Annotated in this window: 34 protein-coding genes; 17 read left to right on the top strand and 17 right to left on the bottom strand. The window is 55.3% G+C overall.

What is annotated here, in order from left to right:
* Positions 1-246: hypothetical protein (locus HXY34_06620; protein NWF95799.1), on the top strand; the 246-nt coding region annotated here is incomplete at its 5' end.
* A gap of 440 nt (positions 247-686) precedes the next feature.
* On the top strand, positions 687-1,565 hold the full coding sequence (locus HXY34_06615) for an isoaspartyl peptidase/L-asparaginase (GenBank protein NWF95798.1): 879 nt from the start codon (positions 687-689) through the stop codon (positions 1,563-1,565).
* Between the two features lie 339 nt (positions 1,566-1,904).
* Here HXY34_06615 and HXY34_06610 read toward each other — a convergent pair whose 3' ends face one another.
* Both HXY34_06610 and HXY34_06605 read right to left on the bottom strand, forming a co-directional pair.
* On the bottom strand, positions 1,905-2,522 hold the full coding sequence (locus HXY34_06610) for a hypothetical protein (GenBank protein NWF95797.1): 618 nt from the start codon (positions 2,520-2,522) through the stop codon (positions 1,905-1,907).
* A gap of 219 nt (positions 2,523-2,741) precedes the next feature.
* A complete protein-coding gene (locus tag HXY34_06605) occupies positions 2,742-4,586 on the bottom strand; it encodes a S9 family peptidase (GenBank protein ID NWF95796.1) in 1,845 nt (614 codons plus the stop codon).
* A gap of 122 nt (positions 4,587-4,708) precedes the next feature.
* Between HXY34_06605 and HXY34_06600 the strand changes: the two genes are divergently transcribed.
* A complete protein-coding gene (locus HXY34_06600; protein NWF95795.1) occupies positions 4,709-6,580 on the top strand; it encodes an alkaline phosphatase in 1,872 nt (623 codons plus the stop codon).
* Here HXY34_06600 and HXY34_06595 read toward each other — a convergent pair.
* Positions 6,577-7,617: a zinc-binding dehydrogenase gene (locus tag HXY34_06595; GenBank protein ID NWF95794.1), complete on the bottom strand. Its 1,041-nt coding sequence runs from the start codon at positions 7,615-7,617 to the stop codon at positions 6,577-6,579. The genes HXY34_06600 and HXY34_06595 overlap by 4 nt on opposite strands.
* A gap of 133 nt (positions 7,618-7,750) precedes the next feature.
* Between HXY34_06595 and HXY34_06590 the strand changes: the two genes are divergently transcribed.
* The gene (locus HXY34_06590) at positions 7,751-8,683 is read left to right on the top strand and encodes an isoaspartyl peptidase/L-asparaginase (GenBank protein ID NWF95793.1); all 933 of its coding nucleotides are present in this window, start codon (positions 7,751-7,753) and stop codon (positions 8,681-8,683) included.
* On the opposite strand, the gene HXY34_06585 is transcribed toward HXY34_06590, so the two are convergent.
* Positions 8,657-9,133 (bottom strand): thioredoxin, encoded by a 477-nt coding sequence (locus HXY34_06585; GenBank protein NWF95792.1) that lies wholly within the window; start codon positions 9,131-9,133, stop codon positions 8,657-8,659. The two genes, HXY34_06590 and HXY34_06585, sit on opposite strands and share 27 nt — an antisense overlap.
* A 426-nt stretch (positions 9,134-9,559) precedes the next feature.
* On the opposite strand from HXY34_06585, the gene HXY34_06580 reads away from it, so the two are divergent.
* Complete coding sequence (locus HXY34_06580) at positions 9,560-10,558, top strand: DMT family transporter (GenBank protein NWF95791.1); 999 nt, start codon at positions 9,560-9,562, stop codon at positions 10,556-10,558.
* On the opposite strand, the gene HXY34_06575 is transcribed toward HXY34_06580, so the two are convergent.
* The gene (locus tag HXY34_06575; protein NWF95790.1) at positions 10,545-11,168 is read right to left on the bottom strand and encodes a GTP-binding protein; all 624 of its coding nucleotides are present in this window, start codon (positions 11,166-11,168) and stop codon (positions 10,545-10,547) included. The two genes, HXY34_06580 and HXY34_06575, sit on opposite strands and share 14 nt — an antisense overlap.
* 154 nt (positions 11,169-11,322) lie before the next feature.
* Complete coding sequence (locus HXY34_06570) at positions 11,323-13,584, bottom strand: hypothetical protein (protein ID NWF95789.1); 2,262 nt, start codon at positions 13,582-13,584, stop codon at positions 11,323-11,325.
* Positions 13,585-13,722: 138 nt separating this feature from the next.
* Here HXY34_06570 and HXY34_06565 point away from each other — a divergent pair, with 138 nt between their 5' ends.
* The 4 genes from HXY34_06565 (at position 13,723) to HXY34_06550 (ending at position 31,374) form a co-directional block, all read left to right on the top strand.
* Positions 13,723-14,703 (top strand): hypothetical protein, encoded by a 981-nt coding sequence (locus HXY34_06565; GenBank protein ID NWF95788.1) that lies wholly within the window; start codon positions 13,723-13,725, stop codon positions 14,701-14,703.
* Positions 14,704-15,507: 804 nt separating this feature from the next.
* A complete protein-coding gene (locus HXY34_06560) occupies positions 15,508-22,080 on the top strand; it encodes a hypothetical protein (GenBank protein NWF95787.1) in 6,573 nt (2,190 codons plus the stop codon).
* Between the two features lie 7 nt (positions 22,081-22,087).
* The gene (locus tag HXY34_06555) at positions 22,088-30,010 is read left to right on the top strand and encodes a VCBS repeat-containing protein (GenBank protein ID NWF95786.1); all 7,923 of its coding nucleotides are present in this window, start codon (positions 22,088-22,090) and stop codon (positions 30,008-30,010) included.
* Positions 30,011-30,522: 512 nt separating this feature from the next.
* A complete protein-coding gene (locus HXY34_06550) occupies positions 30,523-31,374 on the top strand; it encodes a carbohydrate kinase family protein (protein ID NWF95785.1) in 852 nt (283 codons plus the stop codon).
* 13 nt (positions 31,375-31,387) lie between these two features.
* Here HXY34_06550 and HXY34_06545 read toward each other — a convergent pair whose 3' ends face one another.
* The 9 genes from HXY34_06545 to HXY34_06505 form a co-directional block, all read right to left on the bottom strand.
* Positions 31,388-32,473: a hypothetical protein gene (locus HXY34_06545; GenBank protein NWF95784.1), complete on the bottom strand. Its 1,086-nt coding sequence runs from the start codon at positions 32,471-32,473 to the stop codon at positions 31,388-31,390.
* A gap of 80 nt (positions 32,474-32,553) precedes the next feature.
* Positions 32,554-33,387 carry a hypothetical protein gene (locus tag HXY34_06540; GenBank protein ID NWF95783.1) on the bottom strand — a complete coding sequence of 278 codons (834 nt, stop codon included), beginning with the start codon at positions 33,385-33,387 and terminating at the stop codon, positions 32,554-32,556.
* A 120-nt stretch (positions 33,388-33,507) separates the two neighbouring features.
* Positions 33,508-34,329 (bottom strand): amino acid ABC transporter permease, encoded by an 822-nt coding sequence (locus HXY34_06535; protein NWF95782.1) that lies wholly within the window; start codon positions 34,327-34,329, stop codon positions 33,508-33,510.
* Positions 34,330-34,353: 24 nt separating this feature from the next.
* Entirely contained in the window at positions 34,354-35,121 is a 768-nt protein-coding gene (locus HXY34_06530) for an amino acid ABC transporter ATP-binding protein (protein ID NWF95781.1), read from the bottom strand.
* 4 nt (positions 35,122-35,125) lie between these two features.
* Entirely contained in the window at positions 35,126-35,812 is a 687-nt protein-coding gene (locus HXY34_06525; GenBank protein ID NWF95780.1) for an amino acid ABC transporter permease, read from the bottom strand.
* Positions 35,813-35,819: 7 nt separating this feature from the next.
* Positions 35,820-36,632, bottom strand: a complete 813-nt coding sequence (locus HXY34_06520; protein ID NWF95779.1) for an amino acid ABC transporter substrate-binding protein — start codon at positions 36,630-36,632, stop codon at positions 35,820-35,822.
* Positions 36,633-36,754: 122 nt separating this feature from the next.
* Complete coding sequence (locus HXY34_06515) at positions 36,755-37,681, bottom strand: metal ABC transporter permease (protein ID NWF95778.1); 927 nt, start codon at positions 37,679-37,681, stop codon at positions 36,755-36,757.
* The gene (locus tag HXY34_06510) at positions 37,674-38,477 is read right to left on the bottom strand and encodes a metal ABC transporter ATP-binding protein (GenBank protein NWF95777.1); all 804 of its coding nucleotides are present in this window, start codon (positions 38,475-38,477) and stop codon (positions 37,674-37,676) included. Before HXY34_06510 ends, HXY34_06515 begins: the two co-directional genes overlap by 8 nt.
* Before the next feature lie 3 nt (positions 38,478-38,480).
* Complete coding sequence (locus tag HXY34_06505; protein NWF95776.1) at positions 38,481-38,876, bottom strand: CopG family ribbon-helix-helix protein; 396 nt, start codon at positions 38,874-38,876, stop codon at positions 38,481-38,483.
* Between the two features lie 421 nt (positions 38,877-39,297).
* Between HXY34_06505 and HXY34_06500 the strand changes: the two genes are divergently transcribed.
* On the top strand, positions 39,298-40,368 hold the full coding sequence (locus tag HXY34_06500) for a zinc ABC transporter substrate-binding protein (GenBank protein ID NWF95775.1): 1,071 nt from the start codon (positions 39,298-39,300) through the stop codon (positions 40,366-40,368).
* Between the two features lie 173 nt (positions 40,369-40,541).
* On the opposite strand, the gene HXY34_06495 is transcribed toward HXY34_06500, so the two are convergent.
* The gene (locus HXY34_06495; GenBank protein NWF95774.1) at positions 40,542-41,216 is read right to left on the bottom strand and encodes a hypothetical protein; all 675 of its coding nucleotides are present in this window, start codon (positions 41,214-41,216) and stop codon (positions 40,542-40,544) included.
* A gap of 244 nt (positions 41,217-41,460) precedes the next feature.
* Here HXY34_06495 and HXY34_06490 point away from each other — a divergent pair, with 244 nt between their 5' ends.
* The 3 genes from HXY34_06490 to HXY34_06480 all read left to right on the top strand — a co-directional run bounded on the left by HXY34_06490 (position 41,461) and on the right by HXY34_06480 (position 45,842).
* Positions 41,461-42,735 carry a hypothetical protein gene (locus HXY34_06490; protein NWF95773.1) on the top strand — a complete coding sequence of 425 codons (1,275 nt, stop codon included), beginning with the start codon at positions 41,461-41,463 and terminating at the stop codon, positions 42,733-42,735.
* A gap of 74 nt (positions 42,736-42,809) precedes the next feature.
* Entirely contained in the window at positions 42,810-44,564 is a 1,755-nt protein-coding gene (locus HXY34_06485; GenBank protein NWF95772.1) for a PAS domain S-box protein, read from the top strand.
* A 177-nt stretch (positions 44,565-44,741) separates the two neighbouring features.
* Positions 44,742-45,842 carry a hypothetical protein gene (locus tag HXY34_06480; protein ID NWF95771.1) on the top strand — a complete coding sequence of 367 codons (1,101 nt, stop codon included), beginning with the start codon at positions 44,742-44,744 and terminating at the stop codon, positions 45,840-45,842.
* 45 nt (positions 45,843-45,887) lie between these two features.
* Here the strand turns inward: HXY34_06480 and HXY34_06475 are convergent, their stop codons facing one another.
* Positions 45,888-46,727, bottom strand: coding sequence for a hypothetical protein (locus tag HXY34_06475; protein NWF95770.1), 840 nt, complete (start codon positions 46,725-46,727; stop codon positions 45,888-45,890).
* Positions 46,728-47,251: 524 nt separating this feature from the next.
* Between HXY34_06475 and HXY34_06470 the strand changes: the two genes are divergently transcribed.
* From HXY34_06470 to HXY34_06455, 4 genes are all read left to right on the top strand, one after another.
* Positions 47,252-48,295 (top strand): BMP family ABC transporter substrate-binding protein, encoded by a 1,044-nt coding sequence (locus HXY34_06470; GenBank protein NWF95769.1) that lies wholly within the window; start codon positions 47,252-47,254, stop codon positions 48,293-48,295.
* 711 nt (positions 48,296-49,006) lie between these two features.
* Complete coding sequence (locus HXY34_06465; protein NWF95768.1) at positions 49,007-50,599, top strand: ABC transporter ATP-binding protein; 1,593 nt, start codon at positions 49,007-49,009, stop codon at positions 50,597-50,599.
* Complete coding sequence (locus HXY34_06460; GenBank protein NWF95767.1) at positions 50,596-52,098, top strand: ABC transporter permease; 1,503 nt, start codon at positions 50,596-50,598, stop codon at positions 52,096-52,098. The genes HXY34_06465 and HXY34_06460 overlap by 4 nt, the downstream gene beginning before the upstream one ends.
* A partial coding sequence (locus HXY34_06455) for an ABC transporter permease (GenBank protein NWF95766.1) occupies positions 52,095-52,789 on the top strand: 695 nt, incomplete at its 3' end. The genes HXY34_06460 and HXY34_06455, both read left to right, overlap by 4 nt.

The raw sequence follows: 52,789 nt of genomic DNA, 5'->3' as shown, positions 1-52,789 counted from the left end.
GTGGACATGAGGGTGCAGGACATCAACGTGGTGGCCGACCTCAACAGACACGACCCGAGCAACCCTGGGGAGTCAGAGGGACAGGATGGTACTGGAGTCGGTACGACAGAGAATGAGTCGTTGAGTCCCGATGCGCAGGGCTGGTTCGGTAAGGCAGACCAGTTGATGCAACAGACCGTGAGCTGGTGGGAGGGTGACGAGGGCCGCATCTTTGCTTGTTCTCCGCACCAGTGCACAGTGCAGTGATACTCCGGTACTGGAAGTGGCCACACAACACAGACATCAGCAGGACACGGTTGTGGGCAGGGTGCCTTTTCAGCGGCCGCCATCTCCCGAAGGCACATCAAAGGCTTGACGCAATCTCGACAGTCAGGTTTTCGGTATTGCGGCCGCCCGTGAGTTGAAGTCCGAGGTGGGCGGCCGCTGCGGTCGGGCATCATGGAGAGAGGGGGCATTTATCTGATGATGCCCGTGGGAGGTCGCGCTCTTATCTACGTTTCAAGCACCAGTACTGCCTCACTCCCTGTTTAGACATCGCATCTGTGATGTTCAGAGACCTCCGCCTGTCAAGTTGTAATCATGCACACACAGTGACCACTTGGCGAAGACTCGTGGGAGTTCATATTGTTCCGTGAGTACCAGCTGTGTTTTTCTTGTGACTGCTCTCAGCGGCGCACGATGCACTTATGCTGCCTGCAGTTGTGATTCATGGTGGAGCAACGAAGTTTCCGGAAGACAGACATGGGGCCATCATGGAGGCCCTGAGGCTGGCCGCTCGCATGTCGTTCTGTGTGCTCGAACGGGGCGGCTCTGCTCTTGATGCTGCAGAGTCCGCAATCTGGACACTCGAGGATACGAGTCTCTTCACTGCCGGAAGGGGAGCAAACCCGAATTCGGATGGCGTTGTGGAGCTTGACGCGATGATCATGGACGGCAATCGCCTTCAAAGCGGGGCCGTGATGGCCGTGCGTAACGTCTGGCATCCAATCTCGCTGGCACGCTACGTGCTCGAGCGTACTTCCAACATGCAGTTCGTTGCAGATGGCGCAGAGAAGCTCTACAGGCGTATGGTGTCAGAGGGCTACAGGAAAGAAGACCGTCCCGGGAGTACATCAAACCTTTCGCTGTCTGTAGGGTGTGACACTGTTGGCTGCGTGATTGCTGACAAGAACGGTCGACTGGTGGGTGCCTCATCAACAAGTGGCTGGTCTGGGAAACTCCCGGGCCGGGTCGGCGACTCCCCAATAATCGGCTCAGGTGTCTACGCGAATGAGATTGCAGCGGCCTCGTGTACAGGCAGGGGTGAACAGATCCTACGAATCGTGATGGCGCGCATGGCGGTGTATCATGTGGAGAGCGGCATGTCCGTCACCGATTCAGCAGCGAGGATGATGAGAGAGTTGCGGGACAAGACAACTGGTGAAGCCGGTCTCATCATGGTGGACAGGTCGGGTCAGGTCGCGATGGGTCATGACACACCTCACATGCCCGTTGCGGTGATTCAGGGCAGACCAGACAGGCTCTACACATCGATGTCACCAAAGTGGCCGACTGGGCCGGCGTAGAGCAACACGGATTTCATTCATAGAGCACATCTGAAGTTCAACCGGTGAGACCTGACTGGAGGCCTGCGGTCCTCGGGCGCCTCAAGCGGTCGCAGCGCCGGGCGGGTACCACTCGTCCACCAGGTCTGCCAGACTTCTCATGGTGATGATCACATCCCTATCAGTCAAGTAGTGTATCGACTAGACAGACGCGCATCAGACTCTTCGTACAACGTGGACCCGACCACTACTCACTCTGCCCCTGTCACAGAGCATCCCAAGTACATGCTGGGGTCGTCGCTCGTGGTCCCCCTGACTGACCGTCTCTGCATGTCGTTGCAGAGCATTCATGTCCTGTGACTACTCGTCAAGCAGGGAGCGCCTCTGCCTCGTGCCTCTGCGCGACTTCCTGATGCCACATGCCCCGAGAACAATAGCCGCGATGAAAACGACGGTCATCGCAAGGCCAACTAACGACTGTGGCGATGTCAGCCCCTGATAGACTGAAAACGGACCGATGAGATTCTCGTTCGAGCTGCAGCTGAAGAGGGAGCTGTCAGTCCCGTTTCTATATGTGCCTGACACAGACACTGCAAAGTAGCACACCATGCCTGACAGAGTGGCAGTCATCCTGATCACACGGCTGATGTTCGCGTGGTCATGGTTGAACGTCTCAAGTGTCCTGTCCACGCCAATCCCGGCTAGTGTGAAGCCTCCACCTTTTTCTGCACGGTGAATGCTGATTGCCACCTCGGTTATGTTGATTTGAGTCACTCCGCTCGAGAGTGGAACCAGCCCTATGACAACGGTGACATTGATTGGAATTGAGGTTTCGACATGGTCTGGCGCAGACAGATGCACATCTACCACAATCCAGTCGTCAGTGTATGAAGCGACGGGGAACTCGATGGCTCGAACGGGGACGCATATGATGAGGCATGCGAGCACAATGACTGACACTACCGCGGTCTTGGACAAGTGGAACACTCATGTGGCAATTGGTGGCCCCCCTCATAATCGTAGCTGAGTGAGCATGGTGGCATTGGCTGTTGTCCGGTCGGCTCCCGTACTTGTGTCAGGACCGCAGTGCCGCCCTTCACCTCTCCTGTCCTGCGCAGCTGAGTGAGCAGGCCCGCGTCCAGTGAAGCAACCATGCTCTGCTGTCTTCTCACCCAGGTTGCCCGTACAATTAGGATATCACACTATCTCTCTGAGCCAGTCAATGACCTCTGTGTACGCCTTGATTCGGTTCTCAATCCTCGCCAGTCCGTGGCCCTCGTCCGGGAACCGCAGCAGCCTTGACGGTATTCCTCTCTCAATCAGCCTATTGTACATCTGAATCGACTCGGACAGCGGCACCCTCTCGTCATTGTCACCCTGGATGATGAACAGGGGAGCTGCTATCCTGTCAACCTTGTGAATTGGACTGATACGTTCGAGAGTGTCCCTGTCGTGTTCAAGGCTGCCGTACTCTGCCTCGCGAAGAGCACGACGCCATGGTGCAGTGTTCTCAAGGAACGTGACGAAGTTGGATATGCCCACGATGTCTATGCCTGCCTTCCAGAGGTCCGGATACTCGGTCATTGCGGACAGGACGGCGAACCCCCCGTAGCTGCCTCCGTAGACCACTGCCCTGGTAGTGTCCAGACTGGGGTCGTTGTTCCTGATGTGCATGACCATCTCGCGGATGTCAGCAATCGAGTCCATGCGTTTCTCGACATTGTCAAGGTCAAGGTACTTCTTTCCGTAACCTTCACTTCCCCTGATGTTGGGGGTCACAACTGCATAGCCGGCTGCAACGAAGAACTGGATCACAGGGTTGAAGTCAGGTCGGATCTGCGCCTCAGGTCCACCGTGTATCATCACTATGAACGGCCATCCTCTTTCCGGCTTTCTCCCCTTTGGTAAGTACCTGAAGTAGGGGACTGATAGCCCGTCAAAGCTGCTGAATCGGTGCAGGGTCGCATCTGAGAATGCTGACGACACGAGGCCTGCAAGACCCGACCTGGTCGCCTTCCAAGCGGTCTTGTCTTGTGTATCAAGGACCCATATGTTGGATGGTTCCACTGGTGAGGCCAATGTGATGGCGAGCATGGACCCGTCCGGTGACAGAGATGAGGCCCGTGAGAACGACCTTGCATCGCCGGACACCATCGTTCCGTTGATTGGCAATGGGATAGGTTCGTGGTCCGTCATACCATCCGCGTGAAACACGGCCCGGTACAGCCTGCTGTAACCCTCTTCGTTCACGAGATAGTAGGTCTCGGCGTGTCCCTCGGCGAATGCGGCTTCCTCTGTCTCGTACCTGAGGTTGTCCTCTATCTCCGGAATGGTCCTAAACTCGCCGCTCAGCGTGAGAAGGGCAAGGCGCCTGAAGTCTGACCGAAAGTCAGTTGTGACAAGTAGCGTATTGTTGTCTATGAAGCGTTCGGGTGTCCATCTGGCTTTTTGGTTGCGGACCAGCCCCTCCGTCAGACTCGTGATGCTCCCATCGTCGTAGAGCAGGACCTCATGCTCATTGTTGCCAATTGCTCTGTGGATGATGAGGACCCTGTCGTTATGTAGAGTCGCGCTCACCGAGACCAGTCCTGCTGTGGGCTTGTAGATGACCTCGGGATCATTGTTGATCAGTGGTATCCTCCACCTGTGAATGTCCAGCCTTGCTCGGTCCTCAACGTTGGCCTGATAGTAGACACTCGACGGAGATACATGAGACACCAGGTGCTTGCTTGCGGGCTCGTGTGTGAGGAATGACACTTTACCGCTCCGCTCTATCAGACCAATCTGGTAGTTCTCGTCGCCTCCGCTGTCGGTCATGAAGACTACTGTGCCGTCGCTGAGGAAGACCGGGGCAGTGCATCGGTTCTTCTCATGTGTCGCACGTTCAGGCCACAGTGCATGTCCCCTCAGCACGTCCACCGTGTGCACCTGAAACGTACCCGGGGCATTCAGGACAAAGGCAAGACGGTCCTCTCTGGGATGCCACGACGGCCCGCCTGCAGTCTCAACAGCAAGATACTTCTCAAGTTCGACCGGAGCCATGAGTTACGAGAGAACCCCTTCGCTATCAGTCTTGCCATACACACAGCAAGCCGGGAGGTGTCCGAGTGTCATCGATAGACTCATTGGTATTGCCGTCCACAACTTGAACAAGTGCAACGTACATGATGCGTCTGAATGCTCTTGCTTGTGCCGTCATCATCCTCTTCATGGCTAGCTGCTTGATGACCACTGATACAAGTCATCGTGTGTACCCCCAGACCACCGTCCTAGTATTCGCGAACGGGGCGCCCCACAGCATCATACTCATGATTGGCGATGGTATGGGTCATCAACACGTTGAGCTGGGTGCTCTGGTAGAGAGGGGTGTGCTGGGAGACCTCACCATGGAAACCATCGGTTTCGAGACCGCAGTCAACACCTCCAGTGCGAACTCTCTCATCACTGACTCAGCAGCAGCGGCTACTGCCATGGCGACCGGGAGAAAGACCAACAATGGCATTCTGTCCATGACTCCGCAGGGCACTCCCCTTGAGACCATAGTTGAGCTTGCGCAACAACTGAACAAGTCCACGGGCGTGGTGTCCACCTGCGAAGTCACCCACGCGACCCCTGCGGCCTTCCTGTCTCACGTCATGAGCAGGTCCAACACGTCAGAGATTGCGCGCCAGATAGTGGAGGTCTCCAATGTGGATACAATAATGGGCGGTGGACTCAGTCAGTTCACTGCCGCCCAGCTTGACATGATGACCTCGAAGGGATACACTGTCGTCTACAACAGGACACAACTACTCTCTGTGTCCAGTGGACGTGTGCTCGGTCTCTTTGCGTCCAGTCACATGGCATACGAGGCAGACCGTGACTATGATGTTGAGCCATCCCTTGCAGAGATGACTGACAAGGCCTTGACCCTGCTCTCCTCGGATCCCGACGGTTTCTTCCTGATGGTGGAGGGCGGCAAGATAGACTTGGCGGCACACAGCAACGACAGAGTGAATGTGGCGCTTGATGTCATTGCTTTCGACTACGCCGTCCTTGTCGCAAGCAGGTTTGTGCAGCAACACCCGGGCACCATGCTCATTGTCACTGCGGATCACGAGACCGGTGGGCTCTCCATAACTGGAGACACACTGAACGATGAACTCCCATCACAGGGACTCACCGAGGAACAGAATCGGACACTGCGTGTTGCAAGAGCCAACAATGTCAGCGTGACCTGGTCAAGCACCTACCATACCGCTGCACTCGTCCCGCTTTACTTGAACGGCGCGGTCCCATCGTCCTGGGCCAACTGCACATTCATTGACAACACTGACATTTACTATGTGTCGTCGGAACACCTCCTACTGGACGTGCCACAGGACAATGTCTCTCCCGAGGTCGTCCTTGTTTCACCTGTCAACTGCTCTGTCGTACGGCCAGTCACAGAGGTGTTCCTTGAGGTCACTGACTGGCGGCTGGATACCGTGGTCGCCCAGTGGGATGATGAATCTGAGTCTGTTCTCACCAACCCATATGTGGTCACAGTCCCCTCGAACGACGGATGGCATACTCTTCTTGTGCGTGCGAATGACACCTCTGGCAACACCGCCGAAGTTGCCTTCGTGTGGCTTGTTGACGGTACTCGTCCGACGATAGTGCCCGCTGGAAATGTCAGTCTTGTTCAAGGGAACGTCTCTCAGAAGCTGTCGTGGAGAGCTCAGGATGCTAACCCCAGCTCATATGCTGTTCTAGTCGATGGCATCGTCGTGCTTCAGGGTGTCTGGAACTCCTCGGCAGAAACCGTGACTGTCGGTCTGTCTGAGTTTGGTGTGGGCGTCTTCAATGTCACTATCGTCTTCATTGACAGTGCCGGAAACAGGGCGTGGGACGTCTCTATCGTCACGGTCTCCCCTGCATCCGCGGACCTCTCCACGGTCTCTCTCATTGGTCTGGCAGCGGGCGGTGTCGGTCTCTTCGCGTTATTGCTCTTCGTCGTACATGGGCGGTATCGCAAGGAGGCAGGTACACAGGACGTGCGAGGGCTAGTTGACTAGGGCGTCATGATGATCTTGCCGAACTGCTCTCCTCTCTCCAAGACCTCGTGTGCCTCTCGTGCCTTCGACAGGGGCATCACACGGTCCACCACCGGTCTCACTCTGCCACTCCATACCAGCCTTAGTGCGTCTCTCAGCTCGGACCGGCTGCCCATCGTGGTGCCCAGTATCTCGAGCTGCTTCCAGAACACGAGTGACACGTTTGTTGTGGCGTTCGGTCCTGAAGTGGCACCCGGAACGATAAGCCTCCCTCCCTTTCTCAGACTGCGAAGGCTTCTCTCCCATGTGGCTTGGCCGACCGAGTCAAGGACAACATCGACGCCTCGCCTGTTCGTCAGCCTCCATACCTCTTTGTGGTAATCGGGCTGTTCCCTGTGGTTGATGGTCTGTGCAGCCCCCAGCTCTACTGCCCTCTTCAACTTCTCATCAGATGAGGAAGTCACGATTGCTCTTGCTCCCAGCGCCCCAGCTATCTGAAGGGCCGCGACTGCGAGACCTCCACCAATCCCAACTATGAGAATGTCCTGTCCTGCACGCAGTCTCGCCTTTGTCACAAGCGCACGCCATGCAGTCATTGTGGTCAGAGGCATCGCCGCAAGCATAGTCAGGTCGAGCTTGAAGTCATTCGGGACTGGGATGACATTCTCAGCCTCCACAGCAATGTAGTCTGCATAGCCACCTCTGACGTGTTCGCCAATTATCCTGTACTCATCACACAGAGAGTGTTCCCCTCTGAGGCAGAACTCGCAGTGGCCGCAATAGACGCTCGGGTCGACTACTACTCTGTCGCCCGGTGTGAGTGTCGACTTGACTCCATCGCCGGTGTCCTTGACTACTCCTGCGACGTCACTGCCAAGGATATGCGGCATTGTGAGGTTCAGACCCGGCCAACCCTTTCTCACGAACAGGTCAAGATGGTTTAGGGCGACTCCCTTGACTTCGATCAAGACCTGCGTGCTGCTGAGAGTCGGGTCTTCAACAGTCTCATACGAGAGCACATCCGGACCGCCGTGGTTATGAAACACTGATGCTTTCATCAACTATAGCCCGTACGAGTGTTCTCTGCTGACCTAATCATTCTTTGCCTAAGGGAGCTGGCACACTGCTCATTTGTCCATATGGAGTCTGACGGAGTTCTACTCGACCAAAGCCTTTGAGAAAGGGTATTAAGTGGTTGTGGGCGTCGGGCTGACAACGGTGAACATGGTGCCATCCAGCGACTTGCCAATGATTGTGGTCCATGGTGGAGCAGGAGCATGGAAGGACGAGCGGATTCCGCAGGGTGTTGATGCGGTTCGTGAGGCAGCGACTGTTGGTTTCCGAGTGCTGAAGAACGGGGCTTCGGCGCTTGACGCAGCGGAGGTGTGTACTGTCTTCATGGAAGCATCAGGAAAGCTGAATGCTGGTGTTGGCGCAACCCGGAACATCGATGATGAGATCGAACTGGACGCCATGATCGTTGACGGCTGGACGCTCAAGTCAGGCTCCGTCATGGCGGTGAAGGGGATTCAGCATCCGGTGTCCCTTGCTCGATATGTCATGGAGCGAACGGAACACATGCAGTTTGCCGGAGATGGTGTGTACAAACTCTACCAACGCATGATAGACGAGGGGTACCGAAAGGAGCTCGGGGTTGGCGTGACCGCCCTGCCGCCCTTGACCAGCTCTGCAGCATCTGACACAGTTGGTTGCATCACGGTCGACACAAAGGGACGGATCGCTTGCACCTCGTCGACTGGGGGAATATCAAAGAAGATGGCCGGAAGGGTCGGTGACTCTCCGGTGTTCGGTGCTGGCGCATACGCAAACAAGACGGGCGGTGCGACTGCCACAGGTCAGGGAGAACACATCATCAGAGTCCTGCTCTCACGTATGGCAGTATTGTACATGGAACATGGGGACGACGCTATGACCTCCGCCGTCAAAGCAATGGACCTATTCGTTCGTGAGACTCACAGTGAGGCCGGCCTGATTGTGGCAGACCGGCACGGCAGCTTCGGTGCCTCCACAAACGCAAAGGCAATGCCTGTCACAGTGATTCAGGGCAGCCTTGACCGGATGAGGTCTGCTGCTCTGCTAGATGAGGTCCGATCTCTCGGATAGTCGCCCTGATCTCAGCTGCTCGACTATCGCATCGTATTCGCCAAATGACCTCAGACCCGGTAAGGAGCCCACCGGACGCCCTGCCTTGAAGGCCACCACCATTGGCACCGACTGAATGCCAAACTGCGCCGTAGTGACTGGATTCCGGTCTATGTCTATCTTGCCGAAGAAGACCTTGCCTGCCCACTCACGAGCCAACTCCACGAATGTCGGAGCCAGCGCTCGGCATGGTCCACACCACTCCCCAAAGAAGTCCACCATTGCTGTACTGGTCTTGGATATGACTTGCCAGAATGTCCCATCCGTGAGCAGGTTCACCTGACCGTTGGCCATGGGCTCTTCCACCTTCGGTGCGGCGGCCTGACGCATCATTGCCTGCATCTTCCGCCGCCTTATCTCTGCAAGCTCGTCATCGGACATGGTGTATCCCTTCGGTTGTGCAAACCTCATGCACACTCGCTAATAAACGTTGACTTTCCTGCGATATTGTTGAGAGAGCCACCTTCCAGCACACTCTAGGAAGTCTACGTGCTCAGTATTGTGAAAGACCGCTAGGACCAGCAGTTCCCTGTGTTGGGTCACGTCATGTCTGAGACTGAGACGGCCCCAGTGACGCTTCTTGAGCATGCTCATCACGGTGTTCACTCTCGTGGGCATTGTCTCTATCTACGCAGTGGTGGCAAGGTCAGACCGAGGTGCTGAACGAGTGGCCAGTGGGGTCTCGCGAAGTGCGCCGGGCTGGATGAGAGGCTTGTGCTCAAGAGCAGAGCCTGCCCGCGGGGGATGGATATGCTGCCAATCCGGTTTTGAGCTTGCCAACTGCATCCAGTTTAAACGTCGGTCTGCAGCACACCTGGCCCAGCAGAGGACTAGTGTATGCCACGCGAGACAAGACTCTATTTGCTGATGGTGCTGGCGATGTTCACATGGGGCGGTTCATGGGTGTCCGCGAAGGTCTTGGTGTCCGTGCTGGGAGCACCTCCGATGACCATCGGTTTCTTCCGTTTTCTTGTGGCGACAGTGCTCTTTGCGGGACTGCTCTTGTATCGACGTACAGACTTCCATGTCATGTTCAGCCGATCTAACCTGCTTCTGCTGCTGGGTGTGGGTCTGACAGGTGTGTTTGGTTACGGCGTCTTCTTCTTGACAGGCATGAGATACACCACTGCTGCACAGGGGTCCATAATAGCTGGCATCAATCCTGCGACTGTCAGTCTGTTTGCTCGTCTGGTTCACAAGGAGCGCCTGCCACGACGATGGCAGTACGGAGGCTTTGTGGTCAGCTTTGTGGGGGTCGCATTTGTGATAGGCATCACCGCGCTGGTTGAGTACAACCCGGAGTATCTATTGGGTAACATCATCATCGTGCTGGCAATGATCATATGGGGGGTGTACTCCTCGATTGGAAAGGCGGCGATGAAGCGACTGAGTCCTGCTGAGACAAACATGGGTGGCATTCTAATCGGCACACTACTGTTTGGAATTGCAGCCGTGCCGGAACAGCCATGGAGCCTGCCTGTGTTAGCTGATGTGGCTTTCTGGTTTCACATCATGTTTCTGGGTGTTGCAACCACATTCGTCGGCTTCCTGCTGTACTTCGAAGCAATCAAGGGGCTGGGGATCACGAGGTCCGGAGTATTCATCAATATGGTCCCGGTATTTGGCACCCTGCTCTCGGTGATATTCTTGGCCGAAGTCCTCTACTGGACCTTCGTAGTGGGCTTGCTCCTGATAATAGTCGGGATCCTCGCAATAAACTGGCGGCCTTCCACGCAGACTGGCACGTTGGGTCCCAGATTGCCGACGCAGGGACCTGCCCTCCCAGCCAGTCACAGACGAGCCAGTCCTCGCATCACGGAGGCTACCGCACTCTGAAGCTGTTATCTGTCCTTTCGACTGGGTCGGAGCGGCGTCCAAGTGAGTCGGATGGCCGGCACCTGCTTAACACCAGTCTGGTGACATCCGTGAATGCCTCCTCTATGCCCTCTCCAGTGACTGCGGTCGTCTCCCGGAACAACACCGTGGTACCCATTCTGTCGGCCACCTGAAGTGCAAACTCCTCTCCCTCCAGAGTAGAGACCAAACCCTTGTTTGAGGCAGTCTGACGGAGGTCCGTCTTGTTTCCGAGGATGAGCACAGATGGCAGCTTGCCCATGAACTCGTATGCCTCGACCAGCCATTTCAGCGCGTTATCAAATGACTCCCTGTTGTCAATGGCATAGACGAGGACGATTGCGCTGCAGCCTTCGTAGTATCGCTTCCTCAGTGTCTTGAACATCGGCTGTCCTGCAATGTCCCATATGATCAGAGTCACAGGTGTGTCGTCCACGAGGACTGACTTCTGGGCGAAGTCTACTCCGATGGTAGGAATGTAGGATGCCCGGAATATCTTCCCGAGGTATTGCCGTCGGATACTCGTCTTCCCCACTCCGCCGTCCCCTGCAAGAACCAGCTTGACCTGTCTGGGGGCTTTTCGCATCATCATTCCGTCATCTCGGATTCAGGGCGGGGTCCGTGTTTCAGAATGAAATGGTGTACTTATAGAGATATATTGGGCGGACCATGCAGGACTCGCCGACATGCGTGCAATGAATACCGTGTAGGCTTTCCGATACTCAAGTCCGTCATGCAAAAGGTAATCACATTGCTGAGCTTGGAGTCGCGGCCGGCAGTTCTATGTGAAACACCACACGAAGCGCCTCTGTTGAGGTCGATTCGATGCCCATTTGTGTCCGGCCTCCAATCATCTCTACAAGCTTTTGCGCCAGGCCCAGTTCTATCGCACCGGTGCTTCCAGGACTGGCGTATCTCTCCAACAGCGTCCTCTTGGACTCCGCGTCTGGTGAGTCCAGCCGGAGAGTTATGGTCGCTTTCCAGGTCGGCCTGCCATCCACGGACGAACTGACCATGTTGACCCCTATGCTCTTCGCCGGTCCTATCCTTGTGACCACCCCGCTGACGAAGAGCTGGACTGCCTCAGACAGAAACGAGTTGGCCATCACCACGCACTCCCCTGTCTTTCGGTCCACCTTGTACTCGACAGTCCCACCTCCTCTCTGCTTCGCAACCCCTTCTGTGATGCAACCAACGAAGTCGAGTGGCTCCAACACCTCCGGCGAGAACCGGTGTCCAGAGACTATTGCATCGATGACTCTGACAAGGTCATGAGCATGTGACACCTCGTTCATGCTCGCAGACAGTGAGGCCAGTGTCTCGTCAGTCGGGTTTCTGCATTGAATCAGGTCTTCCAGAGTGTCCAGTGTCGCGCGATGGTGTGCAAGGGCCATCTCTGCAACAAGAGCGATCTGAGCAGCCTGGCTGCGCTGCAGGGCCTCATCATTCCAGGAGTGACGTATCTGGGAACGAACCATCGTAAACGGAAGAATGGCTGACGACGATGCCAGCAGTACCTCTCCGGCCCACCACCCAATCGTGTAGGGTGAGAAGCTAGCCTTGGCTATCATCATCACTAGCCATATTGCGACTGCGCCCGTGGCCGCTGCATCGAAGGTCACTGTTCCTCCCCACTTTCCCGCAAGGAGAAGAATCAGACTGAGCAGAATGAATAGGCCCACATAGCTAAGTCCGAGGAGGACACTGGCGTCCAGTCTTCGAATCTGATCATCACCAAGAGATGAGCCGATGACCCGCTGAAACGCTTCAGCGACCACAACCAGTAGTGCGTAGCCCGCCATGACGGCCAGATAGAACAGGCCCGAATGGCGAGCTCTTGTCACTTGTGGTCTAAGTACAATCCGGACTGCCAGCGACAGGAACAGGACAAGGGTCAGCGCTCCCGTCACATATGGCATGAGGGATTCGGAAGGTCCACCGAGCATTGAGCCGGCATATATCAGGGCCATCGCCAGTTCTGACACTGACCATGTCAGCAGCATCATAATGACTATACTGAGGTTCTGCGAGCTGAGTGTCCTCGACCTGACGAACGTGGCATATGCAAGGCTGCCGGTGAGAACGACTCCTGCCAGATGAATGGCAGCGGCGGCGCCCACGTCGACATGTGAATAGACTGGGACTAATGCCTGCAGTAGTACTGAAGTTAGAAATGGGAGGACGACCAGTGCGCTGATTGACACCGAGATCAGGTATGCGCTATTCCTTTCCACTCCCACATCTACCAAGAAGGTGTATCCCTTTGCGACAATCGCGATTACAAACGAGATTGCCATCAATGTGACCATGGCAAGCCAGAGAAACGATGGCGAATGCATGATTGACATGTGTGATGCGGCGGCCCCGGCAAGTAGTACGAACGACACGCTCAGTCGTATCGACTCGCTCGAAGCAGTAGTCCGATATTGACGATACATGATGATTGCGGCCGCTAGGTATGCGAAGACTGCCACCCCACCAACCAAGTAGCCGACAGACAGAAACAGCCAGGGCGGGAAAGGCTGCCTGAAGAAGGCCATCGCGACAACGAACAGTGCGGTTGGGACAGCAATCAGCGTACCAAGGGCCCTCCGTGTCATCCATACGGACTCATTCCGCTGTGGACTGGACTGCAGTCTGGCATGAAGCATCATTATGAGCCCGGTGGTCGCAAGAGCGACAAGATTGAGGGCTATCCCCGGGGTGGTTGCATGGAGTGCAGGACCCTCGTGGTTGTACAGGTAGAAGATGCTTGCACCACCCAACACAATCGCTGCATGTGCTGTGCCTGCTGCGAACACGCCGTGGTGGGGTGACCTGTCAATCCTCATGCGGCTCGCGCTGCACACTGTCATCGTGATACAGAGGAATGCGAGCACCGAGTACACTGCCGTCGCCGCACTTGGAGTGTTCCATGGCACTTCTGCAGCGATGAATAGGACCCCCAGTGAACCCATCGCCAGCATACCGACTCCCATTCTGAGGGACTCGGAGTCCATTCGCTTCAAGCCATCCACTTCCTGTGGGCATCCGAATAACGTCAGGTCTGAAAAGTGTTCCCTATTTCCCGGACTCTTACACTCCTATGTGCTAATACCTTATAACGGAATCTGAGATGAAACGACTGCACGATTCTGGAGCGTCGGATGGATATGCAGCTCGACCTTGCATCTATCGTGATACGGGACGTCAATGTGGGATTCACATTCCTGACTGCGTCTGTACTAGTGGTGATATCCTATGGTTTCTACAAGAAGCGGCCCGGACGCGTGTCTGGGGCGGGCGGTCTCTCAGCATACTTCGCGACCTTTGCCGTGTACACATTCATGACCAACATGGACTACCTCTATGCGCCCTATGTACAAGCGAGCTACCTGTCTGCAGTCGGGACATTCGTATGGATTGGTGGAATCCTGTACCTCGTGTACTCTATGGAGTCGGACCTTGCCTTCGTTGGGATAGGCAAGTACTATGTGTTTCTCATTAGTGTGGCCTATACCATAGTGTCACTGGTGCCCATGTTCACTGGGGGTCCAACGTGGCTAGTGTTCGTGGGACTGTCCATCGCGATTGTCTATGTGACATACACGTACATCGAGCGTGTAATGGAACTGGAGACCGCGCGGAAGACGTTTCCGGAGCTCTACTTTGGCGTTGGATTTGCCATGAGCGGGTTTGCAAACTTCATGCTGGTCTTGTGGGGTGTCCCTGAGGTCTTCATGGCAAAGAACGCGTTGGTTCTGGCTGGGTCGTTGATGATAAGCTACTCATGGCGCGGAATACCTTCGGCAGAGGACTTGAGCTGGCTGCTCTCTCTGGACCGCCTGCTGGTGATGGGCTCTGAGGCATCCCTCCCCATCGTAGACTTCAGGTTTCGGCGTTTTGACGACAAGTCAGGCACGGAAGACACGGACTCGAAGGACGGTATGCTTGTTGCCGGGGCAATCAGCGGTATCAATACTCTCATCGGGGAGATCCTGGCCGACTCAGGAGGACTCGATGAGATAGAGTACGGTAAGAGAACCATCCTCTTTCACCGCAGAAAGCACTTCGTTTCCATGCTGGTGGCTCAGAGGTCAATCCCAGAGCTTCGCTACCGCCTCGAGGCATTCAGCCTGGCGTTTTAGAGCGAGTATCGCGATGCACTGGACCGGTTTGATGGCAATGTGGCGGCCTTTGGGAATGCTGAGGGGCTTGTTCGCCAGTACTTCTCCTAGTGTCAAGGTGGCCGTACCTATGCAGTCCTTCGCCGAACCTTTGCTGCCCGTACCATGACTCCTCGTCGGACCTTCCAGCTATCTATGAATGACGTGGCGGTTCATACGTATGCATGGGTACCGAGACATTGTAGCGCTTGACGTATGGTCCTTCTACACACGTCCAGCCCACTGGTAGCAACTGACACGGTCCCGATGGACACGGACATTGCATGGGCTAGCAGCAGCTGCCCAGAAGTTGGACGGTCTTAGACATCGCTGCGTGGTGCATGTACACTTCCGTGTGGGAACGGAGAGCTCGAGGTCGGCTCGACACCTCACGAGACCTCGAGGAGTGACCCCAGTGCCGTCTTCTGGGAGTGACAGGATGCCTGTGTCCAATTCTGTCTAACTGAGAATGAACGGTCAAATCGGTTGGGCGTGCTGCAGAGGACTCGGTACAGTCAGACCTGTGTCCATCCAGTTCCGCGTCATCGGTCACAGAATGTGCACTCTCCCAAGCTCACGCTGTCTGAAGGAGCCTGTCCAAAAGCGTTATATCCGTTCGAAATAACCGCTCATCTTGTTTGCGCTCAGTTGCCTGATAGTGAGAGTGTTCGGTCAAGTTGCCGCAGACCTTGTTTGAGCCACCACGAACATGAGTCTTGGTAGAGCAAGTGTCCAAGCTGCTTCAGAGCACTCCATATCGGGTATCAATTGCAGGTGAGTCTATCGATGAGAAGACAGCGGTCCAAGGTCCAGATCCTATCACTGAGTCTTGTTCTTGTGTTCATGTTTGGCATCATCCCTCAGGGAGTCATGGCAGGCCAGATGCTTCCTGAGGACGCCCCGGAGATCTTTCCGAGGCCGTTCCCGGGGTATGACCTCGCCCCCATATACATATTCTATGACCCCGGAGACGAGATACTCTCTGCAGTAGCAACCGCGGTGCACGAGATACTCTCCTACCGGGTGAATGGTGTGGTGCTCATCCCGGTCAGTTCACTCAGTGACATTCAGTACTGGTTGCAGGCGAAGCCTTGGATTGCTATCTATGCCCTGCGGACGGGAGTCAACGAGGTGGTCTTCTCGGAACGAAACGCGACATGGGCGGAGTTCCATCAGGTGCTCACCGAGTACAGGTCTTCTCAGCATGTTATTGGCACTGGAAACACACTATCGCTCAAGTACCGTCTGTCAGATCTGGACACGAATGTCCATCACAGTGACTCTGAACAGATCGATGGTATGCTACTCATTCTCTATGATGTCTGGACCGTGGCGGACATTGTAGAGCAGAGGGCTCACATTGACCCCAAGTACGACCGCGCCTCAAAGGACCTCAAGTCGATGGCCATAAAGCTATATGGCGACAACATGCAGGAGTTTGTGGGCCGGACACTGGAACCCGTCGACATTGTCGGCGAGGAGGACCCTGAAGCCTTGGCAAGACGAACTGAGGAGATGTGGGCACGTCACGCACCACGTCTGGAGAAGGCTGCGTATGAGATGCGTCTTGACGGTTCTCTTGAAGAGCTGCCACTTGCTGACCTCCCGAGCGACTTCTCACCTATGGTCAAGTTGAGCTCTCCTGCAGAGCTTGCGTCAACGGACTTCATACTGGGAGAGATTCCTCTCTTCTCAGCCCTCAATGGACCAATTGGTGAGATAATCGACGTCCTGCTTGACGTCCTCATGGACGAGGGTCAGACAGTCATATCCATACCTTCAGATGTCATGGACTCCCTCGCCGAAGCCTTCGAGGTGATAGAACCTCTCATCGGCATCGTGAGTGACTTTGATGCAGACTCACCTCTCAAGTCAGTAATAGACGCCTTGGCCTCGGAGTTTCCGTTCATCGAGGAGTACAAGGACTACCTCAACATATTGCTCAAGGCCCTGTTCAACCTGCGCGGCGACTGGGGCGACCTTGTCGAGATCCTTCTGGAACTCGTCGAGGCTCTGCTGCCCGAGGTCATTCCTTCAGAAGTGACGGACTTCCTATTTGACCTGCTCGGCGTTGGCAGCAGTCTTTCCACTCTGATCGACGAGGTCATCTCGGAAGGCAAAGGAGTCTTCGACACGCTGTTCGGCTTCTTCACAAAGAACGCACTTCAGGCCGTTCTCAACAAGACCCTGACGGCCACGCTCAGTCTCCTGCCCTCGCAGGTGTCCACACTGTTGCCGCGACTTGTGGCTTTCGTTTCCTCTGCAATTGACTTCCTGACAACAAAGGACTTTGGAAGATTCGTTGAGGCTGTCGGGGACGACCTGCTCAGCCTCATCCCGGACATCTCCGGATATGAGACCGTCGTCGAGCAGATAATGTCCGTCTTCAATATGGCCATGACAGCCGCGGGTCTGGTGGACAGCTTTGACGCGGACACGATAGTTGAGCTTGTGAAGCAAATGCTGAACGAGCTCGTTCCTTCCGGGATGGTCACTGATGTGGAAACTTTTGCCCGGAGTCTACTGAACATCACCAAGGTCTACAAGGAGAGTCCCGCGCCGGATCTGAACAGCTTCAAGACTCAGCTACTCAGCGTGGTTGAGGCTGCAACTTCGGGTGACGTCTCGACACAGATGCGTCAACTCATCAGGGATGTCATCACACTACTCGCAGGCTTCTACATTGACGGATTCGACAAGAACCAGTTGCCAGACCTATTCGAGATTGCTGAAGGCCTCATCAACGAGCTAGTGCCCGCCAGCCACGGTGCTTTCACACTCTCTGACGCTGCTGACCTAATCGAAGCGTTCAACGATGCAGTCCGCCCGATACTGGGCATAATCGCGATGGTGTCTGACTCGGACTCCCTCAAGCAGATGGTGAGCAAGACGGTGTCGGGTTTCGAGTCGGAACTCGGCAATCTGCCTCAGATGATAATGCATGCGATAGAGTACTTGGACATCGAGGACTATCTCGCAAGTCTTCCTGACGTTGAAGAAGTGCTCTCCACCGTTTCGGAGATAGCCGGCGGTGTCATCAACCTGATTCAGTTCGCCAAGGACCAGAGCTTCCAGGGAATCATGCAGTCGCTGTTGATGTCTGCCGGGTCTCTTCTCGGCACGTTCCCCTCCTTCGACCAAGTCCCGCTTGACCCCGTACTCACGCTGCTCAAGTCTTTCTTCCCCAAGGCCTTTGGAATCGACCCGCAGAGCGCACCGAGCGCTACTGAGGTCATAAACCAGATAATGGCGGCCGCGTCGCCCTATCTCTCCGGCATCATTGACCCATCCCTGCTGCAGACGATCTTGGAGTTCTTCATGGACATAAAGGGCATATTCACCGACGGTGTCAAGTGGATGGTCGGAAAGATCCTCGACTGGCTCACTGGGATGCTCGACCCGCTCTTCGACGAGCTGGAGAGCATGATAGAGGGTCTCTTTGCCGGAATGAACGACCTGTTGGGATACTCAACGACGCTGCCCATCGGGCTTGGCGAGTGGTCTCTGTTCGACCTGAGCATTGCTCTGGGAATCCGTGCGGAGTTTAACATCGACCTGACCCCACTCTCTGACTTGATTACAAGCATGATCTTCGATGCGAGGTCCACATTCTCGATAAGCAACATTGGCGACTTCTTCAAGGTCATATTCTCCTTCTTCGAGATAACGCCGCAGTTCTATGCCGAGCTTGGTGTCTGTGGTTTCGACTCCTCCAAGAATGCCATCCTCGGTCTACTCATGGAGATGTTCGGGCTTGAGTTCTCATTCGAGGGCTCGGCCAAGTTCGTACTGAATCTGTTCACCTTCCGCAATGGGATGTTCGAGTGGGAGGACTTCATGAGGGTGGTGGAGTGGGCCCTTCACATCAAGATAGCACTAGGCAAGACATTCACACTGGCTGACATATTCACCGCCGGTCTTGGTGGCGGGGCTCTCGCAGCCGTCATGGAGTTCCTTGGTCTCGACATGATTAGCATAACAATCTGGCTGGCCGTCGAGCTTGACATTGTGAAGAAGGCTGCGTCAGCAATAGCGCCCGAAGTGTCGACTCTGACTCTCGCGGTGACCTTCGGAATCTCGATTCACATTCCGTTGGACTTGCTTATAGTGGCGATAATCATTGATGGTTCTCTCGAGATCATACTCACGTTCTTCCAAGACCTGTCGTCGAACGACCCGATGAAGATAACATTGCGGCTCATGTTCACTGTGAAGGTCACATTCCGCTTCCTCTTCTTTGATGACGATGCGAGCTGGACTTGGGAACCGGGCGGGCCTTGGGACTTGAGTCCTAAGAAGACCGATGAGGAGTTCCAGAAGTCCGGCGTTGGCTTCGACACAGATGACGACGGTTTGTCTGACGAGTACGAGGAGAGCGTTCCCGGTCTTGACCCCAACAACCCTGACACAGACGGTGATGGTGCCAACGACAAGCTTGAGGTTCAGACCATGTACACCGATCCGGTCAACCCTGACACAGACGGTGATGGTCTTCTCGACGGAGAGGAGTGGGACTTGGGCACGAATCCAAGAAACCAGGACACAGACTGGGACGATCTGACCGATTATGAGGAGGTAAGGGTATACGGCACGTCGCCCTTTGCTCAGGACACCGACGGTGACCACTTGACTGACGCATATGAGGTCTATACAAGATGGGACCTCACCGAGTGCACTCCGACTGTGGAGTACGTGGTGATTGGTGGCGTGAAGTACGATGACCATACCGACCCGCTGAACCCTGACACTGACGGCGACACCCTGCTTGATGGACAGGAGGGCCCCGGAGGCGCATACTACGGTCTCGACTCACTTTACAATGAGACCGCAGGCTCAGGGTCTGACCCATCACCTCTCATCTTCAACTATGGCTATACTCATCCGCTTGATGCTGACACTGATGACGACTCCTACCTGCAGTTGTACAACGGAGACATCGACCATATGCTGAACACCCGACTGCACCCGGCAGGTACTGAGGGACAGGAGTGGCCGATGAACGACGGCGCTGAGGTGAGAGGCTTCGACATCATCCTCTATGACGACGAGGGCGAACCATACGACAAGCATGTGTACACAAACCCGTGCAATCCTGATACTGATGGCGACACTGGTGTGTCGGAAGCCGATCGCACCAACCCGCCACCCGGCGCATGGCTGAACAGTGATGGCTACGAGCTATGCCTCGATCCTCCAAGCGACCCAACCGACGGTGACAGCGACGACGATGGTCTGCTGGATGGTCTTGAAGGCGTCTTGCGTCAGGACAGCAACCACACTTTCTATCTGGACGCAGACACTGATGACGACGGCCTGCCGGACATGACCGACCTGCTGCTGGGCACTGACCCGCTCTCGCCGGACACGGACCTCGACATGGTCGCAGATGGTGACGAGTTCTTCCGGTACGGCACTTCACCCACTGTCTTTGACTCAGACTTTGACGGACTCAGCGACGGTGAGGAGCTGTTCTTCTGGCATTCAAACCCAATGGCCGATGACAGCGATGGTGATAGTCTCAGTGATGGTTTCGAGGTCCTCTATACGGGCAGTGACCCGATGGATGAAGACTCGGACAATGATGGTCTCACGGACTTTGAGGAGTTCTTTGTGTACTACACTGACTGCTTTGTCTATGACACTGATGGCGACGGTCTGTCGGATGGTGAGGAGATCAAGACCTACCTGTGTGACCCGCTCAACTGGGATACCGACATGGACAGCATAACTCAACCCAATGAGTATGGTGACATGACATGGCCGATGAGCGACTATGACGAAGTGATGCTGTATCACACAAACGTCACATCTCCTGACTCTGACCTGGATGGCTTGGATGATGCAATAGAGCTGTATCTCGCATCAGGCCTTATTCCATACATGGACCCAGTGCTTCTAGACCCGCTGGACAAGGACACAGATGATGACTGGCTAGCGGACGGCAGTGAGCTGTTCCTGGAGAATGTGACCGGCATAATCTATCCATACCAGATACCTGCGGTCCGTCTGCGTTACAACACTTCACCGGTCGTCTTCGACAGTGACAATGACACTCTGAGTGACTATCAGGAAGTGGTCGTATTCAATTCCAACCCGTCGAACAATGACACGGACAACGACACTATATCCGACTGGTATGAGATCTGGGTATACAACACCTCGGCTCTTCAGGCAGACACGGATGGGGATGGCCTGTACGACGACGAAGAGACCCTGACAGAGATCTGGCCCTACGGGTCTTGGCCTCCGGAGAACTGGTCCACTGGCATAGGCGAGGGCGACAATGGTACTATTGGCGGTTACGTCCCACCTTTCTATCTGGCAGGGTTCTCTGACATGCCGCCTCCCGTCGTACTTGCACAGGCTCTGTATGCCACCTCCGCGACCGACCCCGACTCCGACAATGATGGTCTACCTGATGGTGCTGAGGTGCTGTTCTACGAATCGGACCCGATGGACACGGACTCGGACAACGATGGGATACCTGACACACTCGAGTTCGACACGGACTTCGATGGGTTGCCCGACGGGATAGAGTTCGGTCTGGGGCTGCAGGGCACCATGGGTGGTGGTATCATGAACCCCGATTCAGACTTGGACGGTCTTCTTGATGGTGCCGAGTACTACGTCTATGGCACCAGTCCTCTGAAGATGGACACTGACAAGGACGGTTACTCCGACGGCCTTGAGGTCTCTCTCGGTCTGGACCCGTTGACCTTCACCTCAAAGCACGACTTTGAGCTTGCTCTGGCAGTGATGCGTGGTGTCAGCACGATAAGAGTGATGATCCCGCTGACTGGCGCAAGGACCTATCAGGACACACAGGTCAGCGTGGCCAACTTCACACCGTTCCAGGACGTCTGGTTCAGATACAACAATGGTACGGGATGGAGCAACAACATATCTCTGAGCTACAACCCCGCCGCAGGCATGTGGCAGAGTACAGGTCACAGGTGGAGCACTGGCAACATCTCCCTTGAAGTCTACGGCCGCAACTACACTGGGGTGATCCATGCAACCACCGCCCACTTTGTGGTGCTGCCCGGTGACACACCATTCCCGTGGCATCTTGTGGCTCTCGCGGGTGGAGTTGTAGGTCTCGTGGTCGTGCTTGGCGTCGTCGATCACAAGACCAAGAAGGTACGTGGGACCTTCCGCTGGCTTGGACGAAAGGTGCTTCGTCGAGGCGGTGCACCATCCAAAGGGAAGTCTGCTGACGGCGGAGGAGGCGGAGGCGGAGGCGGAGATGGCGGTGTGACCGAAGGTTCGACCGAAGAGGCTGAATCTGATTCCAAAGCAAAGTCCACGAAGAGCACAAAGAAAGGCGCCTCCAAAGCAGGCAAGAAGGGAGGAGTGTGAGTATAAGATGAGAACGAGAGTATTCAGTCTGGCTGCGCTTATCGCGCTGGTAATGTTGGTTGGTTCATTTGGCATCATCCCAACGCTTCCCGCTCCGACCCTCTCAGCAGGCGAGGCGGAGGCAGTTGTGGAGTCAATAGGCGACGAGGAGCTCTCTCCTGATGACTTTCCAAACCAGGTGTTGAAGGAACTCGCCGAAGACACCGAGCCTGGTATACCTAGTGAGGTGGACCTTGGTCTCGTTCTTCAGGACAAGACCAACGCGTACTCGACCATATTTGAGCCTTGGAAGACGAAGGCTGCAATTCATGCAATCGCCTACGACGAGGCGACCGGCTTCCTAGCGCTGGGTGGCGGATACCTCTATGACAATGAGATTCACATCTGGCGACTGAACTCCGAGACCGGTGACTTCGACAAGGTCTGGGACAGTGGTGACAGTATCATACGCTCCGACGTGATGGCTCTGGCCTGGGGTGACACAGACCTGAACGACTTCATTGAAGTTGCAGCCGCAAGTGCTGACGGCTTTGTCTACCTCTTCGAGCAGAGGCACATCTACGACCCTCAGGCAAACACTGAGAACATGTTTGATCACGTCTGGACATCTCCCCACACGTTCCGTGCATTCGATGTCAAGATATATGATGCTGACCGTGACTATCGTGCAGACATCATCATCGGTGGTTGGGACGGCAAGGTGAGATGCTTTGAGTACGACACTCACTCAAACTACCCGTTCAGTGATGAACATTGGATTGAGTTCCGCCAGGTCTGGGACTCCGGCGACGCCATCACCGGTAGGATTTACGCGCTGGCCTATGGTGACACCAACTTCAATGGTCTTCCGGAGATTGTTGCCGGGACTCGAGAGGGTCGCGTATATGTCTTCGAGAATGACGGTGTGCACCTGATGATAAACGGTCAGCCGTTCCCGCTCATCAACGACAACGACTACAAGCTAGTCTGGACTTCCAAGAACTATACATGGACACCAATCATCGACATGAAGATTGGAGAGCTCGACCAGACAGACGGCGAGGAGATTGCATTGGTCGCTCAGGGTCAGGGTGTGTTCGTTCTTGACTGGAGCGAGGCAACCAACACATACAGCTACCAGCGAGTGTACCGGCCATGGGACGAGTGGCAGATGCAGCCCGAGGCGCCGTGGCGATTGGACTTCTGGGCGGATGCAGTTGTCAAGGCAAACAACGTGACCTATCGCCTAGCCAACGGCACAGACATTCCTGAGCCGATAACTTACACCATGGTTGGAGGCTATGCCGAGCCCCCTGCCGAAGCCTACCCCTACAACACTGGAATGGCCAACGCCTCAGATGGGCACTATACCTACTTCAATGCCAACACGGCACCCAATGCGACGGCCATCATCGACTTTGGACGTGATGAGGAGGGTACGGGAAGTGCAAGTTCAGCGTGGGACCTGAGAATCAAGTTCTATGCCGCACCCAATCTCTTGAATGTCAACGTGTCAGTCGGCCAGAGCAGCACCGACTTTGAGCAGATTGAGAGGGAGCGGATGTTCGTCTCTGGCAATTACCTGTATGTCGATGTGGACGACGCCCTCGGTGCGCGGCAATGGGACTGGTTCCGTTATCTTAAGATATCAGTCTTCAATGGTGTGCAGTATCGGATAGATTCCATTGAGCTGATGCAAGTCTATACTCAGCTTACGACAGCACTCACGGTGGCAATCGGTCCGCTGCCCGAGGCATTCAACCTGTACGGCCCACCCAACGAACCCGACCGGCTTCTAGTCTCAACTGTCATAGGCAACTTCTACGGTTTCAAGTACAACGCAACCACGCTCAAGTACGACCTCATGTGGGACTCTTCACGTGACGACTTCTTCAGCCTGGGCACGAACGTGTGGGACATGGTGTACTTGGGTCACACTACGAACATACCCACATGGCTTGCTGGCGGTGTCGCCTATCAGATGCCCGTCGCAGGAACCTACCGTCACTGGACTGTAGGTGACCTGTACCAGTTGGACTGGGTGGGTGGAATGAACCCCCACGAGATGATAGTCGTCGACTCGGGCAACCAGATCTATGTGTACAAGACGGATCCCAACCCATGGAACACGGTGGGAGGCAGTCTTGAGGAAGACCTCACCGCAGAGGGCTACTTTACGGGAATCGAGAACGAGTACACCCCCACCGATATGATATCAGTTGAACTTGCACTGTTCAACGTGTTCCAGATGCCTGTGGCGGCGGTGGGTTCTTACAACCCGGAGATATCATTAGCGGACAAATACGGCAGTGGCTCAGGTCTGATGTGGGGCGAGATCATATTCTATACTAGAGAACTCTCCACCGACCCCTTCTCTACGCTTAACACCTACACTTCTGCTGAGGTCGATGACACGGGTGATATAGTAGTCGCTCTGTCGAACGCCAAGACGGTCCCAAGGATGAAGTTCGTGGACTGGGATGGGGATGGAGACCTGGACATGATACTGTCGACCGGTTATCTCTACTACTGTGAGAACATAGGCATCCCCGGAGGCGCTCTGGTGCCCAAGTTCCGGATGCACAAGGGCTACTTTGACATCATGAACAGTGGAGACTCCATGAACGACTACTGGGGTCAGCCAGAGGTCGCTGACATAGACAATGACGGAGACCTTGACCTGATTCTGAGTTATGACACTCGTGAGGGAGCTACATGCTGGCTCAACAAGGGCACGAGAGATGATCCTGTCTGGGTCCAGAACAAGAAGCTCTTCTCAAACAGCAGGCCTGAGACCAACCTGAAGTACAACCACTTCACGGGGATTCGCATTGTGCCCTACAACTGGAACCTGCCTCAGGACTTCTGGGCTGAGGTCAACCAGGCGATGGTGACGCTGGGTGGTGGGCAGTACACGATGATGGCCTACAAGCAGGACACAGAGCAGATGGCCATATTCTATCCAGTCTACGACCAGAGTGCCAGTTATGCTCTGGCCACATACCCCACCGTGTACAGATACGAGTTCTCTATCCAGAGCAAGAACGCCTTGAACTTCGGCTATCATGCGACCGAGTCATGGAGCACTTCGGCGGATATTGAGAACTGGACGCTCACAGTGCGCACAGGCGATGTAGACTCTGACGGCAAGGGCGAGGTGATTGTGGGTGACTATGACAACAACATATACATCTTCGAGCACATGGTCAACAACACTTACAAGCGTGCCTTCCGGTCTTTTGACATAAACCACACTGTGATAAGTGACACCAGCCCGTACATGTGGGAAGAACTGGAGGGTCTGTCAGGCACTTTCCATCGCGTGATATGGGACCATGTCAAGCACATTGTGGCAGGCTGTGACCTGGACCGCGACAACCTGCGTGAGCTAATAGCATCCACCGACCTGCAGGTCTACGTCTTTGAGGACACCGGCATCGATGACACGTATCGCCTCGTCTACACAATCGACCTACGTGACTCGGACTTCGCAGACACTGAGGGCTGGGACTATGTGAGCGAGATAACTGCACTTGCCGCTGGCGACGACCTTGACCTGAACGGTCAGAGGGAGCTTGTCATTGCGGCAGGCCCATTCCTCTTCGTCTACAACATCGCCTTCAACTCCTGGTACTCTTCAATCGAGTACTTCATGAGCAGTCCCTCTCTCGAAGGACGATACTACCTCATTGGTAATGGGGCAAACGAGGACTTCATGAAAGCGTCCATTGAGACCATCGTCACCGGTGACACTGACGAGGACGGCTTCCGCGAGCTCATCATCGGAGGAAGAGCCAATGTCACTCAGATTCGACAGGACGGGTTTGTCAAGGTGTACGAGTGGCGCGGGGCAACGTTCGCCGAGGCATGGGGCGCTCCGATGGAAGTGACCTACTGGAACCCAGTGACGAGCCTTGTGATCGATGACCAGGACTACGACTCTGCACAGGAGATCATCATAGGTCACAGTCAGGGGTTCGATATCTGGGAGTACTCTGCAGCTGAGGGCTACGTGAAGGTTGATGTCGTCACGTCTTCCCCGAACTATCCCTATCTGGACCTCAAGAGCATACTCAACACTGGAGAACAGCCATATCTGACCTCCCGCGGCGACAACGACATCGCCTACTACTTCACCAACAACAATGACTGGATAGTGTCCGTGTTCACAAGGGCTGGCAAGTTGTGGTACAAGTCCCATTACGTCCCACTTGGCATATGGTCAGATGCCCAGCAGGTGTACACTGGCACGTATCCTCCATACTCAGGCAGTGAAGTAGAGGAGTATCAGCCCTCCCTCTTCCTTAATCCAAATGGCACCTTGTATCTCACATGGAAGACCTATGTCTACTACGGCGGAATTGACAACTATGACATCTGGGTGTCAAAGTGGCTCGGTGGCGGATGGGACAGTCCAAGGTCGCAACTCCCCACCTCTTCCCAGCGGGACTACCCGTCTCTGTGCAGAATCGGAAGCCAGCTTGGGCTTGTATACACCTACCAGACAAACAATCTACTGTACTACAGGACGCTCTCATCCTGGGGCGGCTCCTGGTCCTTTTCCAGTACAGTAAGCTTCAGGAACTACTTGGACTACTATGTGCAGTCCGCTGACATCATGATGTTACCTGATGGAGGTTACGCTCTGGCCTTCTCGGGGCGCAACAACACGCTTGCCAAGACGGACCTTGACATCTTTGTGACGATAAGCAACAGCTCTTTCATCTGGACCGACAGCCCCGTGTATCAGGCCACCTCCTCCTACAACAATGAGGTCAATCCTGACATTGGGATGCTCGACGCTCCCGAACAAACGCTAATGGTGACGTACGAGTCAGTCGAGTCCCCTGTCGAGGACCGAATCCAGATGAGCTACTCGAACTCCTACACCATGTGGCGCCAACACGAGCCACTTGCCACCTTCCCGCAGTCGTGGATTCGAGTAGAACTGCCCGGAGGCGGAGTGCAGTACTACTTCAACGAAACGGTGAAGATGTACGCACCGAACGCACTCTCCCCGAGTGTGCTTGGGCTCAGGGGCGGCGGATTCATGCAGGTGCATGCGTTCGACTTCTGGTCACCCGGAACGACTGAACTCAGCCCTGCGTACATATCCGGGGCTGTGAGCCCCTACCACAGGGCCAAGTATCACGAGAGCGCCACACTACTCTGGGCAATCAATCCCTCCTCGAGGTTCTCGCACTTCAACATTGAGAGTGTCGTGGACATGGATGTCGGCGATACGGATGGCGATGGCAGACGTGAGGTCGCTGTGGGATTCGAGAACCGGGTGGGCATATATGAGCTGACCCATTCCAATACCGGAGGCGGGATCATGCAACACGAGGAGGCATGGCTTTCAAGCATATACGCACAGCCGGTGACCGGAGTGTCTGTCTATGACTCGAATGGCAACGGCTTCGAGGAGATAGCCGTGTCCTGTGAGAGAGGTGAGTCATACGCCCTCGAGTACGTTGACGTTGGCACAGGACGTGTCAACCTGCTCCATTCCGCGGAGTTGTGGAATAGCACCATTGGTGCACAGGTCTCCTACTTCGGACTCAGCCAACCACTGGCGGTTTTTGATGTGAATGGGGACGGGCGTGATGACATAGTAGTCGGTGAGGACAACGGAGCAGTGCGTTGCTATGACGGCAATGGTACACAGCTCTGGGTAAACAGTCTGTACACAGGAGACCCATTCTGGATTGAGGTCGGGAATCTCACTTCGAGTGGACAACCATACATTGGTGTCAGTCGATGGGATGGGAACTTCACGATACTGAGAGCTGAGTCCGGAATAGCTGTGAGTCATACTCTCGTGGGACCTATCTTCCCTGACGGGGTTGCTATGGGTGATATTCATGGCGACCCGACGACCGAGTTTGTGACTGGATGCGTGTATGGATGGGTTGTTGCCCTTCAGCCAAACGGGACAGTTCTCTGGAACACAACATTACCGGTTGGTATGGGTGGCCACTCGATTGTGGTGGGCAACTTCACCGGAAGTGCTCACCTGGATGTTGCTGTGAAGGCCATAAACGGTTCATTCTACTTCCTCAACGGGACTGATGGCTCAATCATGTTCGGAGTACATGCATCCACTGGCGGCGATCTCATTCGGATGGCGCTGGCGGACTTGAACTCGGACGGGGTAGATGACATCGTGACCGGGCTTGCACACCTCTGGGCGATAGACCCCGTGAACCGCTCTGTGATCTACAACTCGACAGTCATCCCACCCGACAACATCCGTTGGCTATGGGTCGAAGACTTCGACCTTGATAGTGTGTTCGAGGCAGTCTACGTCACTCAGCACGGAGTGTACTTGGAGGAGTTCACCTCAGGGCGTGTCATATGGAGTTACATGTGGGACGCTCCTGACCATGGAACAATCAATGATGCGATGCTGGGCACGTTTGCGGGCGGCAGACTGGGTGTGGGCATCTGTACCTCTGACGGTTTCCTCATCGCATTGGACGCACTGACCGGTGTCGTGGTGTACTTTGACTCCGTAGCCGGGGCCAGCTACAATCAAGTGGCAGTCGGCGACTTCGATGAGGACGGCATGTGTGAAGTTGCCGGGTTCAGGTCTACCAGCGGCGACGTGCGTGCAATTGACGAGGTCTTTCCATGGACACCAGATCCTCCGGAGGCATTCGACCAGTGGTCTGTCTACTGGAAGGAAACCCTTGTTGGGCGCGAATCAAACCGTGGGGTCTGGACATACGACGTCAACAGGGACGGCGCCCCAGAGTGCATCGTGGCTGGCAACGACGACCACATATACGTCTATGACACAGTTCATCCAGATCTTCTCTGGAGCTTCGACTCTAACGGGCATGTGCTCGACATTCAGTTCGGCGACTTCGGTGGAAACGGTACGCACGACCTGCTCGTCCTGCTCAACAAGACGGGTGTGTATTGCGTGATTGGGCTTGACGGTGTCAACGGTCACCCACTGAGTGCAATAGAGAAGGTCGCACCCACGGGTACACGCATCAACGTGTTCTCCGTGGCTGACTTCGACACCACTCTTACCGGGCTCGAGTACGCCATACTGTACACGACGGCAGCGAACCTCACCTACCTCCGAATCTACGACAATACGGGGATTGAGAAGTATAAGGGGTCGCTCAACGCCACCTCATTCTACCCGACCATGGTGCGCACAGGCCAGTTCTGGAACACTCCACGGACTGATATCGCAGTGTTCGGCATCTCCTCATCACATGACGGAGACTTGTTCATGTGGGAGGGCGACGGCGCCTTTGCGGGGTCTTGGCCTAGTGGCTACCCGCTCGTCGTGGATGTCGCGGTGGGCAATCTCAACGGGGACAGCTACACGGACTTTGCCGTAGCGATGGACGGGGGCTGGGCCTGGACTTGGAGTGCTGCCAGCGGCACGTTCTGGCAGGTGAACATGAATGCGACAGTGGCGAGCATAGACGTGTACAACATAGACGGCACGCCAACAGCCGAGGTGATTGTGAACACCAATGAACTTGGAATCATTGCGTCCAATGGGCCTTCATACTCGGTAATATGGAACTACAAGGCGCCGACCACCACAGCCAAGAAGATGGTGCTCTCCGACATGGATGAGAACGGAGTGATGGACATTGTGCTCATGCTTGAGGAGCACTTTGCCATCATCGAGTCGACGACCGGAGATGTGCTGGGTGCGTACGCGATGACACACTCGCCCACCTACCTTCGGGTTGGCCAATACGATGGTCTCGATGGCAAGGACGTGATCTACTACTACGGCGGCACGACCTACTGCATCACCAACCGCACAAAGCCTCCACCCGTGCCTCTCGTCGCGAGCTGGCAAGGCCTTGAGGATGTGTCTGCTGTGGCATTGACCATCTCGATATTGGTGGCAATACCTGTAGTCGTGGTGGTCGGGGTGGTGGTTCGAGTCCGGAGCAGGCGTGAGCACCAGTGATCAAGCAGTGCCCCGGGGACTGACAGAGCCTCGGGGCACCAGCCATTTTCGCCTCGTCAACCGTCAGCTGGAGCGCTCCGACATGAGAACTCCGTGCTGCCGAGACAAGATGCCTCACTGTCTAGGCTGAATTGGCGAGAGCGTTCTCAGGCAGGGTGTGCATACGCCAAGAATGGTGTTCCCTCCAGCGTCGGCGAGACCTGCCCATGCAACCTGTCTGATAGCCACAACCGCAACGCAGTGACACTGGAGCCGGTCGACTCAGATTGTGGGCGCAAGCATCTTGTCGTATACTGTCACAGTCTGGAAGACTTGCGACTTGGTTCTCGTCAATCGCTGATTTCAGCAACACACATAGGTATCTGACCGGGATGCGATTCTCCCCCATCACTTCGCAGGGGTGATACAGAGGGGACATCCAACACACATTGAAATCCTCTGCGTGTTACTCTTGCCCGAGGTGATGCGCCTTAGAGCTTCTGGTTGTAGGGCACATCTACCGCGAGCTGCGGGTGACGCCCAAAGGAAGAGAAGAGGAGAGACTCGGAGGAGCCCCAGTATATGCAGCGAGCGCACAGACCCTGGGTGCAGTGGGCACAGGGATAGTGTCGTGTGTGGGCACTGACTTCGATGACATTCATGTTGCTCACCTCGCGTCCTGTGGGATTGTCACCACCGGACTCTACCGTCGTGGCCCGCACTCCACACAGATTATCACCACAGAGTCAGAAGACGGGTCCAGGAGCCAGGACGCAGTGTCCGTTGCTTCGAAGATAGAAGGGAAGGACCTGCACCGCGAGCACCTGTCTGCGAGCACAATCTACTTTTCACCCACGATAAGTGAAGTGAGCTGCTCCTGTCTGAAGGCTGCGGCAGGAAGCGAAGCAATAGTAGCACTTGAGGTCGCAGGGTGCCTCAGGACGGTTGGCAGTTACGGCGCACTGAGATACTCCGTGCCGGATGACATCGATGACTTTCTGGCATACACCACTGTTCTCCTCGTCGATCCTCTCTCACTCTCCCTTCTGACGGAATCAGCATCTGAGAAGGACTCAGTCGAGTCGCTGCTGGGCCGGGGACCCTTCATAGTGATAGTCAACCGAGATGTGCATGGCTCTACTGTCTACTGCCATCACGGTGCCATTGACATACCGTACGTTGTCCCCAGCAGAGTGGTGGACATGAGTGGCTACAGTCACATGTACATGATAGGGTTTCTCATAGAGTTTCTGAGGAGTGGCGGCGAGCTGTCAAGGTCAGGCCACTTCGGCGCCGCGTGTGCCTCAGTCTCGTCCGCAGGCCGAGGGCCATTTGCGGTCATCTCACGGTACGAGGTTGAGCGACTTCTAAGGTCTCTCTACTGACGCAGGTGTACGGCTAGAGGCTGAGAGGAAGTAAGACTCGAAAGGTAGCGCCCCCCATCTCGGACTCTGCCAACTCGATTGTCCCATTCAATGACTTGACCACTTCTCTTGAGAGGTACAGGCCGAGACCTGACCCGGAGCTTGAGGCCCCCCTTTGAAAGAGACGCGGCAGTACATCTTGTGGGATTCCTGGTCCATTGTCAGACACAGTGATCTCGACACGGTTGTCCAGTCGGCGTATACGTACGTTCACATGAGCCTCCTGTCCAGCGTACTTCGACGCATTCCTCAGCAGGTTCTCGAAGACACTTGGCAGAAGTCTGCTTGCAGGGACAACTAGTGGTCCAGTGACCGCAGACTTGTCCAGTGTGATCTTCAGTTTCGGGTGCGCTTGTGCCTCTGCACGCGTTGCTTGTTCGACTAGTGCCACGATGTCTCTGACGACCTCTTGCTCTTGTGGAGCGAAGACATTCAGAAGGCTGGTCATCCTCTGGCATACAGCCTGTGCTGTCGAAAGCAGGTCATCAAGCTGTGGCGACTCCTCTCCGTGCATCATGCGGGCAAGGTCGATACTGCTCACCACTAGACCGAGGTCATTCCTGAGATCGTGTTTCAGAATCGATGAGTAGAGCTCTATCTCCCGCTGGAGCTGTTGCCGTACTCGCTCGTTTTCCTTTCTTTCGAGGTACAGGCTCACTTCGACTCCGATGGCACTGACAAGGCTGCGCTCCTCTGGAAGAAAGACCTCGTCAGATGACACCTGCGGCGGTAGCTCGGTGTAGTTGACCTCGAGCTCTCCAACGACACCTTCAGGGGTAGTGAGAGGGGTTGTTGTGCTCCACTGTGTCTGCTGGAAGTTGGCACTGGCGTACTCATCTCTGGCGAGCTTCACCCGTGCGGACGCGAGAGTGGGGAACCGCATGGCTTCCGGGATCATGTGGACAAGGGTGTAGAGTGTGCTCTCGATAGGTCTCTCCATTTCGGCGAAGAGGCGCGATATGTTTCGCAGCAGGACTATCTCGTGATTGAATCTCTGAAGACGCGAGATGATAGCTTCGAGGTCTTGTTCACGTGTCCCACCGACAGCATCTCTATTCAATGCACACTCACACACCGTTCAGCCATTTCTTCATCCGTTTCTGCCTGCGCGACATTTCGCAGCCTTGGCCCTGCCGTGCATCATGCGTACTTCTTGCCAACATAGCCTCCGATTACCAGACCAGCGATGGCGCCCAACCCCAAGTAGGTGGCAGCGCTGGCTAACGAAGCATCGGTCACAGGACCGGCTCCGACCCCTGAGGTCCTCACGACACTGCCAGCCAACTTGGTGTACGCGGTGTGATTCTCACTAGTGAGCCTGACTGTGTATGAGTATGACCACGAGAGCAGGATCCCGTCGTCGTCATATGCGGCTGAGAACGAATGGGTTCCAGTGCCATTCGCCGGCTCGACATGACTCCCGACGGGTACTGTGCCTTCGATGTTGACTTCAATGGTCAGCGAGAAGTCCCCGTCACCCGCTGCCTGTGTCAACGACTTGACAGCCGGGTTGTCTTGTGCTTGGTTCACCGCGGTGTTCCAGTCCGTTGTATGTGTGGTCCACACTGGGTTCACAAACAGGTTCCTGCCCGGATGAGCACTGCTCGTGGCAGGGTATATCACAAGAGATGAGGACTCTGATTTGTTGTCGTGGTCTTGGTCGGCCGTGTTCAAGCTGAAGAAGACCTTGTTGTCCTGAAACTGGACTGTGTCATTCGCATTCATTGCCACTGCTCCTGTCACGTAGTGGAATCCATTGTAGTTGTACTGGTAGACATCGTGGCCGCTGACCTTGGTGGCATTGAAAACGTGCACCTTGAACTCACCAGTGGTGGTGGACTTGAAGGTGTCTCCCGAGTCTAACCTGAACTCGCTGTCGTACCAAGTCGCCCGGAAGTAATAGGTGCTTCCCACAACCGCACCTCTTACGGGGCTGACTACAAGGCCGAGCACAAGGCATGTCACCAGAACCATGATTGTCGCTCTTTGCTTCAAGCCTATGTGACGCTCCACGCAGTACTGAATGACCACTTGCTGCAAATGGATAAAGAGGTATCTCTCACGAGTCTGAATGACGGCGCATTACACGGACAACTAGAGTCCGGGCACTCTCGTCGCTCCGTGTACCTGCTCAAGCAAGGCAGTGATTAGCATGATGACGGCGATGAAGAACAGAGCGACTGTGACATACACCTGCAGTGGAAGAAACACTCTGGATGTGACGAACTTGGCCCATGCAAATACCTCCTCCACACTGACAATATACGCTGCCGTCGTGACCTTCGGCAGATAGGTTGCCTCGTTCATCCATGCTGGAATGACTCGCCTCAGGCTCTGTGGCAGTATGATGTATTGTATGCTGGCGGCCCGCGACATGCCCAGTGACCGGGCTGCTAGCATCTGTCCCGAGCCTGTGGCAGTGATTGCCGAGCGCAGATACTCCGCCTGATACGCAGCACTGTTCAAGCCCAGACACAGCGCCGCCAAGAACACTCTCACATCCCAGACGCCATAACCCATTGCAAGCATGAGGTCTCTAAGCGCATGAGGCGCCAGTGCAATGAGAAGCATCTGAGTGACAACTGGTGTCCCTCTGATGATCTCGATATATGCTGTTGAGATGCGTGAGGCGATGGGGTTTCCATACACGCGCACGATTGCCAGCACGAGACCTAGCACGAATCCGAAGGCCAAAGCGAAGACATAGAGGCCCATTGTCATCGCCACACCTGAAACGAACTGACCGTAGTAGTCGGGATACAGAATCTGCACTAAGATGAATACCGACACCAACATGATTCCGAATACAATATACTGATGCGTCCTTTTCAGAGCAGAGTATGCCTGAGTCAGTCTTAATCGTCCTTGTGTGTGTCCAGTCTGAGGAACCAGCTCATCGGAAGCGATAATCTCCATGGTTCTCAAGCTCCACTATGGCATTCAGATGTCCTCAGCTGACTGGCCGTACAGAAGCTCGAGCTGGTGAAGGAACTTCCTTGCTCTCTCTGTCTTTGCTCCTGAGAAGAACTCCTCCGGGGTTCCACTCTCCAGAATGATGCCTTGGTCCATGAACAGCATCTCGTCGGCCACGGCTTTGGCAAAGCCCATCTCGTGTGTGACGACTACCATTGTCGTGCCTGCCTTGGCGATATCCAGCATGACCTGTAGCACCTCACCTATCAGCTCGGGGTCGAGTGCAGATGTCGGTTCGTCAAACAGAATCAGATCCGGCTGCATGGCAAGAGCTCGTGCAATACCCACTCTCTGTTGCTGTCCTCCTGACAGTTCTGCCGGAAAGTGGCGTGCCCTGTCCTGCATCTTGACCTGTTCCAAGGCCTTCTCTGCACGTCTGTAGGCCTCCTCCTTGCTGAGACCAAGCACCCGCCTCGGTCCGATGGCAACATTGTCGATGGCACGAAGATGAGCGAAGAGGTTGAACTGCTGAAACACAAAACCGATGCGGGATCGCAGTCTGTTGAGGTCTGCACGCGGCTCCGTAAGGCATATGTCATTGAGCATGATGAGGCCCTTGTCGGGTGGGTCGAGCATGTTTATGCATCGGAGGAGTGTACTCTTCCCGCTACCGCTTGGTCCAAAGACGACTTTCACTTCTCCTTCCCTCACCTGAAAAGAAACCCCCTTTAGCACCTCGAGGTTTCCATATCGCTTGTGTATGTCCTCCACATGAAGAACGACTGTCTGTGACATTGTATCAACCTCCTCCGAGACCTAGTTTCTTGAGTTTCTTGGTCATGTGCTCCCCTGCGAGCTTGGTCACCGGATATGTGAAGCAGAAGTAGATGAGAGTAAGAATCAGAACGACTGAGAAGAATGCCTGAGGAGCGGTGGCGTATATGTTCAGAGCAAGTTTGTCCATGACACTCACTCCTATGACCAGTGCATAGGACGTGTCCTTGATGACCACTGCGTACTCGTTTGACCATGCAGGTATTGCCAGTCTGAAAGCCTGTGGAAGTACAATGTAGAGATTCGCCTCCAATGCCGACATGCCAAGAGCCTTTGCAGCCTGCATCTGGCCCAGTGGTACCGCCATTATGGCTGACCTGAATATCCCTGACTGATATGCGGAGCTCCGTAATGCCAGTGAGAAGCCAGCGGCCATGATGAGCGAGTTGGTCCCTGGTCCCGCAAAGGCGAAGAGCCCGGGCAACCCCACTCCGAATATCATGATCAGTACAAGAACCGGGATACTCCTCATTATCCTCTCATAGGCAGCGCCCAGCATCTGAATGACTGGTGGGCCATACACCCTCCATATGGCAATGAGAATCCCATATGCGAATCCAAAGGCCAAGCCAATGAACGCAAGAAGCAGGGTTGCAGGAATGCCTGTAAGGATATACACCAACCACTGAACAAGCTCCTGCAACTCCTGCACTTGCAGCTCACCCGAACCACTTTGCAATCATTGCGTCTAATGCGCCCGTTTCAAATGCCTTCACAATCGCATTGTTCACGGCCTTCTGGAACTTGAGGTTTCCATAGCGCATGTACAGTGCTGTCGGGGGCGCAGTCACTGTGAAGATCACTTTCACACTGTATGTGCTGGCGTAGACGTCGAAGACTGGTTCGTCCACGTAGACGGCATCAAGTGTCCCTGCGTCGAGGTCTGCAAACATTGTGTCGGGACGCGGATAGCGGTGGATTATGATTCCCACACCGTCGTCAATGAGTTGGGTTATCTCATCATCCTCTACGGTGCCAGTCTGGACACCCACATCAAGCCCAGTCAGGTTTTCGAGGTGAGTGATTGTGAGCGGGGAGCTGGCCTTGACCACCACCACCTCGTTGGTTCTGATGTACCAGACCGATGGTGCAAGGACCGCGTTTCGTTCTGCAGTGATGAACGTCGCTGCTGCGATGAGGTCAATGGTGCCTGCGGAGCAAGCGCCTACTAGGGCATCAAAGTCCAAGTCGCTCCACTGTATGGTCACGTTGAGCTCATTGGCGATGTAGTTGCAGAGGTCAATATCGAAGCCATAGAGTTCGTTTGTTGTTGTGTTCACCATCTCGAATGGCGGCCAGCCAGAGCTGGTTCCTATCACCATGTAGCCTCTCTGCGTGATTGTGTCTAGAAGGTCGACTACAGGTGGTGTTGTCTGTGGAAGGAGCAGCGTCGGGATTGCATACCCGATTCCTGCTCCAATGACTAGGCCTATCACCAAGTACACGACTAGTGACGATGACACTTTTGACAATTGCTGAGAGCCTCCTTAGTATCAGGAAAGGTGAACCGACAAATGCGCTCAAGGCCTACAAATACGTTTGCCTTGCATGCCACCACTTCCTCACCTTCTCGCGGGCTCATTCCATCGCGTGACTATTGGCTCTCATGGGTCAAGGACACCTTCTGCGCTTCCTGTGACTCATCGAGCTCCGGCTCCAATTCCAAAGAGGCCCTCTTTCTTTCACGTGCCTTCTTGATCTGCACAGCGACCACGTAGGAGATAGCAGCCAGAATCCCGGCGATGGCACTTGGTGAGGCTCGGAACGAGAGGGACAGCGAGATGCCGACGACCTGCGAGACAAGCGCTATGACGAAGACAGAAATCACCACGCTTCTTACGGACCTGAGGACTTCATTGGAGGCTGCCGCAGGAGCGACGAGTATCGCGTAAACGAGAATCGCGCCGACTGCCTTTGTGGCCAGAGCAATCGCCAGTGCTGAGGTGACGAGCATGAGGTAGTGATATGCTCGGGCGTTCAGCCCCTGAGCCACTGCACCCTCCATATCCACACTCACATAGACAAACTCCTTGTTGAAGAGCAGACTGACTATGAAAAGTGGAATCGCAGTCCCGGCCAGCATTACGACATCCAAGCTGTCAAGCAGAAGCAGGTCACCAATGAGATATCCCCAGATGCTTGGCACTTGAACCGGCGGTATGTAGTACATGAGGAAGACCGCCAGGCTCATTGAGAGAGCAAACGACACCCCCACTGCCACCTCCATCTTCTCTCCTATGCCGCTCTCTCCAGCGTATCCTGTGACCAGTGCGACGAAAACCGCGAATACCAGGGCTCCCAGGATGGGGTGAAACCATGGAGCGATGCCGGTCGACTGCAGGAACAGTCCCAGAGCGGCACCGCCCAGCGCGGCATGAGAGACGCCCGAGGTCATGAATGAGAGGCCTCTGAACACCAAGAACGTCCCGCTGGTGGAGGCAACAAGCGCTATCATGAGTGCACCGAACAGAGCCCTCTGCAAGAAGGGTGACTGGAGGATTAGCAACAGGTCCTCAATCATGACGATCCGCTCCTGTGTCCTTGGTGATGCAGTACCTGTGTCCAGCGTACTCGACTACTCTCGCAGTGGGGCCGTACATCTTTGCCATGAGGGTGGGGTCCATGACGTCACACGGTGTTCCCACACCTATCACCGTCTTCTTCAGAAGCAGGACCGAACGCACATATGTGTGAATGGGGTTGAGGTCGTGAGTGACCATGATGATGCTGACATTGCCCTCGCTATAGTATCGTCCAAGAGCCTCCACTATCAAGTCCTGACTCGCATGGTCAGTACCTGCGAGAGGCTCGTCTAACATGAGCACACTGCCCTCACCAGCAAGAGCCCTTGCGACAAGCACCCTCTGCCGCTGTCCGCCTGAGAGCTCCGGAAACGGATGAGACCAGAACGACTCCATGTCAACCTGTCTGAGTGCTGTTCGTGCTCGTTCTATGTCCTTGGCGGAGGCCACTCGCGGAGGCGGCTTCTTTACCAGCCGTGACATGAGCACGATGTCCTTCACCTTCATGGGGACATTCAGGTCTATCCTGTCCCTCTGCGGCACATACCTGACCAGCCTCCTGATCTTCGACCTGTCCCTCGTGCAGTCCATTCCGTATAGCCTCATGCTTCCCCTCGTCGGCTTCAACAGTCCGAGCATCGCCTTGAGGAGAGTGCTCTTGCCGGACCCGTTGGGTCCGATTATGGCCATGAACGAGGGGGCATCCACTGAGAAGGTCACGTCTCTCAGCGCGACCTCTCCGTTCGGGTATCTGACCGCTAGACCCTCTGCTTCGACCAGAGTGTTGTCTCTCATCCTTCAACCTCCGACAAAGTTGACGTGGATGTTCACCACTTCCTTGCTGCCACGAAGTCTCTTGACCATCATTCTCACATCCTCTGCATCTCCCGTGACAATCATTATCTCGTAGCATCCCCCCATTGTTGAGTGAGAGTGCAAGGACGAAGTGATGAGGTGTGCAAACTCATGTTGAACCTCACTACACTGTGCCTTCTCGCTCCTTCCTCTCTGTAGCTCGACAGCCACCAATGCTGTGACGACTCCCCTCATCTGTTCGAGGGTTCGGTTCTGCGAGAGCAGCGACTGGAGAGCATGTCGCATGACTTCTGAACGGTTCGAGAACCCACCCTCTTTCCACAGAGCGTCGAGCTCTGCCTTTTCCTCTTTGCTCATGGATATCGCGACGACTGGCAATGGTAATGCACCGGTCAAGGACCAACCACTGTCTCTCGTGCAGGTCTTATTAACAAATCCCTATGGTCTCATAATCATGGGGACGCCAGTGATTGAGTCGAAGCGGTCAATGTGGACAGAGCGATTGAGTGACGCCGTCCCGGTCACTCATGCAGAGAGGAATGATTGGTGCTTCTCAGCGAGTCTGGGGCGAAGACAGCCGTGGTCTTCTCTCCCCTGTCACGTCTCATCGTGCTATTCTGATACGGGACCTTGGCCTCTGATAGTTGTGACCCACATCGAGGAACCACTAAATGGATGAGCATCAGGTGATCCTCGAAGTGATAAGCATGCTCCGCAAGGGTGTTATTAACAATACCAATAGAGTTAATAATAACACAGGACTAATCTATGATAGGAGAACATGCCAAGGAGCAATTGTATGAACCCAAAAGGAACTGCTTTACTGCTGATAGTCCTGCTAGTCTACGTTGGCGCCGCATTATCAATATGCCCTGTCCGTGGCCAGATACAGCAGGTCAAAGTCGCTGTGGCAATTGCGCCTCTTGAGGGGCTGGTCAGGTCCGTTGGAGGAGTGCTAGTCAACACGACGATACTACTGCCTGAAGGTGTAGAACCACACGCAGCCACACTCCCCCCCGAGGCCGTGATGGCTGCAGATAGCGCCGACCTCCTTGTGCTAACAGGTCACTTCCCGTGGGAAGAGAACCTAGTTTCTGTAGTTGACACTCCGTTCATCACCCTCGATGATGCGGATGCGCTGTTCACCTATGAGGACCACGGCGCGCGTCTCTCACCGATGCCCGGCCACCAAGAGAACGCCACAACGACCGCGGACGAACACCACCATGATGAGGGAAACCCCCACGGCTACTGGCTTCTGCCTTCGAATGCACTGGCGATTGCCAACACCACACTCTCCGCGCTAGAGGTGATTAGTCCCGCTCACAACAGCACTTGGGAGGTGGGCTTCAGCTACTTCCAGAATGAAGTCGAGGCGTACCTGTCACTTGTGGCGGAGGCAGACACGCAGTATGATCTGTCCGGGCGAAAGGCGGTCGCGGTGTTTCCTGCTGAGGCATATGTGGCTGAGACATTCGGGATTGTGACGGTAGCCGTTCTGCAGGTGGAGAACGTCCTCATATCGGGGGTCGAGCTGCTTGAAGTGCAGGAGTCCATGCGCAATGGTTCTGTGTCACTAATCATTGGGTCCGATGTGGCCTCTCTGCAGACCGGCGGGGAGTACGCAGTCCAGCTGGCTGAGGACTATGGTGCCACGTTGGTCTGGGTCCGCGCAGTGTTTTTCGAGGGCCTGTCCGACTACATCTCCGTGATGACCTACAACCTCGGTGCAATCGTTTCGGGAATAGCACAAGCCCGTGGGAATCTGTCCTCAACAGTCAATGTGGCCCTTGTGGCACTTGCTGGAGTGCTCGGCCTTGTGGCCGTACTGGAGGCTGTGGTCATGGTTCGGAGAGCAAAGTCCGAGTGAGTTGACCTGTGTCTGCTGCTGTATGGTTCGCATTGATTGTGGGGCCGGCTGCGCGACCCAGTGCCGTATCGCGTGTCACATCGTCATTGGTAATCAACTGGATACTTCACGACTGCATACCATTGATGTCAAGGCAGCACCCGCAATGTGGAGGACACTCCGCACTGGTAGGTCTACCATGTGTCTATCTCTCTCCAGTCACCGATGACCATGGTGGCGCCCTTCTCCAAGAACTGTTCTCTGCTGAACATTCTTAGGCGGTTCAGTCCAATCCTCTGTGGAATACCTGCTTCTCTGTACAACGGAAAGTAGTTGGGGTAGTCGTCAATGACCCGTGTCACCTCGTATACCGACACAAGCCGCCGGATGTGTCCTCGTCTGACCTCAGGTAGTGTTGGGCCTTCAGATGCGCCTCTTGTCCGCTCATAGTCGTCTATACGATACATGACCAGTTCGATGTCATCCACAGGAAACCCAAAGCTCCTGAGCTGGCGAACTGTCAGTTCTCTTGTGTTCTCGGGGCGACCTGTGAGATACAGCACCTTCTGACATGAACACCATCGGCTTAACACCTCTGCTGCGCCAGCCACGGGTCTATCGACTTCTGCCAGTTGATAGCCCTCCTCGTCGATACACAGAAGCAGATTCCAGAACCGCAGTCGGAGTTCGCTCGTATGGCGTCTGTGCCAATCAGTAGCATACTTCTCAAAGAGCTGGGCCGAGTCAAGTGTCTCGACATCGTCGATCTGCACGTCTGCTTCTAGCACCCTAGACCAGATGGCCTGCAACCTGGAGGTCGCATCAATACAGGTGTCATCAATGTCAACTATGGCTGCTGGCCGCATCATGGATTGCCTTCTGCGAAGAAGGTGTGGGGCTTCGTAGAGATTAACTCTCCGCACCAGTGCACGCCCAGAGTGACGGCGACATGACGGTTGAGGAAGCTCGAAACACACGAACAGACACGTTCATGGCACGCATCCGGAACGGCCGCGTTGGGTATCAGGAAGGGCGAACAGCGACCCACAGTCACCCGGTGAATCTGGCAAGAAGAGCCTTAGCCCGGCGTGCTAGAAGTGCGGACAGAGTGCTATGAGGTACGAGTGCATACAGGCGAAGTCACTTCTCTCCAAACACATAACGGCCGACTGCTGGTTCCACACGAATCGCTCATTGAACGCATATCGCGGGTGTGAACACGGGTGCGTCTACTGCGACGGCATGGCTGAGCACTATCATGTAGAGGACTTCACAACGCACATACGAGTGAAGGAGAACGCTGCTGAGATACTGCGGAAAGAACTGACAAGAGAGGGATTCGTCTCCAGATCACACCTAGAGACCGAGACCCTCTATCGCTTTCTTGATGAGGATGATGCGTCGAGAATCGAGAGAGACGTCCCACGGCCCATTGTGGTTGGAGTCTGTGGAGGTGTGTCCGACGGGTTCCAGCCTGCTGAGAGAGAACACCATGTGACCGAGCGCGTCTTGGGAACTCTTCTGGACTTCCGGCTGCCAGTCATGGTGTTGACCAAGTCGGACTATGTGCTTCAGTACTTGGACCTGCTGAAGGAGATACATGAGGCCGCGTTCGCAAACGTGATGTTCACCGTGACACTTGCAGACGAGGAGAAGCGCAGGGTCATCGAGCCCAAGGCGTCCCCGACCCCGGACCGATTCGCTGCACTGAAAGAGGTGCGTCGTGCAGGCATATTCGGTGGCGTCATGTCTGTGCCGCTGATTCCGTGGATAGGTGATACCGACGAGAAAATGACTGCACTTGCTGAGGAGACCCGGCGTGCTGGTGGGGAGTTCATACAGTTCGGTGGTCTCACGCTCAAGCCCGGACGACAGAAGGAATACTTCTTGCGTGTCATTGCACGGCGGTTTCCAGAGTACGTCCATCTCCTCCAACGCGCGTACTCGAACAACGATAGATACGGGCGACCCGACTGGAAGCAGCTGCCGTGCAACAAGATGCTCAAGGGCCATCGTATTGCGGCGAAAGTGGGGATCAGAGACCGCTCCGTACGTCATGCCACTCGCGACGAACCACAGGCGAATGTCACCACTCTGGGAGTCCTGTTGGACATCGAGTTCTATCAGAACTACCTGCTGGGCCTGCCTTGGTCCAAGAGCAGACCTTTTCACGAGTTGGCAGCGACCATTGAGAGAGGAGTACCGGACCTCGAGATGCTCATCAGGGAAGGCCGTCTGGACAGCACTCTGCATCTGAGCTCGCACATGAGCTCGATAGTGACAGAGATTGTGAAGGCAGGTAGCTGCGACTATCTGGACTCACTGCTTGAGCGGCTCTCCGAAGAAGTATCCGGTCCAGAGGAGTTTGTTGCCTTCTCCGATGAGTGAGGAGCCTGCCGATACTACTAATAACGCGGACTGTACATAGAAGGTCGAAGCGATATTTGACGGAAGGTGACAGAGTGCCCAAGACCCCAGACAGTCCGGACCTGTTTCAGAGGCTGCTCGACGTCTTGCATGACGGCATTGTCGTCCTAGACGGTGAGGACATCATCGAACTGAACTCCGCCTTCGCTGAGATAGTGGGCTACACGAAGGAGGCACTCCTAGACTCCCGGTTCGAGGATCTGATCGACCCGTTGTCACGCCGAACGGACAGAAAGACACTGGACTCTCTCTATGCGGGAAAGAGTCTCGCACGATTCACGACGCGTCTGCGCTCGAAGGACGGCGACGTAGTCCATGCCGACATGAGACCGGTGGCCGTGCAGTATCAGGGTTCGGATGCCGTTCTTCTCACGGTGCGTGACATCACAAGGGAGGTGTCACTGGAAACGGCCGTCACTCAGCTTGAGAATCGCTTCGCGTCACTCTACGACATGTCACCCGTGGCCTACTTCACCCTCAACCGGAACGGCACAGTCGAGCAGGTGAACCAGGAAGCCGAGTCACTGTTGGGCTATGACGCTTCCGAAGTGATAGGAAAGACACTTTCTGACTTCCTCGCTCAGCGGCCGCAGACATATGACCCGGCCGACCAGGTGCTCAAAGAGGTCTTGCGTGGGAAGGAGGTCTCAGGCATTGAAGTGCAGCTCAAGCGCAAGGACGGGCGACTGATATGGGTCTCGCTCTCGTCGCGTGCTCTCACATACAGTGGCGAGAAGCCAAGCGAGATTGGCCTCACCGCCTTTGATGTCACGCGCAGGAGAGCTGCGGAAGCGAGAGTCCGGGAAGAGAAGGACCGGGCCGACCTCTACTTGGGCATAATGACCAGCGACCTCAACAGAGTGAACCAGAGTTCGCTCTACTCACTGGAGCTACTGTCTGGCACTGCTGACCTCAGCGAAGAACACCGCAGGATACTGCAGGAGACCTCATGGAACATCAGGCGAGCTGCACGAATGATTGCCAACATGAGGACTCTGATTTACCTCAGAGACTCTCCGCCTCCTCAGAAGCAGACGAATCTATACCCGCACTTTGAACGAGGAAGACGAGAGGCCAGTCGGGACTTCGCACAGAAGACGCTGACAATCAAGACCAACATCCGAGATGGGGCGTTCATGGTTAGAGGCCATGCCTTTCTCTGGAGCGTATTCTTCAACATACTTCACAACGCTCTGATGTATGACACTGATGAAGAGGTCGCAGTCGAGGTCAAGGCCTCCTTCGCAGACAAGAGGAAGAAGGTACGAATCGAGTTCATCGACCATGGTCCCGGGATTCCTGACGCGATGAAGGAGCGGGTGTTTCGTCGATCAGGAAGCGGTGACAAGACGATTGAGAGCGGGCTCGGGCTCACCGTGGTCAGCACCATTGTCAGCGCTCTTGGTGGAAGGGTCTGGGTTGAGGACAGGGTGGCAGGTCGCTCGTCAGAGGGATGCAAGTTTGTCGTCGAGCTTCTTGCATGGATGGACGAGATGGAGGCAGTGACCGAAGAGGCAGTGATAGACTTCTACAAGTCCGAGGACTGCGTGTTCTGCGGCCCCACCCTTGAGGCACTCTACCTCCTGCTGGACGAGATGAGTCTCAGCCATACCATCGTCCGAATCATCGATGTTGATGACCCAGCCTCGGGAGTGCCTGTCGATGAGCTGCCTGCGCTGCCAACAATCCGGATCCGCAACACGGAACTGGCCGGTTATGTCAGCGAGGACGACCTGAGGACTGTTGTGATGGGAGCTCTGCTTGGGCTTGTGGGAACACAAGACACATGACGGGCTGCCCATGTTGCGGTGCAGGAAGCATCCAGTCGCGAGCTGCATACCAGCCCGAAGGGCGGGCTGCTGCAGGTCCGGAGCCCTTGCCGACCGTAGAGACCCGGACTGGCTCCATCACTATGTCAGGCGTCTCTTCATTAGGCGGTGTTACTCCGAGTCCAGCGGTGTTATGGGATGGATTTGGGTCTGTTCATAGTCGGCCTTGGGCTCATCACAGGCTTCCTTCTGATCACAATGGTCTTTGGGATAAGGGAACGCAAGACAAGAAGAAAGGTCTACTTCATCAAGGAGGCCACTGCCCTCGGCTCATTGACAGGTATCACAAACGTTGCCCTGTCAGGACCCGAGTTCAATCCTCTCGGGCTCGCCTCTGACCTCATACTGAGGATCACACTCAGTTTCTGGGTCCTCACGTTCGCATTGATGGGTCTCTTCTTCATGGCTCTGCGGCAGGAGTTTCCCGACTGGAGAGTCGCATCTCTGGTTACCTTTCTGGGCACAACAACGATCATCTGCGGCTTTGCCAGTCTCTCTCAACCTGCGCTTGAGGGCAACATCCTTGCCCTTGTCTGGAAGGCGGGTTTTGCACTGTACTCTATCGTCGTCTTCCTGCATGGAGCAAGGGTCTTCCATGAGGCCAACCAGCGACAGGCCGACAGGAGGAGCGCAGTCATTGCTCTGTCCCTTGTGACAATCTCCATTTCGTACGTGATTAACGTCGTCCTCTACGACGTACCAAACTTCCAAGGGACACCGCTGCTGACGGGTCTCAGTGTCGAGATGGTCCTTGACTTGCTCCGGATTTCAATGATGCTAATGATAGTGATTGCCCTTATCACCGACATAGAGTACATGTACCGTCTGCCGGTCGACGTCTACTCAATCTCTGTGATACGAGACTCAGGAGTATACCTGTACTCCTATGGCCATGACCCGGATGTATCAGACCCGGGTCTGTTGTCTTCAGCCATCTGTGCCATGTCTCTGTTCATGAAGGAGACCTCGAAGTCCGCATCCTCACTCAGGAGAGTGTCTACATCCAACCGCGCGATACTGATTGAGCCGCGTGAAGACGAGGGAGTGATATTCGTCGCTGTGGTGGAGCGCGCAACCCTCGTCCTGCTTCGTTCGCTCCAGCTGTTTGCTGACCAGTTCGTCCAGCGGTATCCACGCGAGACCTATTCGGACATTGTCAACCCGGAGGACTACGCGGACGCAAGCCAGCTTGTCTACACAGCGTTTCCGTTCCTGAAACGGTGTGATGTCGCCGAGTAAGGGAGACACGAGCGACTGCCTCCCTTCTCCAGCTGGCCGAGGGAATCAGTCGAAGCTGAGGTCTCGGATGTTGAACTCTCTGCTGCGGCCCACGAGAGCAGCTATCACGCCAGTTATCACGAGACTGATCAAGGTGACTGCGGTGTTTTGATACAAGTTCAGGGGCTCTGCAAAGAACCAGAACCACACACACAGTAGCGCAAGCCATGCCAGGAAGAGAGCTATGACCCACAGTCCATTGATCTCACCGTGTCTCCTACCATATGGAAGCCAAATGGCTGCCAGGACCAACACTCCAGCTATCATGGACATTATGCCTACAGCAACGTCCCGTTCCCAAATGAGGTCGACCGGCTCGAACCAGAGCCAGTATGCGATGAAGAGACACCAGCCTATGAATACGACCGCCGTGGCTCCCACCTGCCTGACTCCGCCCTGCATATCACGCGAAGCGGTCGAACCCCACGCGAGCATGTTGGCCAAAAGAGCTGTGACCGTTGCGACAATCAGCAGCGCAACATTCTGGTAGAGCGTATAGCTCCCCGCGTAGAATGCAGGCCACAGTACTATGAATGCCAGCCATCCGGTCCCAAATAGGATAGACACGCTGATTCTCCATGCATGGCGCTCGGCACTCGAATCGGTAGACGCCCACATCATTCCTACCAGTCCACACATCATGATGAAGCTGGACACAACCACTGCAATGTTCTGTATGAGATCATGGTCCTGAGCAAGCATCAGCAGCCAGACACTCACGAAGCCAATCCACGCCATGAATAAGAACACGGTGACATACTGTTTCAGTTTCTGACGAACGCGTCGCGTCAGAATACTCCTCGGCCTCTTGCCTTGTGGCCCTTCTGCGAATTCATGTTCCGACATGTGCTCTAATCTCACCTTCATACAGGCTGTCAGTCGTCGACTTATATTACCTTCCAACTTGGGAATCCCAGCGTCCGGCACCCGACTGCCTCTGGGTGAGGCGTTAGCCCAGCAGGGATGAGCAGAAGCTGCCCAGATGTCAAACGACCTTGGACATCGCTGCGTGGTGCATATGTACCTCCATGTGGGAACGGAGAGCTCGAGGTCGGTTCGACACCTCACGAGACCTCGGGGAGTCACCCCAGTGCCGTCTCCTGGGTGTGAAAGGACTCTTGTGTCCAGAAGATATGAGTGCGCGTGAGCACATCTGTTCTTTGTCCAACTGAAAATGAACGGTCCGGATGAGTCAGTGGCTATCCAGCCACTCGATTCGATTACTGTCCAGTCACGTCACGGTCTTTTCTGAGGTGACCATCTGGGTCCTCATCGCTCGGCGGCTTTTTTAGGAGGTTATAGCACAGTACTACTACAAGCACTCGCTCTGGCGTGTGCAATCCACATGAGAGAAACTGGAGCAAAACAGAATGGACACTAAGATGCTTGGTGCCATCGTAATCATCATCGTTGTGGCTGCCGGTGTCGGCGCAGTCGTATTGCTGGGACCCACTCTGTTCGGCGGGACGCCGAGGGTTGCCATAGTCTTTGCGACTGGCGGACTGGGCGACAAGAGCTTCAACGATGGCTGCTACGAAGGCGCCGTTCGAGCCAGAAACGAGTTCGGTGTGGCCTTCACGTATGTGGAGCCGACCCAGATCTCGGAATACGAGGGGTATCTCCGTACATACGCACAACATGCTGGCCGTGCGCCGTATGATGTCATCATCTCGATAGGCTTTGACCAAGCAGATGCCCTCACAAAGGTCGCTAACGAGACGCCAAACCAGCGGTTCGCGATAGTCGACATGGTGGTGCCCCTTCCCAATGTCTCAAGCCTGGTATTTGCTGAGAACGAGGGCTCAGCGCTTGTGGGCGCGATAGCTGGCCTGATGACAAAGACCGACAAGGTCGGTTTCATCGGCGGTATGGACATCGACCTGATCAACAAGTTCGCGGGAGGATTCGTGTTCGGTGCCAACTGGACAAAGCCTGGCGTGAACTACACAATCGGCTACACCGGGAACTGGGTTGACACTGCGACAGGCAAGGCTCTTGCAGATGTCATGTACAACGCTGGCACAGACATAATCTTCGCCGCAGCCGGCCGTTCTGGACTGGGCGTCTTCGAGAGTGCAAAGGAGAAGACCGACAAGTATGTGATTGGAGTTGACAGTCCGCAGATGTATCTTGGATGTGCTGACCCCTCCAATCCAGCACCACCCACCGTCTGCCTGACTTCGATGCTGAAGCGCGTCGACGTGGCGGTGTATGAAACCATCAAGGATGCAATACAGGGCAATTTCCACGGAGGCATCCGCGTCTTCGATCTAGAAAACGGTGGTCTTGGGTATGAGGTCAACGCAGCCCTCCGACCACTGCCCTCCAACGTCACGGCGATTGTGGAGGATCTCAAGGCAGCCATAATCAACGGTTCGATAACTGTTCCCAGTACCAAGTACTGGTTGCCATAGACTCGTCACCCACAGAGGAGAGGCACTGCCTCTCCATTCTCTTTTCTCAACTGTCGTTCACTCTCGGCCGCACAGGCTGGATGCAGAAGTATCCTCGCTCCCATGAGACGCCGCTAGGTCGACTCACCACGCGAGGCATCATGAGGTGTCAGGCTGACCTCGCGTTCTCGGCTTCCGCATCGGAGTTGTACAAGCTTCACTCAGTGATGCCCAGGACTGTTCAGCTCCGGGGCTCTGTTGCAGACCGTTCATTTTCAGCTGGACAGAGTTTGACACAGCAGTCCTGTCACTCCCAGAAACGGCACTGGGGTCTCTCCTCAAGAGGAGGTCTCATGAGATGTCGAGCCGACCTCGAGCTCTCCGTTCCCGCACGGAGGTATGTACGCACCACGCAGCGATGTCCAACCAAGACCGTCCAACTTCCAAGCAGCTGCTGCCTACCCAGCCATGCCCAAGCAGGTCTGAGTCCCGGGCAGCTGCATATCCCTGCTCTTGTTCAGTTGGAGATTGTCACTGTGGTCTTGTCACACTCAGACAACAAATGGCTGTGTTGGTCTTGTGATGGGCTCCGACTGCGCATATTGACCTGTCATCTGCCGGGGGTGTCTATGTGACTTCCGACGCTCAGTCGGGATGACACTGCCAGACACCCCTATGGATAAATAGACCAGTACTCTTTCGTTGTCGGTACGACTAAGCGAGGCGATACCCATCTCGGACTCAGAATACTCCGTGGAGCTAATAGGGATTGACAAGACCTTTCCCAGCGGTGTCCAGGCGAACAAGTCCATCACTATCCGCATCCGTCGGGGGGAAGTCCACGGACTGCTGGGTGAGAACGGTGCAGGCAAGTCCACCCTGATGAACATACTATACGGCCTCTTGAGAAGGGATGCTGGCAAGATTCTGATTGACGGTCAAGAGGTGAGTCCGTCCTCCCCTGTGGACGCGATTGCGCATGGGGTCGGGATGGTGCATCAACACTTCAAGCTCATTCCGCGACTGTCGGTCACTGAGAATGTGATACTAGGACTTGAGCCTGTGCTGGCTCTCGGCATATGCGCAGGTCTGAAGAAAGCCGGTCCGCTCAGCATGCTCTTCTCGTTGGACTATGCCGCAGCGTCGAAAAGAATCAAGCAGATTGCTGAAGAGAACGGATTGGTCATCAATCCCGACTCACTCGTACAGGACCTGTCCGTGGGTCTTCAGCAACGAGTGGAGATCATCAAGACCCTCTATCGTGAGGCGAAGATACTGATTCTCGACGAGCCGACAAGCGTGCTGACCCCTCAAGAGGTTGACGAGCTCTTTGTGACTCTCAGGAAGTTCAAGGAGCAGGGAAAGACAATCATCCTCATCACTCACAAGTTGCGGGAGGTGATGGCAATCTGCGACCGGATATCGGTCCTCCGGGATGGAGCGCTGGTCGGGACAGTGCAGACTGCGGATACTAGCCCACAGCAACTTGCCTTGATGATGGTCGGACGTGAGGTTGTGTTCACGTTGGAGAAGACACCAGCCAGACCGGGAGAGGTCGTACTGGATGTGGACCGACTCTGCGTCAGGGACAATCGTGGGCTTGAAGTGGTGAAGTCTGTCAGCCTCCAGGTCCGGGCGGGCGAGATACTGGGCGTGGCAGGCGTTGAGGGGAACGGACAGACCGAGCTGGTGGAAGCACTTGCTGGCCTGAGGAGTCCGGCATCAGGACGAATCAGTATCTCCGGCGTGGAGAGTACCAAGATGGGACCGAGGCAGGTGCGCGACATACGGGTTGCTCACATTCCGGAGGACCGCCATCGTAGAGGTCTCATCCTCGGATTCACTGTACAAGAGAATCTCGTTTTAGGGAAGCACCACAGGCCACCCTATGCGCGTGGGCCCCTAGGTCTCATCATAGATGAACAGTGCATACGGGCCTCTTCAGAGACGCTTGTGTCCTCGTATGCAATCAAGGTGCCTGATACGCTCGCAGCTGCGAAGACCATGTCCGGAGGGAATCAGCAGAAGACTGTTGTTGCTCGTGAGCTGAGCGGCGACCCGGCTCTGGTTCTTGCAGCTCAACCTACGAGAGGACTTGACGTCGGTGCAACAGAGTACATTCATGGAGTTCTGCTAGGGATGCGTGACAGAGGGGCCGCCGTCCTCCTCGTATCGGCAGAGTTGGACGAGGTCCGAAACCTGGCCGATAGGATTGCTGTGATGTATGGAGGGCGTATCGTTGCCATGTGCAGCCCCGACACCACACAGGAGCAGCTGGGTCTGTTGATGGCGGGTCACGTAACAGAGGAGGCGTCAGTAGCATGAGCGCCACGGATACCCAGGAATCGACTGTGGCTCCATCTGAGGCCCGTCGCCCGAGTGTTTCGGAGTTGATCAGCAACCAGTGGTCGGAGATCAAGCACAAGGTCCTCGACAAGGAGTTCCAGAATCAGATCTGGTGGACACTCGGTTCGGTGGTCTTGGCGTTGTTCATGGGCACACTTCTCATGGTCCTTGCAGGATATGACGCTCCCCGGGCATGGCTGGCGCTGGTATACACAGCTGCCACCGATATGCCGCGTGTTCTGGCTGACGCAACTCCGCTCATCTTCACTGGGCTGTCCGTGGGTCTGGCGTTCAAGTGTGGGCTGTTCAACATCGGTCCAGAGGGTCAGCTCTACATTGGTTCCATGGTGGCCACGATTGTGGGATACATGGTTGTCCTGCCTATCTTGGTCCACCCGCTTGTCTGCATCGTTGTTGCCGCGTCGTGTGGATTCCTCTGGGGGCTAGTGCCCGGCCTCTTGAAGGCCTACCGCGGCGCGCATGAGGTCGTGACCTCAATGATGCTGAGCTACATTGCAATTCTGCTGACGGGATGGCTTGCTGCAGGACCACTTCGTCTGCCAAATCAACAGGTAGAACAGACTCCGTACGTTCTTCCCACGGCATATATCCCCAGCCTGGCCGGAGCATATCTGCACTTTGGACTGGTGCTCGCCGTCCTGAGCGTGTTTGCTGTGGACTATCTTATCTCTCACACTGTGATTGGTTATGAGATGCGGGCTGTTGGACAGAACCAAGACGCTGCTGAGTATGCTGGCATCAACTCGAAGCGCCGCATGGCTCTGGCTATGGGCCTTGCGGGTCTGCTCGCGGGACTTGGGGGCGCATCAGAGATACTCGGGTACCACCATCGTTTCGTGAAGAACTGGTCGAGTGGTCTGGGCTGGGATGGCATCACGGTCGCAGTGCTCGGAAACAACAACCCCTACGGTATCCTTGCGGCTGCCGTCTTCTTTGGCATATTGAAGACGGGCGCACGAGGCATGCAGCAGCTGTCCGGCGTCCCGCTCCAACTCGCGGTTGTCATCCAAGGCTTTGTCGTCGTGCTCGTCGCGGCACCAAGAATCATGCGATGGCTGTCTGAGCGCACCATTGCCCAGGGCCGACTTGTTGTGACGGACCCGTACAGGCACGGCCCACGGCTCGCTGCTCTGGTACTGACCCTCACCGGCGGAGTGCTCGGCACAGGTGCAGTGTCCTCATGGGTTCGAATCGTCCCCGGTGTTGCGCTCCTGATGTTGAGTGCTAGCCTCCTTGCGTTTGTGTCCTTCGCGCTCCTACTGGCCAACTGGCCACGCACAGTCACTATGCTGCTCGTCACCTCACTCACATGGATCACCGGCTCAATCGCAATGCTCGCCTTCGGTGACTCTGCAGGAATGGTCTTCTGGGCCGCTCTTGGCTCATTAGTACTGGTCCTCAGCATGCAGGCTCATCGAATGGAAGAGGCGACCATCAAGGGAGGTACACCGCAATGATGCAGTCACTGGACATATCGGTCATAGGCTGGTTGCTCGGAGCGACCCTTCAGATGTCCACTCCACTTGTCCTGACGGCGCTCGGCGGAATGTTCTCGGAGCGCTCCGGAGTGGTAAACATCGGACTTGAGGGCATGATGCTGATTGGGGCCTTCACATCGGTCGCGATAGCATATACGGTTGGGAATCCATGGCTTGGACTGCTCGGAGCAGTAGTGGGTGGCGGCTTGCTCGCTGCAATCCATGCTATTGTGAGCGTGAGCTTCAAGGGTAATCAGATTGTCAGCGGTGCAGGCATCATCCTAATTGGCTCCGGCATCTCCACCATAGGCACAATCATGGTCTGGGGAAACCCCGGCTACTCTGCCCCCCTGTCCTCCGACAAACAGATACCCAACGTTGAGATTCCAATCATCCAAGACATACCCATAATCGGTCCGGCATTCGGCTCTCAGTCACCAGTAGTCTATCTCATGTTCGTGATAGTCATCTTGAGCTGGTATGTCCTCTATCGGACACCGTTCGGACTCCGAGTGCGTGCCGCAGGTGAGGACCCGAGCACACTCGACGCAGCTGGTGTGAACGTCGACCGGACACGCATCCTGTCAGTTGTCATCAGTGGCTGCCTTGCCGGTCTCGGAGGCGCGTATCTCAGCCTGGGCTACACCAAGGCCTTCGGACAGGGAATGAC

It is taken from the genome of Candidatus Thorarchaeota archaeon (genome assembly GCA_013388835.1).
Taxonomy (GTDB): Archaea; Asgardarchaeota; Thorarchaeia; order Thorarchaeales; family Thorarchaeaceae; genus JACAEL01.
The sequence above is the reverse complement of the archived record's forward strand: the minus strand, read 5'-3'. Positions and strand labels throughout refer to the sequence as shown.

What these genes read in the sequence shown, in the direction of transcription:
- HXY34_06585 (NWF95792.1), bottom strand. Translation starts at nt 9,133, where the DNA reads ATGAGGTTTGCACAACCGAAGGGATACACCATGTCCGATGACGAGCTT.
- HXY34_06615 (NWF95798.1), top strand. Translation starts at nt 687, where the DNA reads ATGCTGCCTGCAGTTGTGATTCATGGTGGAGCAACGAAGTTTCCGGAA.
- HXY34_06510 (NWF95777.1), bottom strand. Translation starts at nt 38,477, where the DNA reads ATGAGAGACAACACTCTGGTCGAAGCAGAGGGTCTAGCGGTCAGATAC.
- HXY34_06535 (NWF95782.1), bottom strand. Translation starts at nt 34,329, where the DNA reads ATGGAGATTATCGCTTCCGATGAGCTGGTTCCTCAGACTGGACACACA.
- HXY34_06605 (NWF95796.1), bottom strand. Translation starts at nt 4,586, where the DNA reads ATGGCTCCGGTCGAACTTGAGAAGTATCTTGCTGTTGAGACTGCAGGC.
- HXY34_06555 (NWF95786.1), top strand. Translation starts at nt 22,088, where the DNA reads ATGAGAACGAGAGTATTCAGTCTGGCTGCGCTTATCGCGCTGGTAATG.
- HXY34_06540 (NWF95783.1), bottom strand. Translation starts at nt 33,387, where the DNA reads ATGGTTCTGGTGACATGCCTTGTGCTCGGCCTTGTAGTCAGCCCCGTA.
- HXY34_06490 (NWF95773.1), top strand. Translation starts at nt 41,461, where the DNA reads ATGAGGTACGAGTGCATACAGGCGAAGTCACTTCTCTCCAAACACATA.
- HXY34_06595 (NWF95794.1), bottom strand. Translation starts at nt 7,617, where the DNA reads ATGAAAGCATCAGTGTTTCATAACCACGGCGGTCCGGATGTGCTCTCG.
- HXY34_06475 (NWF95770.1), bottom strand. Translation starts at nt 46,727, where the DNA reads ATGTCGGAACATGAATTCGCAGAAGGGCCACAAGGCAAGAGGCCGAGG.
- HXY34_06530 (NWF95781.1), bottom strand. Translation starts at nt 35,121, where the DNA reads ATGTCACAGACAGTCGTTCTTCATGTGGAGGACATACACAAGCGATAT.
- HXY34_06460 (NWF95767.1), top strand. Translation starts at nt 50,596, where the DNA reads ATGAGCGCCACGGATACCCAGGAATCGACTGTGGCTCCATCTGAGGCC.
- HXY34_06515 (NWF95778.1), bottom strand. Translation starts at nt 37,681, where the DNA reads ATGATTGAGGACCTGTTGCTAATCCTCCAGTCACCCTTCTTGCAGAGG.
- HXY34_06565 (NWF95788.1), top strand. Translation starts at nt 13,723, where the DNA reads ATGGATATGCAGCTCGACCTTGCATCTATCGTGATACGGGACGTCAAT.
- HXY34_06495 (NWF95774.1), bottom strand. Translation starts at nt 41,216, where the DNA reads ATGATGCGGCCAGCAGCCATAGTTGACATTGATGACACCTGTATTGAT.
- HXY34_06470 (NWF95769.1), top strand. Translation starts at nt 47,252, where the DNA reads ATGGACACTAAGATGCTTGGTGCCATCGTAATCATCATCGTTGTGGCT.
- HXY34_06560 (NWF95787.1), top strand. Translation starts at nt 15,508, where the DNA reads ATGAGAAGACAGCGGTCCAAGGTCCAGATCCTATCACTGAGTCTTGTT.
- HXY34_06580 (NWF95791.1), top strand. Translation starts at nt 9,560, where the DNA reads ATGCCACGCGAGACAAGACTCTATTTGCTGATGGTGCTGGCGATGTTC.
- HXY34_06480 (NWF95771.1), top strand. Translation starts at nt 44,742, where the DNA reads ATGGATTTGGGTCTGTTCATAGTCGGCCTTGGGCTCATCACAGGCTTC.
- HXY34_06500 (NWF95775.1), top strand. Translation starts at nt 39,298, where the DNA reads ATGAACCCAAAAGGAACTGCTTTACTGCTGATAGTCCTGCTAGTCTAC.
- HXY34_06575 (NWF95790.1), bottom strand. Translation starts at nt 11,168, where the DNA reads ATGATGATGCGAAAAGCCCCCAGACAGGTCAAGCTGGTTCTTGCAGGG.
- HXY34_06600 (NWF95795.1), top strand. Translation starts at nt 4,709, where the DNA reads ATGATGCGTCTGAATGCTCTTGCTTGTGCCGTCATCATCCTCTTCATG.